The organism is Mycolicibacterium parafortuitum, from assembly GCF_010725485.1.
Taxonomy (GTDB): Bacteria; Actinomycetota; Actinomycetes; order Mycobacteriales; family Mycobacteriaceae; genus Mycobacterium.
In genome coordinates, this window is the sequence record NZ_AP022598.1 from 1495794 (window position 1) to 1553170 (window position 57377).

Below are 57377 nucleotides of genomic sequence, written 5' to 3' on the forward strand. Positions count from 1 at the left end.
CACCAGGATCACCGCCACCCGCCCGGTGTTGGCGCCGATGAGCACCAGTCGGCGGTCCCAGCGGTCCAGCAGCGCACCGGCGAACGGGCCGAGCAGCGAGTAGGGCAGGAACAGCGCGGCGAACGCACCGGCGATGGCCCACGGATCGGCCTCGCGTTCCGGGTTGAACAGCAGCGCGCCGGCAATGCCCGCCTGGAACAGTCCCTCGGCGAACTGGCTGACTGCCCGCAGTTCCAGCAGTCTGCGGAAGTCGGGCAGCGCCCGCACCGCACGCCATGACGTCCGGGTTGCGTCGTCTGGCACGAAGGTCACGTCCTGGGGCGGGGAGCCGGGTCGGGGTCGGATGTTTCGGGGGAGAACCCGACCCACAGTACAAATATCGGGCCGGGCTGTGCTCGTTCGCCACGATCTGCCAAGGGTGGTGACATGATGGATGAATGGGCCAGCCCGACGATCCGGAGGAGTACCAGGACAGGGCCGCACCGATCGCGCCCCGGGTCCGCGCGGGGACGTTGCTGCTGGCCGACACCGACCTGCTGGAGCCGACCTTCCGGCGCAGCGTCATCTACGTCGTCGAGCACAACGACGGCGGCACCCTCGGGGTGGTGCTGAACCGGCCGAGCGAGACGCCGGTCTATAACGTGCTGCCGCAGTGGGCGAAGCTGGCGGCCAAACCGAAGACGATGTTCATCGGCGGGCCGGTGAAACGCGATTCGGCGCTGTGCCTGGGAACCCTGCGCGAGGGCGCCGATCCGTCCGGGGCGGCAGGCCTGCGCCACGTGCAGGGCCGGGTGGTGATGGTCGATCTGGACGCCGACCCGGATTCGTTGGCCCCGATGCTTCAGGGAGTCCGGATCTTCGCGGGCTATTCGGGCTGGACCATCGGACAGCTCGAAGGTGAGATCGAGCGTGACGACTGGATCGTGTTGTCCGCGTTACCTTCTGACGTTCTGGTAGAGCCGCGGGTCGATCTGTGGGGCCGGATCCTGCGCCGCCAGCCGATGCCGCTGTCGCTGCTGGCGACCCATCCGATCGACCTGAGCCGGAACTAGACCCCGACCAGTACGACTAGCTACCGCACGTCAGCGTGCACGACCCGCACGTACTCCCGCATCCGCCGGTGCTCTTCGCGGCGGCTTGGCGCGCGTTCTGCAGCGTGACCACCTTGGCGTTCTGCCAGCAGCCGGCGGCCACGGTGCCGATCGCGCCGAGGACGCACACGCCGAGGATGACGGCGGCGAGCTGGCTCTGGGTCGATTGCCGCGCCGCCAGTGCGACGGCCCCACCGACCGCGAGCATCGCAGCGGCGGCGAGCTGGGTGGGCGCGAGCGCGCGCAGCACCTGCTGAACGAAATCGGTGGAGGGGCGGCGGCGCAGCGACCAGATTCCGGAAGCAGCGGTCGCGACGGCCGCGCACAGACAGAGAATCGCGGCGACCAGCATGAGGCGAGTTTACGGGGTCCGGGCAGGGCCGCCGTCCCCCGGGCGCCAGGCTTCGCCCGGGGGACGACGTTGTTATCCCTGCAATCCCAGCAGCTGTGGCGGGGGAGCCGCTGCCGGAACGCTGGGAGCTTGGGGTGCGGCCGCGGGTAGCGGCAGCGCGGGGGTGCCGGGAAGCGGCATCACCGGTGCTGGGCCGGGGATGCCGACCTTGAAGCCGTTGACGATCGCATCTGTGGCGTCGGCGGCCGCGACCACCTGGTCGACACTGGTGGTCACCGCCAGCGACACCAGGTACCGGTCGGCTCCGGCGGTCGCGATGACGTGGCGCCGCGAGGTGTTCAGCGTCAGGGTGTTCTCGCGGTAGGTGCCCTCGATCAGCGCCGACGGCATCCCGCCGAAGTCGGCCATCGACGCGTCGGTGGAGCGCCACGCGGGCAGCTTCTGGCTGTCGACGAAGCCGTGGCTGATGGCTTCCTTCGGGTCGAACTCGCCGACCAGCTTGTAGACCTTCACCTGCGCGTTCGACGAGTACAGCCCGTTGCCGCCGACACGGTCGGCCAGCACGGCGAACGCGTCGGGCACGTTCGGGTCGGGGATGTGTTCCCAGCCCCGCGGCTTCGGCAACACGATGTTCAGCGCCCTGAAGTCGGTGGCGCTTTGCGGTTCCATCGCGACGCCCTTGGCCGCGAAGAACTCGGCGAGGGTGCCCGAGGTCGCGGGCACGATGGTGGTCACCGGGCGCGGCGGCACCACGGGGGCGGCGCTGGCCGCCGCGGGTACCGCGACCGCGGCGGCGGGTGCGCCTGTGGGGGCGGCTACCGGGGCCTGCAACGCGGGGGCCGCGGCGTTCGGGGTGACGGTGACTGTCTGGGTCACCGTGGCCGGTGCGGGTAGCGCGGGCTGGGGTGACACGGGCTGAGCGGAAGCCGTCGACGTGACACCCAGCACACCGGTGACACCGGCGGCCAATGCGCCGATCCCCCCTGCCAGAGTCCGCCAGCGACGGGCGTTTTCGCTCATTGTCGGTGCTGTCCTTCCCGGTCCGAGGGGCTGTCAGGCGACGAATGTATCCACGCCCCGCACGGACCCACCAGCGCCGGTATCGACCTGGAATCAACCCCTGATGCATCCGCAACGGAACCGAGACCAACCCGTGGCCGGGAAATCGGAGAAGTAGGTGCTTATACCCTGGTGGGGTGACTGAAACGCCGAATCGATCCGCTGTGGCCGACGACACTCCCCGGTTCCGCTACACCGCGGAGCTCGCCGGTGAGATCGAGCGCGCGTGGCAGCAGCAGTGGGCGCAGGACGGCACCTTCCATGTCGACAACCCGGTGGGGGCGCTCGCGCCGGCCGACGGCGGCCAGGTGCCCGCGGACAAGATGTTCGTCCAGGACATGTTCCCGTACCCGTCGGGCGAGGGTCTGCACGTCGGGCACCCGCTCGGCTACATCGCGACTGATGTATACGCCCGCTACTACCGGATGGCCGGTCGTAATGTGTTGCACGCGTTGGGGTTCGACGCGTTCGGCCTGCCCGCCGAGCAGTACGCGATCCAGACCGGCACGCATCCGCGCACGCGCACCGAGGCCAACATCGTCAACTTCCGCCGCCAGCTCGGCCGGCTGGGGCTCGGCCACGACTCACGGCGCAGCTTCTCCACCACCGACGTCGACTTCTACAAGTGGACGCAATGGATCTTCCTGCAGATCTTCAACGCGTGGTTCGACCCGGAGCAGAACAAGGCCCGCCCGATCTCGGAGCTGATCGCCGAGTTCGAGGCCGGTACGCGTGAGGTCGGCGACGGGCGCAAATGGGCGGACCTCGACGCGGGCGCGCGCGCCGACGTCGTCGACTCGCACCGGCTGGTCTACCTTGCCGATTCGGTGGTCAACTGGTGCCCCGGGCTGGGCACGGTGCTGGCCAACGAGGAGGTCACCGCCGACGGCCGCAGCGAGCGCGGCAACTTCCCGGTGTTCAGAAAGCGCTTGCGGCAGTGGATGATGCGGATCACCGCGTACTCCGACCGGTTGCTGGACGACCTGGAGCTGCTGGACTGGCCGGACAAGGTCAAGACGATGCAGCGCAACTGGATCGGGCGTTCGACGGGCGCCTCCGTCCAATTCGGCACCGACGCAGGCGATATCGAGGTGTTCACCACCCGCCCCGACACGTTGTTCGGAGCGACGTACATGGTGCTGGCACCCGAGCACGACCTGGTGGACCGGTTGGTCGCGCAGGCCTGGCCCGAGGGCACCGACGAGCGGTGGACGTTCGGGGCGGCCACCCCGGTCGAGGCGGTCGCGGCCTACCGGGCGTCGATCGCGGCCAAGTCCGATCTGGAGCGGCAGGAGAACAAGTCCAAGACCGGTGTGTTCCTGGGCTCCTATGCGACGAATCCCGCCAACGGGCAACAGGTTCCGGTGTTCATCGCCGACTACGTGCTGGCCGGTTACGGCACCGGCGCGATCATGGCGGTGCCCGGCGGTGATCAGCGCGACTGGGATTTCGCCACCGCGTTCGGGTTGCCGATCGTCGAGGTGGTCAGCGGCGGGGACGTGTCGGTGGAGGCGTACACCGGTGACGGTGTGATGGTGAACTCCGGCTTCCTGGACGGGATGGACGTCACGTCGGCGAAGCAGGCGATGACCGAGCGGCTGACCGCCGACGGGCGGGGCCGCGAGCGCGTCGAATACAAGCTGCGGGACTGGCTTTTCGCGCGGCAGAGATACTGGGGTGAGCCGTTCCCCGTCGTCTACGACAGCGACGGCCGCGCCCACGGCCTGCCTGAGCACATGCTGCCGGTCGAACTGCCCGACGTGCCGGACTACTCGCCGGTGTCGTTCGACCCGAACGACGCCGACAGCGAGCCGTCACCGCCGCTGGCGAAGGTGACCGACTGGGTCACCGTCGAGCTCGATCTCGGCGATGGTCCCAAGCAGTACACGCGCGACACCAACGTGATGCCGCAATGGGCGGGTAGCTCCTGGTACGAGCTGCGCTACACCGACCCGACCAACACAGAGGCGATGTGCGCCAAGGAGAACGAGGCGTACTGGATGGGTCCCCGGCCCGCCGAGCACGGGCCCGACGATCCGGGCGGCGTCGACCTGTACGTGGGCGGTGTCGAGCACGCGGTGCTTCACCTGCTGTACTCGCGGTTCTGGCACAAGGTGCTCTACGACCTGGGCCATGTCAGCTCGCGCGAGCCGTATCGCCGGCTGGTGAACCAGGGCTACATCCAGGCTTTCGCGTACACGGACTCCCGCGGTGCCTACGTGCCCGCCGCAGAGGTGACCGAGCGTGACCGAAAGTTCTACTGGACCGGCCCCGACGGGGAGATCGAGGTCAACCAGGAGTTCGGCAAGATCGGCAAGAGCCTGAAGAACTCGGTGTCGCCGGACGAGATCTGCGACAACTACGGCGCGGACACGCTGCGCGTCTACGAGATGTCGATGGGCCCGCTGGAGGCGTCCCGGCCGTGGGCCACCAAGGACGTCGTCGGCGCGTACCGGTTCCTGCAGCGGGTGTGGCGGTTGGTGGTCAACGAGGACTCGGGGGAGACGATCGCGACGGACGATGCGCTCGACGACGACACGTTGCGGTTGCTGCACCGCACCATCGCCGGGACGGCGGAGGATTACGCGGCGCTGCGCAACAACACCGCCGCGGCCAAGCTCATCGAGTACACCAATCACCTGACCAAGCAGTCGGTGACGGCGCGGGCCGCGCTGGAACCCCTGGTGCTGATGCTGGCTCCGCTGGCCCCGCACCTGGCTGAGGAACTGTGGAAGCGGCTGGGCCACGACTCGTCGCTGGCGCACGGACCGTTCCCGGTGGCCGACGAGCGCTACCTCGTCGAAGACACCGTCGAGTACCCGGTCCAGGTCAACGGCAAGGTCCGCGGCCGGGTCACGGTGCCCGCGGACGCGGCCGCCGACGCGGTCGAGGCGGTCGCGCTGGCCGACGAGAAGGTCGTCGCGTTCCTCGACGGCAAGGCCCCGAAGAAGGTCATCGTGGTGCCCGGCCGGCTGGTCAACGTGGTGGTCTGAACCCTTTCGGGCGGCAAGAGTAGGGCGTAGCTTTACGGGTACCCGGCCGCGGTCGTGACCGCTGCCGGAGGCTTAGGAGCACGCATGGCTGTCGAGGCACCGAACCTGCTGGCTCTCGAGCCGAGACGACCGTTTCCCGCGCGCCTCGGCCCGAAGGGCAACCTTCTCTACAAACTGATCACCACCACCGATCACAAGCTGATCGGGATCATGTACATCGTCACCTGCTTCGCCTTCTTCCTGGTGGGCGGATTGATGGCACTGTTGATCCGCACCGAACTCGCCTCGCCCGGACTGCAGTTCCTGTCCAACGAGCAGTACAACCAGCTGTTCACCATGCACGGCACGGTGATGCTGCTGTTCTACGCCACCCCGATCGTGTTCGGGTTCGCCAATCTCGTTCTGCCGCTGCAGATCGGCGCGCCCGACGTCGCCTTCCCGCGGCTGAACTCGTTCTCGTTCTGGCTGTTCCTGTTCGGCGGTCTGATCGCGATGGCCGGGTTCATCGTGCCCGGCGGCGCCGCGGACTTCGGGTGGACGGCGTACTCGCCGCTGACCGATGCGATCCACTCCCCGGGCCCCGGCGGGGACCTGTTGATCATGGGTCTGGCCGTCGGTGGTCTGGGCACCATCCTCGGCGGCGTCAACATGATCACCACCGTGGTGTGTATGCGCGCCCCCGGCATGACCATGTTCCGGATGCCGATCTTCACCTGGAACATCCTGGTGACCTCGATCCTGGTGCTGATGGCCTTCCCGATCCTGACCGCGGCGCTGTTCGCGTTGGCCGCCGACCGGCATCTCGGCGCCCACGTGTACGACCCCGCCAACGGCGGCGCGATCTTGTGGCAGCACCTGTTCTGGTTCTTCGGCCACCCCGAGGTGTACATCGTGGCGCTGCCGTTCTTCGGCATCGTGACCGAGATCTTCCCGGTGTTCAGCCGCAAGCCGATCTTCGGCTACACCACGCTGATCTACGCGACGCTGGGTATCGCGGCACTGTCGGTGGTGGTGTGGGCGCACCACATGTTCGCCACCGGTGCAGTGCTGCTGCCGTTCTTCGCGTTCAGCACCTACCTGATCGCGGTGCCGACCGGTATCAAGTTCTTCAACTGGATCGGCACGATGTGGAAGGGCCGGTTGACGTTCGAGACGCCGATGTTGTTCTCGGTCGGCTTCATCGCGACGTTCCTGCTCGGTGGTCTGTCGGGGGTGATCCTGGCCAGTCCGCCGCTGGACTTCCATGTCACCGACAGCTATTTCGTGATCGCGCACTTCCACTACGTGCTGTTCGGCACCATCGTGTTCGCGACCTACGCCGGCATCTACTTCTGGTTCCCGAAGATGACCGGACGGCTGCTCGACGAGCGTCTCGGCAAGCTGCACTTCTGGCTGACGTTCATCGGTTTTCACGTCACGTTCCTGGTGCAGCACTGGCTGGGTGACGAGGGCATGCCGCGTCGCTACGCCGACTATCTGCCCTCCGACGGTTTCACGACGCTGAACGTCGTGTCCACGATCGGCGCGTTCATCCTGGGCCTGTCGACGCTGCCGTTCCTGTGGAACGTGTTCAAGAGCTGGCGCTACGGCGAGGTCGTCACCGTCGATGACCCGTGGGGCTACGGCAACTCCCTGGAGTGGGCCACCAGCTGCCCGCCGCCGCGCCACAATTTCACCGAGCTGCCCCGGATCCGTTCCGAGCGACCGGCCTTCGAGCTGCACTACCCGCACATGGTGGAGCGGATGCGTTCCGAGGCGCACGTCGGCAAGCACGCGACGGCCGGGGAGTCCCCGGAGGGTTTCGGGCCGCGGACCGAGCCCGACCGCTCCTAGCGCGGCCGGATGATCACTTCGTGGACGTGCGCGTCGCGCGGGGCGTTGATCGCGTCGACGGTCAGCTGAGCGACGGTCTGGGGGCTCAGGAACTGGTCCGGGTCGTACGGGCGGCCCTCGTAGGCGATGAGGTCCTCCTGCATCGCGGTCGCGATGCGGCCCGGGTGTACGGAGGTGACCCGCAGGGACGGCTCGTCGGCGCGCAGGGAGTCGGCGAAGCCGCGCAGCGCGAACTTGCTCGCCGTGTACGACGCGAGGCCGGGGGAGGCGTTGATCCCGGCGCCGGAGTTGATGAACACCACGTGCCCGCCCGCGGCGCGCAGCGCGGGCAGCAGCTCCAGGGTCAGCGCCACCACCCCGATCAGATTCACCGACATCGTCGCGCGCCATTCGTCGACGCTGGACTCCGCGACGCGGCCGGGGTATGCCACACCGGCGTTGTGGATCAGCACGTCGAGCTCGACGATCGGTTCGACGACGGCGGGGATCGAATCGGGATCGGCCAGGTCGAGCGGCCAGGTGGTCGCCCCGAGCCGCTCGGTGACCTCGTCGAGGCGCCGCGACGGCCGGCCTGCCAGAAACAGCGTGTGGGTGGGGGCCAGCGCGTCGGCCAGGGCCGAACCCAGCCCTCCGGAGGCCCCGGTGATCATCGCGGTCGGCACACCTGAAACCCTACCGACCTGCACTGAGCGCAAAGTCGTCGCATCATAAGGGAACAATGCCCCACGATCCGAGCTTCACCCCCACCCAGCTGGCGGCCCGCGCCGCCTATCTGTTGCGCGGTAACGACCTCGGCACCATGACGACGGCGGCCCCGTTGCTGTACCCGCACATGTGGAGCTGGGACGCCGCGTTCGTCGCGATCGGACTGGCGCCGCTGTCGGTGGAACGGGCGGTGGTGGAACTGGACACGCTGTTGTCGGCGCAGTGGGGCAACGGCATGATCCCGCACATCGTGTTCGCCAACGGCGTCGACGGCTACTTTCCGGGACCGGCCCGCTGGGCGTGTTCGGCGCTGTCGGCGGATGCGCCGCGCAACCGGCATACCTCGGGCATCACCCAGCCACCCGTGCACGCGATCGCGGTCCAGCGCATCCTCGACCACGCCAGGACCCGCGGCCGCTCGACGCGCGCCGTGGCGGAGGCCTTCCTGGACCGGCGCTGGAACGACCTGGTGCGGTGGCACCGATGGCTGGCCGAGTGCCGGGACCCGGACGCACGCGGCCGGGTCACGATGTACCACGGCTGGGAATCGGGCATGGACAACTCGCCGCGCTGGGACGGCGCCTACGCCAACGTGATTCCCGGCGACGTCCCCGAGTATCAGCGTGAGGACAACAAGATCAACACGGACGCGACCCAGCGGCCGTCGGACCTGGAGTACGACCGCTACCTGTGGCTGGTCGAGGAGATGAAAGCCGCCCGCTACGACGACGAATTGCTCTCCAAGACAGTCAGTTTCGCGGTCGAGGACGTCTTCGTCTCGGCGATCCTGTCGGTGGCCTGCCAGGTGCTCGCCGAGATCGGGGAGGATCACAAGCGCCCCCGCTCCGACGTTCGGGACCTGTATGCGTGGGCAGACCGCTTCCGCGCCGGGGTGATCGAGACAACGGACGAAAGAACCGGTGCGGCCAAGGATTACGATCTGCGCGCGGAGAAGTGGATCGTCACCGAGACGGTGGCGCAGTTCGCGCCGCTGCTGTGCGGCGGGTTGCCGCACGAGCGCGAACGCGCGCTGCTGCGCCTGCTGGAGGGGCCGCGGTTCTGCGGGCATCCCGACCTCGCCTACGCGCTGATCCCGTCGACGTCGCCGGTGTCGCGGGACTTCCGGCCGCGTGAGTACTGGCGCGGGCCGGTGTGGCCGGTGATGACGTGGCTGTTCTCGTGGTGCTTCGCGCGGCGCGGCTGGGCCGAACGGTCGGCGACGTTGCGCAGGGAAGGACTTCGGCAGGCCAGCGACGGTACGTTCGCCGAGTACTACGAGCCGTTCACCGGAGAGCCGCTGGGCAGCATGCAACAGTCGTGGACCGCCGCGGCGGTGCTGGACTGGCTGGGCTGAGCCCTATTCGGCGATCCGCTCCAGCGGGGCCAGCGCCTTGGTCAGCGCATCGAGTTCGTCGCAGCTGAGCTTGCTGAGCAGAGACGCCAGGTGGGCCTGGCGGGTGGCCAGCGCCTCCTGATGCTGGGCCAACCCCTCCGGCGTGATGTCGACCAGGACGGCGCGCAGGTCGGACGGGTCGCGGTCCCGTTTGACCAGGCCCAGCTTCTCCAGCCGGCGGATCGCCACCGTGGTGGTCGGGGTGCGGACCTTCTCGTGGGCCGCGAGCTCGGTCATCCGCATCGGACCCTGGTCGATCAGTGTGAGCAGGATGGACAGCTGCGCCAGCGTCAGATCACCGGAGGTCGGTGTGCGACCGGTGTGCCGCATGACCGACAACACCTTGGACAGCACGCGCTGCAGTTCCCCTGCCAGCTCGCTGACCTGCGCTTCCGTCGCAACCATAATTCAGCCAGTCTAACCTGTGGCCCCGGTGTCGGGGTGATTTGTCGGGGTAATCCCGCTGAACCTGCGGCGGCCGTGCTAGAGCACCTGGGACAGGAATCGCCGCAGCCGGTCCGTCTCGGCGGCCTCGAAGAGCTGGTCCGGCGGTCCGGCCTCGACGACCTGGCCGTGATCCATGAACACCACCGAATCCGCGGTCGACCGGGCGAAGCCCATCTCGTGGGTGACCATGACCATCGTCATCCCGTCGGCGGCGAGGTCGGCGATCAACGCCAGCACGCCCTTGACCAACTCGGGGTCGAGCGCCGAGGTGGCCTCGTCGAAGAACATCACCTGGGGCGCCATCGCCAGCGCGCGCGCGATCGCGACGCGCTGCTGCTGGCCGCCGGACAGCGTCGACGGGCGCACTTCGGCCTTGTGCCGCAGCCCGACCCGCTCCAGTTGCGCCAGGCCGAGCTCGCGGGCCTGCGCGGCGTCCATCCGCTTGAGTTTGCGCGGGCCGAGCGTGACGTTGTCGAGCACCGTCTTGTGCGGAAACAGCTGGAACTGTTGGAACACCATGCCGATTCGCTGCCGCAGCGCGTTCGGGTCGTCCTTGAGCACCGAGCGGCCGTCGAGCAGGATGTCGCCGCGGTCCGGTTCGTAGAGCCGGTTCAACGTGCGCAGCAGCGTCGACTTCCCGGACCCGGACGGGCCGATCACGGCTGTGCTGGTGCCCGCCGCAACGTCGAGGCCGACGCCGCGCAGTACCTTGGTCTTGCCGAACGAAAGATGGATGTCCTTGGCGGCCAACGACACTGCGGCGGTCATCAGTTCATCTCCTGAGAGGTCGAGAGCACCAGCGGATCCTCCTCGTCAGGCCGTCGGCCACGCCGCAGCCGGGCGTCGATGAAGTTCACCAGATGTGTCAGCGGAATCGTCAACGCCAGGTAGAACAGGCCCGCGGCGACCAACGGGGACAGATTTCCGGTCTGCGCGTTGAGGTCGCGGCCGACCTGGAAAAGCTCGCGCTGATTGGCGATCAGGCCGAGGAAGTACACCAGCGACGACGCCTTCAGCAGCGAGATGAACTGGTTCATCAACGCGGGCAATACCCGTCGGACGCCCTGCGGGATCACGACCAGCCGCATCGACGTCGAATAGCTGAAGCCCAGTGCCCGCGACGCTTCCAACTGGCCCGGATCGACGCTCTGGATGCCGGACCGGAAGATCTCCCCGATGTAGGCCGCGGCCATCAAGCCGAGCGCGGCGATACCGAGCGGGTACGGGTTGTTGCCGGTGAGGTGCCCCACGACCGGCCCGACGCCGAGGCCGATCAGCAGGATGATCACCACTTCGGGCAGACCGCGGAAGATGTCGGTGTAGACACGCGCCGGCCAGCGCAGCCAGCGCGACCGCGAGATGCCGGCCACCGCGAGCGCCATGCCGAGCACCAAGCCGATGATGCTCGCCGACACCGTCAGGATCAGGGTGTTCGGCAGCCCGGTCTTGAACAGGTCCGGGATGGCCTGCTTGTACAGATCCCAGTCCAGGAACGCGGCGCCCAGCTGGGACAGTGTCGATTTCGTTTCGACGGGACCGGCCGGGGCGGCGCTGTCCTGGTTGCGTTCGGCCAGTGCGGTGAAGTCGGGCAGTTGCGGTTCGGGTGCGGCCTTGGACCCCGGTTTCCAGCCCGGCGGCAATGCGCGCGGCACCCAGTCGGTGTACAGCCGCGCCCAGGTGCCGTCGGCGATGATCGCGTCGAGCCCGGAGTTCAGCGCGTCGATCAACGGCTGGTTGTCCAGCGCCACCGCCCACGCGATGAAATTGTCGAGACTGAAGGTGTTTTCGATGATCTCCGCGGGATCGCCGGGTTGTACGGTGCCCTGCGCCTGCTGCGACGGGGCCACCCACGCGTCGAGCTGACCGGACTTCAGGCTCGCGTACACGGTGTTGTAGTCGGGGTACTTCACCGGTTGAAGCTTCAGTGTGTCGATCACGTAGGCCTCTTGCACCGTGCCCTGCACGACACCGATGCGTTGCCCTTCGGCGAGCTTGTCGAAGCCGGTGATCGGCGAGCCCTGCGGCACGACAAGGGAGAAGTAGCCGAAGTCGTAGCCGTTGGTGAAGCCGACGGTGCGGCGGCGGGCGTCGGTGGTGGTGATCGACGAGGAGCCGACGTCGAAGCGCCGCGCCGCCACCTGGGCCAGCAGCCCGGAGAACTCGGTGCCGACGAAGTTGATCCGCAACCCGAGCTTGTCGGCGACTGCGCGCAGCAGCTCGTTGTCGAATCCGGTGAACTGTCCGGCGGAGTCGATGCAGATGCTGGGGGGCGCGTCAGACAGCGTGCCGACCGTCAGCGTTCCCGGTTGGCTCAGCCCGAGCGCGTTGACGTCGATGGAGTCCAGCGGTGGGACGTTCGGCGTGGTGTATTTGTCGGTCTCAGGGCCGGTGGCCGCGGTGGCCAGGTTGGTCGGCAGCGCGCTGGCGCTGTCGGGGCCGGGCGGTGAGCACTGGTCCGTCTGCGCGGCGGCCGGCGCGGCCAGGCCCATCGCGGCGATCATCCCGATGATCAGTGCCAGGGCGAACGTCTTCACGGACAAGGGCGATACCCGAAGGCTGCTCATTCAAAGCAACGTAGCGCGCCGCCGGTCCGGCCCCAAGGGGGATCGGGCGAGTGGGTCAGCCGTGCAGCACCCCGCGCCGCACCAGGTCGGCCATCAGGATTCGTGCCATCGTCTCGGACCACTGCGCACACGCGTTGCGCGCCGACTCGGGGTCGCGGCCGCGGATGGCCGTGAGCTCGGTCTCGTAGAAGGGCAGCATCGCGTCTCGGTGCTGCAGGTAGGAGTGCCAGAAGGCGTGGGGGATGAACATCTGGGAAGAGTCGATCGCGGCTTGGAGCCGGGGTCCGGCGTACTCGGCGTTGATGGTGGCGCGGAACCTCGAGGTGTGAGTGTCGAACTGGCGGCAGTCACATCCGTTGCGCATCTGGATGATCTCGTCGGTGAGTTCGGCGACGATCGCCGGGTCCGCCGCGGCGGCGGCCCGCGCCGAGGCCAGTCCGCTGAGAACGCCGTAGAGCTCGTGATGCTCCCGCAGGGTGTACTCGTCGAATCTCTCCACATACGCGCCACGGTGGTAACGGGTGGTCAGGATGCCGTCGTGCTCGAGCTGGACCACCGCCTCCTGCACCGGGACCCGGCTCAGGCCCAGAGTATGGGCGATTTCGTTGCGGTCCAGGCGATCTCCGGTGCGGAGCCGACCGCTCAGCACCATATCGACCACGTGGGAGACCACCAGGTCCTTCTCTTTCAACCCGTACTTCTTGGGCATGGCGGCGCCAGTCTCTCACTTGGGGGTCAGTCGGTACCGGCGCGACGGTCGCGCCAGCGGCACAGCGCCTCGGCCTGGGACAGGTCGTAGTCGGGGCCGTTCACGCCGACGGTCAGCATCGTGATGCCCAGCGATGCCAGTGCCTCGGCGTTCTCCAGCAGCGCGTCCTCGGTGCGGCCCTTGGCCTCGGCGGCGCGCTCGACGGTCGCGGGATCGCGGCCGACGTCGGCGCAGTGGCGCGCCAGGATCTCCGACTTGCGCGGGTAGGTCTCGGTGTCGGAGAAGGAATGCCAGATGTGGGCGTGCTGGGCGACGAGCCGCAGCGTCTTCTTCTCGCCGCCGCCGCCGATCAGGACCGGGATGTCGCGCAGCGGTTGCGGATTGAGCTTCCCCATCCGGCTCTCGATCCGCGGTAGCGCCGCCGCGAGTTCGTCGAGGCGGCTGCCCGCCGTGCCGAACTCATAGCCGTACTCGTCGTAGTCCTTCTGCTTCCATCCCGACCCGATGCCGAGGATCAGCCGCCCGTCGCTGATGTGGTCGACGGTGCGCGCCATATCGGCCAGCAGCTCGGGGTTGCGGTAGGAGTTGCAGGTGACCAGCGCGCCGATCTCGATGCGCGACGTCTGTTCGGCCCACGCGGCGAGCATGGTCCAGCATTCGAAGTGCGCGCCGTCGGGGTCGCCGTAGAGCGGAAAGAAGTGGTCCCAGTTGAAGGCCACGTCGACGCCGAGGTCCTCGCAGCGCCGCGTCGCGTCGCGGATCAGGTCGTAGCGGGGGGAGTGTTGGGGTTGGAGTTGGACGCCGATGCGGACGGGTCCGCTGGTCTCGGAGGTCATGCCCGAGGTTAGCCCCCCGCGAGCAGACACAAACTCGCAACGACACGCGGCGACACGCCGGAGTTTATGTCTGCTCGCGAGGGAGAACGCGGGGCCTACACGCCGATGTTGCCGCCTGTCTTCCACACCGCCACCACCGACGGCCGTGCCGTGCCGTTTCCGCCTTCGGGCCAGCGGGATTGCGGACTGTCGATGGTGTTCTCGTCGTTCTCCCCGGGGTGCTGCACGCACACGGTGACGAGGTCGTCGGTGACGACGGGTCCGCAGGTCTCTGCGCCGAGCGGCACGGTCAGGAACTGTTTGGTCTCGCCGCGGTTCGGGCCGTCCAGCGCCACGGCGAACAGACCGTCGTTGGAATCCAGCGCGTTGCCGTCGGTGGAGATCCACAGGTTGCCGTGGCTGTCGAAGGCGAGGTTGTCCGGGCAGGAGATCGGACTGACCTTCGTCTTGTCGAATCCGCCGTAGTAGGTGTCCGCGGCGGCCGGATCTCCGCAGACCAGCAACAGATCCCAGGTGAACGTCGTGCCGGCGTGGTCGTCGGTGATCTCCAGGATCTGGCCACTCTTGTTGTCGTTGCGGGGATTCGGCGCATCGGCGGGTGCCTTGCCGTCCGCGCCACGCCGGTCGTTGTTGGTCAGCGCGACGTAGACCTTGCCGGTCTTCGGGTTGGTCTCGATGTCCTCCGGGCGGTCCATCTTGGTGGCACCGACCTTGTCGGCGGCCATCCGGGTGAACACGGCGGCCTCCGCGGCGGTGACCCCGCCGACCAGGGATTGGGCCTGCCCGTCCGGTCCCGACCGCAGCAGCGGAATCCACGTGCCGGAGCCGGCGAACGACCCATTCGCCGGCAAGGCGCCCGAGCCGTCGATCTCGTCGGCCGGGATCTCGCTGGAGAGCTTGGCGACGTAGAGGGTGCCCTCGTCGAGGATGGCCATGTTGTTCGCCATCGCGGCGGGATCGGTGCCGGGCTGAATTCTGCGGGAGGAGACGAACTTGTACATGTAGTCGAAGCGCTCGTCGTCGCCGGTGTAGGCCACGACGGTGCCGTCGGCGGTCACGTGGATGGTGGCACCCTCGTGTTTGAGCCGCCCCAGCGCGGTGTGCTTGACCGGCGTGGACGTCGGGTCCCACGGATTCAGCTCCACCACGTAACCGAAGCGGTTGACCTCGTTGGGTGTCTCGTCCAGGTCGAACCGGGGATCGAAGGTCTCCCAGAGCAATTCAGAGGGTTCGTACGAGATGCCGTACCGGCGCCGGCGGTCGGCGTCGACGGGTGTGGGCGCGGCGGAGCCTTCCGCCGCGCCGAAATAGCCGTGGAAGTTCTCCTCCCCGGACAGCACGGTGCCCCACGGTGTCACCCCGCCGGCACAGTTGGCGATGGTGCCGAGGACGGTGCGGCCGTCCGGGTCGGCCTGGGTCTTGACGAGCGGGGTGCCGGCCGCCGGTCCGGTGAGCAGGAACGGGCTGTCGCCGGTGATGCGGCGGTTGTAGCGCCCCATCACAGGCCTCAGGCCGCCGCCAGGTGTGCGTTCGACCTCCACGACACCCATCCCCATCGAGGCGATCTCGACGTCGAACTGATCCCGCGTCGGAGCGGCGGCGTCATAGCCGGGGAACATGAATTGTGGTGTGGCGTACTCGAAGTTGGTGACCAGCAGGAAGCGGTCCGACTGTCCGGGGACCGGCAGCAACCCGGCGAAGTCGTTGTTGAAGCCGAACTGCGTGCGCTGGGTGGCGCCGGTCTGCTTGGTGACGTCGAAGGCCGGGGCGCCGGGCAGGACGGGGTCGCCCCAGCTGATGACCACGGCCTGCTGGTAGCCGTCGGCGACGACGACGGCGTCCTCACTGTTGGGGGCGACCGACACGAAGTTCATGCCGGCCGGCGGCTGGGCAGCAGCGGACGCCGACGAGGTCGTCGGCGCGGGCTCGGAGGTGTTCGAGCATGCGGCCAGGACGGAACCGGCTCCGACGGCGAGCACGGCGACGCCGCCGGCCTGCAGGACGGCGCGGCGCGAGACGGCCTTGGCGATGTCGCCGAAGTACTCGTTGCCGCTCGTGTTCGGCGCCGGCTTCGAACACGCGTTACCGCACTTGTGGACACAGGTCACGTGCTGGCGCTTCGATTTGCCGTCATGGGTGACAAGGAGATTGAGCGGCACGAGCGCCATGGGATGTGATTCCTTCCAGCGGGGAGTTCGACCGGGGCTGGTCGGCCGAATGTGCGGAAGTTACGGCAGCCAGACCAGCAGCAGGCGGATTACGGGTGAACAGCAGTCGACGGACCGGTGTTCGCGCCGCTCCCTCGCCGGTCTGAGCCGCCCGAGGAATCTATGCGGAATTTGCTGACAGATGACAAAGCGGTGCGGTAGCGTCCCGCCCAGACTGTCGAGGGGGTCAATTATGTCGCAGCCGCGCGCGAAACGACCACGGATAAAACAAGATCAAAGTCCGCGGCGCGTGGCAGACCTCCCGGTTCGGCAGTGGCTGAAACTCGGCGCAGCTTCTGCGGGCATGGGCGCGGCATTGCTGGGCTTCACTCGCGAGCAGTCACTGGATCACGGTCATCGCAACATGGAAAACACATAGGGGGCCGACAAATGTCCACAGCCAGGCATCGCAAGGCACGCAGGTCCGAAGATTTCGCGGTACGCCGCTGGTTGCACGCCGGCGCCGTGACGGCGGGCATGGGGGCCGCTCTGCTCGGCTTCGGTGTGCTCGGTGCGGAGATCGCCACCGCGGCAGCCGATACCGGCAGCGAGTCCGCGTCCTCAGGTGCGACCAACGCGGGCCCCTCCGCCGCAAACGATGCGGCGGGCTCCGCGGCGTCGGATGCTGCGTCGGATTCCGGGTCGGGCGCCACCGGCACGGCAGATGACGCCGACCCCGACGCCGACGCCGACACCGACGACGACACCGACGACGACGAGGCCGACGCCGACGCCGACGCCGTCGCCGAACGAGTGTCGGTCAAGCCGAAATCCCACCGGGCCACCGCGGCGGCCGAAACTGAGTCCGACGACGCCACCGCGGAATCCGAGGACGCCGCCGCAGAAGCCGACGACGGGGCAGCGGCCGACAGTGACGACACCACCGCCGTCGCGGAGCCGCCAGTCCGGTCCACCGCGAACGTCGACAGCGATGAGGAACCGGCCGACGAGGACGAGTACGACTGGCCTGTGGCGCCGGCGCCGTACGTCTCGCCGCAGAGCGCGTATCAGATCCGGGTCGCGGAGATCCTCGACGATTGGACCGCCCGACACCAGGAGTGGGTCGACTCGCTGCAGATCTCGGACGAGCGCAAGGAGCGCATGCAGGAGTCGTTTTTGGCGATGCGCCGCACGTTCTTCAATCAGGCCCCAACGGTGGCGCCGGTCCAGATCACCGGCGTCCTCACCGGAGCGGTGACGGGCAATCTCGGCGGCGACGACCCCGACGGGGACCGCCTGGTGTACATCCTGACCAAAGCCCCGACGTCAGGATCGGTGACGATCAATCGGGACGGCACGTATTCCTACACTCCCGGTGACGATTTCAACGGCGTCGACACCTTCCGGGTCGCCGCGATCGATCTGGGGCTGCACATGAACCTGCTCCAGTTACTGCGTCCGGTGAGTAGCGGTGTGGCGACCTCCCTGATCAACCAGGGCGCCATCAAATTGGAGTTCACCGACAAGACGTCGTCGGACGACTGGAACGCAGAACGCCTGGCCGCATTGCGTGGAGCGGCGGAGGAACTGATCGAGTACTTCCGGGTGACGGCGCCGGTGACGTTGACCTATGACCTCACCGAAGACGACGATGACGACGACAGCACGCTGGCGTCCGCCGGCAGCGCTCTCGTCCAGAGCACCCCGGGCTTCTGGAAATCGGTGGTGCAGCAGAAGCTTCAGGACGGAGTCGACGCCAACGGCGACGCCGCCGACGGCGAGATCGAATGGAACTGGAACGAATCCTGGGGGCTGGGCGACGATATCGCCGACGACGAGTACGACTTCAAGGCCGTGCTGCGGCACGAGATGTTGCACTCGTTCGGATTCACCGGCAGGATCAGGACGCCCGATGTGTACACCAAGCGCAACTGGTCCACCTATGCCAGCTTCGTGTCCGACAAGGACGGGGAGTTCGCCATCGGCGAGGACTTCCGGTGGGACAGCGCGTTCAATCCCAACCTCACCGGCGGCAACGGGGGCCTGTTCTTCGGCGGTCCCACCGCGGTTGCCGTGTACGGCCGGCCGGTTCCGCTGTTCACCCCGGACCCGTTCGAGAACGGTTCGTCGACCAGTCACACCGATGACGAGACCTTCAAGGAGCCGCATCAGTTGCTGATGAACCATGCAACCGGCAAGGGCCCGTCGGTCAGGGAGATCAGCGCCATCGAGGCCGGCATCCTGATCGACCTCGGGTACATCGTGGTGCAGCGACACGAGGTCGATTAGTGAGCACGTGCTAGAGCAGGGGTGTCACCGGCATCAGGTCGATCAGTGCGGATGAAGGGAAGTGATGTGACGGCGGGTTGCGCGTCGCACAGGGGACCGGCGCCAACGGGCGGCCGTCATCGCAAATCGGATGGCTTCGCGGTCCGGCGTTGGTTGAAGCTCGGTGCGGCCTCGGCGGGTATGGGGGCGGCGTTGCTCGGCTTCAGCCTCTTGAGTCCCGAACTCGGCGTAGCCGCGGCCGACTCAGGCAGCGAATCGGCGGCCGCGTCGGACTCCAGCGGGCCGGCAAAGCCGAGACGGTCGACGGATACGACCGAGGCGACGGAGGCCGGCGAAAAAGCCGACCAGGCTCGGGAATCCGACGACGACGCCGCTCAGACAGGGGTACGTCGGGCCGAAGACAAGCCCGACACGACCGGTGAGTTCGATACGACCGGCGAGGACGCAGATCTCGACGAGGTCGGCGACGACGCCACCGCAGAGGCCATCGTGCGGGGAAAGCCCGCTGCGACTGCGGCCACCGTGACCGTCGATCCGGATGTCGAGGACGATACCGAGCAGGTCGAATCCTCCAGCGCGGCAGCCGAATCGCCCGCCCTGGTGCCGGCGACGGCGGCCGCACCGCCTCAGCCGCCCTACATTTCCGAGCAGAGCGAGTACCAGAAGTGGGTGGCGACGGTCCTCGACGAGTGGACCGAGAGGAACCAGGAGTGGGTGGACTCGCTGCAAGTCTCCGAGGAGAAGAAGCAGCGGTTGCAGGCGTCGTTCCTCGCGATGCGACGCACGTTGTTCAATCAGGCGCCGACGGTAGCGCCGATCCAGATCGCCGGCGTCATTTCCGGACCGGTCGTCGGTAGTCTCGGCGGCGTGGATCCCGACGGGGATCGTTTGATCTACGTGATGACCAGGGCGCCGAAGACAGGCACGGTGAAGTTCCACGCCGACGGCACCTACACCTATACTCCCGGCGAGGATTTCAGCGGAGTGGACACATTCCACATCGCAGCGGTCGACATCGGACTGCACCTCAACCTGCTGCAACCGTTCCGCCCGGTCGCCAGCGGACTCGCGACGTCTCTGATCAACCAGGGCGCGGTGACTTTCGACTTCGCCTACACCTCAGGCAGCGACCACTGGGACGACGACAAGAAAGCCGCACTGCAGCGCGCCGCCGAGAAACTGATCCAGCACTTCCGAGTCGTCAAACCCGTGGTACTCACTTATGACGTGACGGGATTCTACGATCCGTCGGTCGGCACGCTGGCGAACGCATACGGCCTGTTGATCAGCGACCAGGACGGCTTCTGGCCCAGCCGAATCATGCACGAGATCATCACCGGTGAGGACTCCAACGGTGCTGAAGCCGACGGCTACATCAACGTGAACTTCGCCAAGCCGTTCGCCTTCGGCGATGAGGTCCCCGGTGATCAGTTCGACTTCACGACGACGATCATGCACGAGCTCATCCACTCATTCGGCTTCGCACTCGGTTCCGGCGTCAACCGCAGGTGGCACTACTTCGGCAAATTCATGGTCAACGATGAAGCGAAAAGCCTGTTCAACGGTGATTACACGATCAACACCCAATACGAGGGCAACATAACCGGAGCCAACAACGGCCTTTTCTTCGGCGGCGCGCATGCCGTCGCGGCCAACAACGGTCAGCTCGTGCGAATCTACACCCCGAATCCTCTAGAGCCGGGCAGTTCGCTGACTCACCTGGACCTGCAGACGTTCCGCCATCTGATGATGAGCCCGGAGCTGGCCTTTGGCCCGGGGGTACGCACGCTGAGCGTCCTGGAACTCGCGATCATGCGAGACCTGGGCTACACGGTGGTCCCGGTGATGACGCTCAGGTCTTGAGTACACCTCGCAACAGGTCGACCAGCACCCGCGGCTGGTCGCTCTGTACCGAGTGCCCGGAGTCGGCGACGATGTGGACCCCCTGGAAACCCGGTGCAGTGCGCGCGAACTCGTCGGCGTCGTCGTCGTTGACGAAGAACGAGTTGGCGCCGCGGATCAGCGTGGTCGGGGTGGTGAGCTTGGGGACGTCGTCCCACAGTCCTTCGAAGCCCTCGCCTTTGCGGATGCTGTCGTAGCGCCAGGTCCACGTGCCGTCATCGAGTCGTTTGGCGTTGTGGAACACCCCGCGCCGCAACGACTCCCGGTCCCGGTGCGGGGCGGCGGCCACGGTCACCTCGAGCATCGCGTCGAACGACGGGAACGTCCGGTCGCCCTGCACCAGCGCGACGGTGCCCTTCTGCGCGTCGGTCATCTCGGTGTGCCGTTCGGGTGCCGACGGTGTCACGTCGACCAGGACAAGTCTGCGCACCAGGTCCGGCGCCGTGACGGCCAGCCGCAGCGCCGTCAGCCCGCCCAGCGACATCCCGACGACGAGCTCGGCGTCGGGGGCCAGGTCGCGGATCACCGGCTCGAGCGCCTCGGCGTTGAGCTTCGGCCCGTAGTCACCGTCTTCGCGCCATCCGGAGCGGCCATGTCCCGGCAGATCCAGCGCCAGCGCCGGCATACCGAGGCCGAGGATCACGGTGTCCCAGGTGTGTGCGTTCTGTCCGCCGCCGTGCAGGAAGACGACCTGCGGATCGTCGGCGCCGAACCTCACCCCGCTGATCGGCCCGTGATCGACCCTGGTGGCGGTGGGCAGGGGACCGGTCACGCCCGCCTGGCGGGCGTTCTCCTGCAGGAAGATGAACTCGGACAGGCTGGCCAGCTCGTCATCGGTGTCGTCCATGGTCTGACAGTACGCAGTCGATATTCGGATGCGGGCGCAGGTCCTGATGTGCCACGGTCGAATGTTGTGACAGCAGAACGAAGCGAACTGACAATCCGTACCGCCGACGAGGCGGACTGGCCCGGCATCGGGTTGGTCGCCGCGACGGGATTCGGGGTGTGGCGGCCCGAGGAGGCCGGGCAGGTCTGGCGGTCGATGATGCCGCCCGGCAGCGCCGTCATCGCGTGCGACGGCGACCAGGTCGTCGGCGTCTCGTTGTTCTTGGACCTGCAGCTGACCGTGCCCGGCGGTGCGGTGCTGCCGATGGCGGGGGTGTCGTTCGTGGCGGTGCTGCCCACGCATCGGCGCCGCGGCGTGTTGACCGGAATGCTGGCCGAACTGCACCACCGCATGGGGGACTACCCGATCGCCGGGCTGGAGGCCAGCGAGGCGGAGATCTACGGGCGGTTCGGCTACGGCCCCGCCACGGTGTGGGACAGCGTGTCGGTCGAACGGGAGCGGGCGCGGGTGCGGCCGGAGGTCCCGAATCCGGGTGGGGTGCGGGTGGTGCGGTCCGCCGAGCACCGCGCGCAGCTCGAGGACATCTATGAGCGGTGGCGGCTACAGACACCCGGCGGGCTACACACCCCGGCCCGGCTGTGGGACGAGATCCTCGCCGACCGGGAGAGTTCCCGCGACGGGGGCAGCGCGTTCTTCTGTCTGCTACACCCCGACGGGTTCGCGATGTACCGGGTGCACAGCGGCGACCGCAAGGACCGGGCCCAGGTCACCATGCTGGCCGCGGTGACCCCGGAGGCCTACATCGCGTTGTGGCGCACCCTGCTCGGGCTCGACCTGGTGGCGACGATCGACGTGGTGACCCATCCGGGCACGCTGCTGCCGTATCTGCTCACCGACCCGCGCCTGGTACATAGCGCCTACACCCGGGACGGGCTGTGGCTGCGGATGCTCGACATCCCGACGGTGCTGCAGGCCCGCACCTACAACGCGGATCTGTCTGTGGTGCTGGAGGTTTCGGATCCGTTGCTCGGTGGCGGCGGGCGCTTCGCGCTACAGGTGCGTGACGGCCGGGCCCGATGCGTGCCGACCGACGCTCCCGCCGACGTGCACATCGATCTGTCGGTGCTGGGCAGCCTCTACCTCGGCGCACACCGGGCGTCGTCGTTCGCCGCGGCGCAGCGCCTGCGGTGTGCCGACCCGACCCAGGTGGCCGCGCTGGACGCGGCGTTCGCGTCGGACGTCCCCGCCGAGCTCAGCTACGGTTTCTGAAACGAAACCGCCGAAATTGCGTTCCAGCAGCCGAACTTCGAGAAGCGGTCTGCTGGAACGCAATTTCGGCGGAAGGAAAACTAGCCCTCGATGAACTTCTCGAGCTGCTCGCGGGCGATGTCGTCGGCGATCTGCTTCGGCGGGCTCTTCATCAGGTAGGCCGAAGCCGCCTCGACGGGGCCGCCGATGCCGCGGTCCTTGGCGATCTTGGCGGCGCGCACCGCGTCGATGATGACGCCGGCCGAGTTCGGGGAGTCCCACACCTCGAGCTTGTACTCCAGGTTCAACGGCACGTCGCCGAAGGCGCGGCCTTCCAGGCGCACGTAGGCCCACTTACGGTCGTCGAGCCACGCGACGTGATCGGACGGGCCGATGTGGACGTTCTTGTCCTCGACCTTGCCGGCCAGCGAGCCGGTCAGGTTCGAGGTGACGGCCTGGGTCTTGGAGACCTTCTTCGACTCCAGGCGCGAGCGCTCGAGCATGTTGAGGAAGTCCATGTTGCCGCCGACGTTGAGCTGGTAGGTGCGGTCCAGCGTGACGCCGCGGTCCTCGAACAGCTTGGCCATCACGCGGTGGGTGATGGTCGCGCCGACCTGGCTCTTGATGTCGTCGCCGACGATCGGCACACCGGCGTCTTCGAACTTCTTGGCCCACACCGGATCCGAGGCGATGAACACCGGCAGCGCGTTGACGAACGCCACGCCGGCGTCGATCGCGCACTGGGCGTAGAACTTGTCGGCCTCTTCCGAACCCACCGGCAGGTAGGACACGAGCACGTCGACCTCGGCGTCCTTGAGGACCTTGACCACGTCGACGGCTTCGGCGTCGGAGACCTCGATGGTGTCGGCGTAGTACTTGCCGATGCCGTCGAGTGTCGGGCCGCGCTGCACGATGACGTCGGTCGGCGGCACGTCGGCGATCTTGATGGTGTTGTTCTCGGAGGCGAAGATCGCCTCGGACAGGTCGAAGCCGACCTTCTTGGCGTCCACGTCGAACGCGGCGACGAACTTCACGTCGCGGACGTGGTACTGGCCGAGCTTGACGTGCATCAGGCCGGGAACGCTGGCGTTCTCATCGGCGTCCTTGTAGTACTGAACGCCCTGCACGAGCGAGGACGCGCAGTTGCCCACGCCGACGATCGCGACCCTGACGTCATTGCTTGCGGTCATGACGGCTTCTCCTCTGTCCTATCTTTCTTGCCTGAGTTTTGGTCTTGCTGGTAGCAACTCGCGAGATTGCTCACGTCTGTTCGGCGCGCCCCTGCGCCGACTTCTCTGCCGCGATCAACTCGTTGAGCCAGGTGACTTCGCGTTCACTGGACTCAAGACCCAGCTGATGAAGCTGCCGGGTGTACCGGTCGAATGAATTGCTCGCCCGCGCAATGGCTTCACGCAGGCCTTCGCGACGTTCTTCCACCTGGCGGCGACGGCCCTCCAGGATGCGCATCCGGGCCTCGGCCGGGGTGCGATTGAAAAATGCGAGATGCACTCCGAAGCCGTCGTCGGAGTAGTTCTGCGGACCGGTGTCGGCCACCAGCTCGGTGAAGCGCTGCTTACCGGCCTCGGTGAGCTGGTACACGCGGCGGGCGCGGCGCACCTTGACCGTGCCCTCGGGTGCGGCGTCCTCGACGATCAAGCCGTCGGCCTGCATCCGGCGCAGCGCGGGGTACAGGGAGCCGTACGAGAACGCCCGGAACGCCCCGAGTAGACCGGTCAGGCGTTTCCGCAGTTCGTAGCCGTGCATCGGCGACTCCTGGAGCAGGCCCAGAATGGCGAGCTCAAGCATCTGGACACCTCCCGTTTGTGAGCGTTCCGATAGTTTCCCGATAGTTACGGCCGCTACGACGGCTCGACACCTCGCAGAATTGTATCGCGCCGATATATTGGGCGCGACAGTTGTCCCCCGCAGAACCGAAAACCGCAGGTCAGCGGTTCGCGGGCCAGATCGCCTTGGTGTCCCCGTTCGGGTACAGCTCGATGCGGCCGTTCCCGAACTCGCTGTTGACGATGATCTCGACGTTCACCGCGTCCGGCGTCGCCGGGTCCTCCGACGGGCCGATCCGCAGCCACGTGTCGTCGACGTCGGCGCGCGCGATGCCGACGGTGTCCGGGGCCCCGCGCAGGATGGCCAGGGTCTTCTCGTAGTCGAATTTCGACAGATCGACCAGCCGGTCGTCTGCGTCGACCGTCGACGGCGAACCGGACGGGTCACCCCAGCCGCCGCGGTAGTAATAGGTCTGCGAGCGCCGGTTGTCCTGCGGGTCCGGCCGGTCCAGGTAGGCCATGTCGCGGTGGATGTCGAGCTCGTAGCCCATCGTGCTGCCGAACTTCTTGCGCATCTGCTCGAACAGGCCGGTGAACCCGCCGAGGGACTGCAGCTGCCGCGGCGGGGTCAGCACCTGGGCGGCGATGCCGTCGTCCTTGGCGCCGGGATCGGTCTGGAAGCTCAGCGGAGACGGCGAATTGCCGTACAGCCCCCAGCCGATCGCGATGCCGAGCACCACCAGCACCGCGGCGATCGCGACCTTGATACCCCAGCCGGGCTGGGCCGAGACGTGGCGGTTGATCACCTTGGTGATCACCGGCGGTTCGGCCAGCTTCTTGCCGGTCTGCAGATCCGACACCAGATCCTGCAGCTGGCCCAGCGTCGAGGCGGTCGTCGCCGTCTTCACCCGCTCGCCGTGCTCGGCCATCGACAGCTGACCGTCGGCCAGCGCCTCGTCCAGGATCTGGCACGTCTCGGTGCGATCGCTGTCCTTTGCTCTCGTCCACGATGTGCGACGTGCTGAGCTCCCCGAGGCCACGGTCAAGATCGTAAGAGTTCGCGCGGTTCCGGCGCAGGCCAGAGGAGATCCTGACCGTTCTCGGCGTGTCCGGCCGCGGTCCCGCGCCGCACGTCGAGGGTCGGTGCCGTCGGCGTGGACGTACTCTGGTCCACGTGCGATTGCAGCGACAGGTGGTGGATTACGCCCTGCGGCGGCGATCCCTGCTCGCCGAGGTCTACTCGGGGCGCACCGGTGTCTCGGAGGTCTGTGACGCCAACCCCTATCTTCTGCGGGCGGCCAAGTTCCACGGCAAGCCGAGTTCTGTGATGTGCCCGATATGCCGCAAAGAGCAGCTGACCCTGGTCTCGTGGGTATTCGGCGATCACCTCGGCGCGGTGTCGGGGTCCGCGCGCACCGCCGAGGAGCTTGTCTTGCTGGCCACCAAATACGACGAATTCTCCGTACACGTGGTGGAGGTGTGCCGCACGTGCAGCTGGAATCACCTGGTCAAGTCGTATGTGCTCGGCGCGGTGCCGCCCCCGAAGGGGTCACGCGGCCCGCGTCGCACCCAGACCGCGCGCGGTGCGGCGCGCACGGCCAGTGAATAGCGAAGGGCGCCACCACTCGTCGGCCGATGACGCTCAGGATGGGCGTCGCGCGGCCGAGAGCATCGGCGCCAGAAGACCCAACCCGCGGCCCAACGTGCCGCCCCCACCCCGTCCTGCCGGCCCCGGGGGACCTCCGCGTCCACCGAGGCCCGACGAGCAGCGCCGCTCACCGGGCGTGCCGCCCGATGACCGGCACACCCAGGTGCTGCCTCCGGTGCGCGACGGCGCGCCGCCGCCACCGACCCGCGACCCGATCGACGCCGTCAAGAGCGCGCTGGACTCCCGGGCCCGGCGCAGGCCCGCGCGCCAACCGGACCGGCCCGCGCCGCCGTCACCTCCGGCGCCGCCGCCGCCCCCCGGCCGCGGTGGCGGTGGTGGCCCGACCGACGGCGACGGTCCGTCCGGTCCGCGGCGCAGCCTGCGCGAGCAGATCAACTGGACGTGGGTCCGGCGCGGATCGCTGATCGCCGCGGTGGTGCTGATCGTGCTGCCGCTGCTGACGTTCGGGATGGCGTACATGATCGTCGACGTCCCCAAACCCGGGGACATCCGCACCGCGCAGGTGTCGACGATCCTGGCCAGCGACGGCAGCGAGATCGCGAAGATCGTTCCGCCCGAGGGCAACCGGATCGACGTCAACATCGACCAGATCCCGGTGCACGTGCGGGATGCGGTGATGGCGGCCGAGGACCGGGACTTCTACTCCAACCCGGGGTTCTCGTTCACCGGCTTCCTTCGCGCGTTCAAGAACAACATCTTCGGCGGGGATCTGCAGGGCGGCTCGACGATCACCCAGCAGTACGTGAAGAACGCGTTGGTCGGTGACGCCCGCTCCGGTGTCGGCGGTGTCATCCGCAAGGCCAAAGAGCTGGTGATCTCGACGAAGATGTCCAGCGAGTGGTCCAAAGACCAGGTGCTGCAGTCGTACCTGAACATCATCTACTTCGGCCGCGGCGCCTACGGGGTCGCCGCCGCCGCGAAGGCCTACTTCGGCAAGCCGATCGAGGAGGTCACGGTCTCCGAGGGAGCGCTGCTGGCCGCGCTGATCCAGCGCCCGTCGGTACTCGACCCGGCGGTGGACCCGGACGCGTCCGCGGTGCGGTGGAGCTGGGTGCTCGACGGCATGGTGGAAATCGGCGCGCTGTCGCAGGAGGAGCGGGCCGCGCAGGTGTTCCCCGCGACGATCCCGCCGGATCAGGCTTTCACGCAGAACCAGACCACCGGCCCGAACGGGCTGATCGAGCGCCAGGTCGTCAACGAGTTGATGGACATCTTCGACATCAACGAGCAGACGCTGAACACCGAGGGCCTGCAGATCACCACGACGATCGACCCGAAGATGCAGGCGGCCGCCGTCGATGCGGTCGAGGAGTATCTGGAGGGCGAGGACCCGGACATGCGATCGGCCGTCGTGTCGATCGATCCGAAGACCGGCGGGGTCAAGGCCTACTACGGCGGTTCGGACGCCAACGGCTTCGACTTCGCCCAGGCCGGCCTGCCGACCGGGTCGTCGTTCAAGGTGTTCGCGCTGATCGCGGCGCTCGAGCAGGGGATGGGGCTGGGCTACCAGGTCGACAGCTCCCCGCTGGAAGTCGACGGCATCAAGATCAGCAATGTCGAGGGCAGCAGCTGCGGCACCTGCAACATCGCCGAGGCGCTGAAGCGCTCGCTGAACACCAGCTACTACCGGCTGATGCTCAAGCTCAAGAACGGCCCGCAGGACGTCGCCGACGCCGCGCACAACGCGGGTATCGCCGAGAGCTTCCCGGGTGTCGAGCACACGCTGTCCGAGGACGGCGAGGGCGGCCCGCCCAACAACGGCATCGTGCTCGGTCAGTACCAGTCCCGGGTGATCGACATGGCGTCGGCGTACGCGACGATCGCCGCGTCGGGCACCTACCACAAGCCGCATTTCGTGCAGAAGGTCGTCAACGCCGAGGGGCAGGTGCTCTTCGACGCCGGCCAGGAGGACGACTCCGGTGAGCAGCGCATCGACAAGGCGGTCGCCGACAACGTGATCGCCGCGATGCAGCCGATCGCCGCCTATTCCGGACGCGGCCTGTCCGGCGGCCGCCCGTCGGCGGCCAAGACCGGCACCAACCAGCTCGGCGACACCGGCCAGAACCGCGACGCCTGGATGGTCGGGTTCACCCCGTCGCTGTCCACCGCAGTCTGGGTGGGCACGGTCGACGGCACCAAGCCGCTGGTGACCTCCGGCGGCGCGTCGGTCTACGGTTCCGGCCTGCCGGGGCAGATCTGGAAGTCGACGATGGACGGTGCGCTCGACGGCACCGACAACGAATCGTTCCCGAAGCCCGAGGAGATCGGCGGCTACGCCGGTGTCCCGCAGGCCCCGCCCCCGCCGAGCACCACGGCGCCGCCGACCCCGTCGGAGACCGTGATCCAGCCGACGCTGGAGATCGCGCCGGGCATCACGATCCCGTGGGGCCCGCCGACCACCGTGCCCGTCGCGCCCCCGCCGGGCGGCGCGCCGCCAGGCCCGGAGGGTGTGCCCGGAGCGCCGGTACCGCCGGCCGACCAGGTGCCGCCGCCGGGAGCACCGGTGGCCCCCGGCGTGCCGCCCGGTCCGCTTCCGCCTCCGTGACGGCCGGCGTCGACGACGAGGCCGAGCGGACGTCACCCGCGCCGGTGGCGCGAGATGCCCGCAGCCTCGACGCCCGCGACATGCCCAGCCGCACCGACACGATCGGCGCGGCGCTGTCGGAGACCATCGGCGGGCCCGTCGGCCGGCACGCGCTGATCGGGCGCACCCGCTTCATGACGCCGCTGCGGGTGATGATCATCATCGCGCTGGTGTTCCTGGCGCTGGGTTACTCGACCAAGGCCGCCTGCCTGCAGACCACCGGCACCGGCACCGCCGACCAGCGGGTCGGCAACTGGGAGAACCAGCGCGCGTACTACGAGCTGTGCTACTCCGACACCGTCCCGCTGTACACCGCCGAACTGCTGAACCTGGGCAAGTTCCCGTACAAGTCCAGCTGGGTGGAGACCGAGGCCGACGGCACGCCGCGCGTCCAGTACGACGGCGAACCCGCGATCCGGTACATGGAGTATCCGGTGCTGACCGGGCTCTACCAGTACTTGTCGATGACGGTGGCCAAGACGTACACGGCGCTGACCAAGCTGGTGTCGGTGCCGGTCATCGCCGAGGTGGTGATGTTCTTCAACATCGCCGCGCTGGGCCTGGCGCTGGCCTGGCTGACGACGCTGTGGGCCACGGCGATGCTGGCCGGCCCGCGCCGCATCTGGGACGCCGCGCTGGTCGCGGCCTCACCGATCGTGATCTTTCAGATCTTCACCAACTTCGACGCGCTGGCCACCGCGTTCGCCGCCGGCGCGCTGCTGGCCTGGGCGCGGCGAAAACCGGTGCTGGCCGGGGTGCTGATCGGGCTCGGGGTGGCGGCCAAGCTGTATCCGCTGCTGCTGCTGGTGCCGCTGGCGCTGCTGGCGGTACGCACCGGGCGGCTGCGCGAGGTCGCCAAGACGACCGCGGCGGCGGTAGGCGCCTGGTTGGTGGTCAACCTGCCGATCATGGTGCTGTTCCCGCGCGGATGGTCGGAGTTCTTCCGGCTCAACACCCGTCGCGGCGACGACATGGATTCGATCTACAACGTGGTGAAGTCGTTCACCGGCTGGCGGGGGTTCGACCCCGAGCTCGGGTTCTGGGAGCCGCCGGTGGTGCTCAACACCATCACCGCGGCGCTGTTCGCGGCGTGCTGCATCGGCGTCGGCTACATCGCGCTGACCGCGCCGCGCCGGCCCCGGGTGGCCCAGCTCGCGTTCCTGGTGGTGGCCGCGTTCCTGCTGACCAACAAGGTGTGGAGCCCGCAGTTCTCGCTGTGGCTGGTCCCGCTGGCGGTGCTGGCGCTGCCGCACCGGCGGGTGTTGTTGGCCTGGATGACGATCGACATGCTGGTCTGGGTGCCGCGCATGCTCTACCTGTTCGGCGAGCAGAACATGGGGCTGCCCGAGCAGGCGTTCACCGCAACGGTGCTGTTGCGCGACATCGCGGTGATCACGTTGTGCGGCTTGGTGATCCGCGAGATCTACCGGCCCCGGCTGGATCTGGTCCGTCAGGACGGCGTCGACGACCCGGCCGGCGGGGTGTTCGACCGGGCGCCGGACGCGCCGCCGCGGTGGCTGCCGGACTGGCTGCGGCCGACGCCCCGGCTGGTGGCGGATCCGGCGCGCTGAGCGACCGTGGGCGTCGTTTTGCGCGCCCGATCCAGCGGTGATTTCGCAGATCAGCGCCCCGGCCTGTAACCTGGGCGGGTTGCCGACGCAGGCGACCCTCCTGCCGCGGATACGCCGCGGCCGATCAGACCGAAGGAGGTGATGGGTTCCTTATGCGTCCATACGAAATCATGGTCATCCTCGACCCCACACTTGACGAGCGCACCGTGGCTCCGTCGCTGGAGACGTTCCTGAACGTCATCCGCAAGGACGGCGGCAGTGTCGACAAGGTCGACATCTGGGGACGTCGTCGTCTGGCGTACGAGATCAAGAAGCACGCCGAGGGCATCTACGCGATCATCGACGTCAAGGCCGAACCGGCCACCGTGTCCGAGCTCGACCGTCAGCTGAACCTGAACGAGTCCGTGCTGCGGACCAAGGTCATGCGGACCGAGAAGCACTAGTCGAAGTGCACTGACGGGCTGTGCTCGTCGGAGCAGTTCCGTAGGCTCGCCTGCGACTGCTCTCGCACGCCGCCAACATCCAGGAGGACCTTGTGGCTGGTGACACCATCATCACGGTCATCGGAAACCTGACCGCTGACCCCGAACTGCGCTTCACGCCTTCGGGCGCGGCCGTCGCGAACTTCACGGTCGCGTCGACCCCGCGCATCTTCGATCGCCAGACGAATGAGTGGAAGGACGGCGAAGCGCTGTTCCTCCGCTGCAACATCTGGCGCGAAGCAGCCGAGAACGTGGCCGAGAGCCTGGTTCGCGGTAGCCGGGTCATCGTCAGTGGCCGCCTCAAGCAGCGTTCGTTCGAGACCCGCGAGGGCGAGAAGCGCACGGTGATGGAGCTCGAGGTCGACGAGATCGGCCCGTCGTTGCGCTACGCGACGGCGAAGGTCAACAAGGCCAGCCGCAGTGGTGGCGGTGGCGGCGGATTCGGTGGCGGCGGCGGTTCACGCCAGCCCGCCAACAGCGCTCCGGCCGAGGATCCGTGGGGCAGTGCGCCCGCATCGGGGTCCTTCGGCGGCGCTGACGAAGAACCGCCCTTCTGATCAACAACCTCATCAAGTGATTTCCAGAAAGAGATAGACAATGGCGAAGTCCTCCTCCACGAAGAGGCGCCCGGCTCCGGAAAAGCCGGTCAAGACACGCAAGTGCGTGTTCTGCTCCAAGAAGGGGCAGACCATCGATTACAAGGACACCCAGCTGCTGCGCACCTACATCAGCGAGCGTGGCAAGATCCGCGCCCGCCGGGTCACCGGCAACTGCGTTCAGCATCAGCGTGACATCGCGATCGCGGTGAAGAACGCACGCGAGGTCGCCCTGCTGCCGTTCAGCTCGTCGACGCGATAGGGGCCGAAGAGATGAAACTGATTCTTACCGCTGAGGTCGAGCACCTGGGCGTCGCCGGCGACGCCGTCGAGGTCAAGGATGGCTACGGCCGTAACTACCTGCTGCCCCGCGGCCTGGCGATCGTCGCCACCCGAGGTGCCCAGAAGCAGGCCGAGGACATCCGTCGCGCCCAGGAGCTCAAGGGCGTCAAGAGCCTCGAGCACGCCAACGAGCTCAAGCAGGCCATCGAGGCGCTGGAGAACGTCGAGCTGTCGGTCAAGACCGCCGGTGACTCGGGCAAGCTCTTCGGCTCGGTGACCGCTGCCGACGTCGTGGGCGCCATCAAGAAGGCCGGCGGCCCGAACCTGGACAAGCGGACGGTCGAACTGCCCAAGGCGCACATCAAGACGACGGGCAACCACACCGTCACGGTGCGCCTGCACCCCGACGTGAACGCGTCGCTGACGCTGAGCGTCGTCGCAGGCTAGCCAACTTCGGCTCACACGGCCGGGTGTCGATCCTTCTGGGTCGATGCCCGGCCGTTCGGCGTTTCTCGTGGCGAACTTTTCTGCCCAAAGCGATCCCAGCTAACCTAACCGACTGTTAACCTGCTGGGCCCCGCGGGGAAACACAACACGCCCGAGACGGAAACCCGGCACGACACGCCGGACGATTTCCCATCCACAGCTGTTCACCCCGTCTATGGTCGCCTCAGCTGCGGAAACAGCTTTCACGGCGAGGTTTATCAACAGGTTTTCCCCAAGGCCTCAACATGCGCCACCAGAGCTATCCACACACCATCCACAGGATCATCAACAGGATGCGTTTGCGTCCCGCCCAGCAACGTCTAGCGTTGTCCGTCGCAGGGTTGGTTGCGCTTCCCCGCGGGGGGCTTGTCGGAGGCTGTGTCTAGCATCGCGACGGTAGCTTCGAACGTTTGTTCACATGCGATCGAGGAGGGAGAGGCGCCGCGTGGCTGTCGTCGATGACCGGGGTCGTCCGGGTGAGTACTCGGAGACGGAGCCGCCTCCCGGGGAAGACTTCGGGCGCCAGCCTCCGCAGGATCCCGCGGCCGAGCAGGCCGTGCTGGGCGGCATGCTGCTGAGCAAGGACGCCGTCGCCGACGTGCTGGAGAAGCTGCGTCCGAACGACTTCTACAAGCCGGCCAACCAACTCGTCTACGACGCGATCCTCGACCTGTACGGGCGAGGGGAGCCCGCCGACGCGGTCACCGTCGCCGCCGAACTCGACCGGCGCGGTCTGCTGCGCCGGGTGGGTGGGGCGCCGTATCTGCACACGCTGATCTCGACGGTGCCGACGGCGGCCAACGCGGGGTACTACGCCGAGATCGTCTCCGAGAAGGCGCTGTTGCGTCGGCTCGTCGAGGCGGGCACCCGCGTGGTGCAGTACGGCTACGCCGGCGCCGACGGGGCCGACGTCAACGACATCGTCGACCGCGCGCAGGCCGAGATCTACGACGTCACCGAGCGCCGCGCGGCCGAGGACTTCGTGATCCTGGAGGAGATCCTCCAGCCCACGATGGACGAGATCGACGCGATCGCGTCCGAAGGCGGAGTCTCCAAGGGCGTGCCGACGGGATTCACCGACCTCGACGAGCTGACCAACGGGCTGCACCCGGGTCAGATGATCGTGGTGGCGGCGAGGCCTGGTATGGGCAAGGCGCTGAAGCTCGACACCCCGCTGCCGACGCCCACGGGATGGACCACGATGGGCGAGGTCAAGGTCGGCGACCTGCTGATCGGCGCCGACGGCGAGCCGACGCGGGTGGTCGCGGCGACCGACGTGATGGTTGGCCGACCCTGCTACGAGGTCGAATTCTCTGACGGGACGGTCATTGTCGCCGATGCCGAGCATCAGTGGCTGACCGAGACGCGGGCGTCGCGGAAGTCCTCCGTCCGGACGACGCGCGAGCTCGCCGAGACGCTGGGTTCACATCATTCCGTCGCCAACGCCGCGCCCATTCAGGGCGCGGCAGCGGATCTGCTGATTCCGCCGTACACGTTGGGTGCGTGGCTCGCAGACGGGACATCGGCGGCCGCCCAGATCACCACGGCCGACCCGGAGATCCTGATGCGGATCGAGGGGGAGGACCGCGGGCTGTCGAGTGCGAGCCTGCGGACGATCGGGGTCCTCGGCGACAAGCACATCCCGATCGACTATCTGCGGGCATCGGAGGCCCAGCGCCGCGCGTTGTTGGCGGGTCTCCTCGATACGGACGGCACGGTCACCAACGGCGGTGCGATCCAGTACACCGGCACCAATCGCCGTCTGGTGGAGGACGTCGCCGAGCTGATCGTGTCGCTCGGGTACCGGTGCCAAACGATGAAGAAGTCGGTGTCCGGTCGTAGCGCTGACAGCTCGGTCGCCTACACGCTCAACTTCAGCACCGACGACGCGGTTTTCGGACTGCATCGAAAGGCTGTGCTACACAAGGAGCGTCGGCGCAGCACCAGCACCGTTCGGTCGGGCTCGAGGTTCATCACCGATGTACGCCCGGTCGCGAGTGTGCCGGTCCGGTGCGTCGAGGTGGACAACGAGGACCACATGTACCTGGCGGGGCGGTCCATGATCCCGACCCACAACTCCACGCTGGGCCTGGATTTCATGCGGTCCTGCTCGATCAAGCACCGGCTGCCGAGCATCGTGTTCTCGCTGGAGATGAGCAAGACAGAGATCGTGATGCGTCTGCTGTCGGCGGAGGCGAAGATCAAACTCGCCGATATGCGCTCGGGCCGGATGAGCGATGACGACTGGACGAAGCTGGCGCGCCGCATGAGTGAGATCAGCGAAGCGCCGTTGTACATCGACGATTCGCCGAACCTGACGATGATGGAGATCCGGGCGAAGGCGCGGCGACTCAAACAGAAGGCTGACCTGCGCCTCATCGTGATCGACTACCTGCAGCTGATGACCTCCGGTAAGCGCGTCGAGTCCCGTCAGCAGGAAGTCTCCGAGTTCTCAAGGCAGATCAAGCTTTTGGCCAAGGAGCTGGAAGTTCCGGTGGTCGCGATGAGCCAGCTGAACCGTGGCCCGGAGCAGCGCACCGACAAGAAGCCGATGCTGTCGGATCTCCGCGAGTCGGGATCGATCGAACAGGACGCCGACATGGTGATCCTGCTGCACCGGCCCGACGCTTTCGAAACCGACGATCCCCGCGGCGGTGAGGCCGACCTGATCGTGGCCAAACACCGTGCGGGACCGACGCGAACGGTCACCGTGGCGCACCAGCTGCACCTGTCGCGGTTCTCGAATATGGCGCGGTAGGGGACAAAGCTGTAGGTTCTCACGGATCGCGGCGGACTCTGACAGGTGATGGCGGATCCGCCAGCCGCTTACCTGCGACCGCCGTGTGTGCAGCGCCTGCCCAGCCGAAGCCACTGACTGACAGCGCTGCCATAGCGCTGCATGGCGTGCGGTCGGAATCCGACAGCGCGCAAGGGTTGATTCACAACGGATATGGGGGTCGGCCGGTGCCGCTGATCATCAGGTGTCCGTCAGCAGTCCGTTCGACGAGGCGTCCGAGGGCGTCGTGGTCGTCCATGCGCAACCGCACCGGCTCGCCGGCAGGCTTCACATGGTCGGGTGCGTCGAACACAGTGCCCTGCCAGTGATAGTGCCCGTCGAAGGGATTGACTGATCCCTTGAGGCGCACTCGCACCGCGTGCCGCGCCTCGCCGACGATCAGATCGGCCGCCCCGGTGTAGACGCCGTCATGGCCGACGGCACTCACAGGAAGTGGCTCCGCTTCCACATCCGGCGGGCCAACGGACCCATCAAACCCAACTCCTCCAAAAACTCGCCCAGCGATGCGAAGCCCAGCTTCTGCACATCGTGAAAGTGCTTGTTGGCCCGCGCTTGTCGTTGTGCGGCGGCTCCGTCGAGCCCGACCCGCTGATAAAGGCCGCGCCGAGTGAAGTTCTTCAGGTACAGCGTGGCGCCGAGCCCGTGCAGGTTCGCCAGGATCCATCGGGTACGCAACGGCATCTCGGCGACGTCGCGGCGGATTCCGTCACGCGCGAACTGGATGTGGCGCGCCTCCTCGGTCACGTGGATCCGCATCAGCCGCTGCACCAGCGGCTGTACTTCCTGACCGTCCTCCAGGATCCTGCGCTGTAGGGCGTCGAAGATCTCTTCGCCTACCAGCGCCGCGATCCACAGCATCGGACCGCGGAAGATGAACGGCATCGTGTTGACCGACCGCGCGTGACGTCCGGTCGGCCAGAACGGTTCCACCCCGATGCGCCTGATCGCCTTGCCGAACATGAGCATGTGTCGGGCCTCGTCACCGAGTTCGGTCAGGTCGTAGAAGGTGCTGTCCGCCGTCGGTGAGGAACGGATCATGCCCCGCAACAGTGACTGGTTGAGCATGTTCTCGAACCAGATGCCCATCGACAGGTAGTTGACGAGTTCGTGGCGCGACAGGTCGATGCGCTGCTGCACACTCATCTGCTCCCACAGCCGCGTCCCGTACAGGGAGGACATCTGCGGCGGCAAGAAGTACTTGTCGTCGGCCAGCGGGGCGGCCCAGTCGATGTCGACGACGGGCTCGTAGGACTTCTTCGCTGACCCCTTGAGCAGCCGCACCGCAACCCCTTCCCTGTCGGGGCGGCTCACGATGGGGGCAGGAGTGGCGGTCATGTCGCCATTGTCGATGTCCAGTGGGGGCAGGGTCTCGCCCACAGCGGCTAATCTTTGGCGCCCGCATTGACCTTTTCGGTCAGTCACCCCGGGAGGGGCCCTACTATCGCGGTATGCCGGAAGCGCGCAGCGACGCGACGAGAACCGTCGAACTGCCGCTGCGGACGCTGGAGGCGATGCGTACCGGACTTCCCGCGCTCATCGACCGGATGGTCGAAGCGGTCACCGCCGAGGTGCCGTCATTGGCCCAGGCGGCTCAGGAATCCTGGCGGCCGATCATCGACGCGTCGGCGGCCCAGCTGTTGAGTTCACTCATCGACGGCCTCCGCCCGGCGGCAGGCGCGGGTGCGGCGGTGCCGATGCAGGAGGTGCTCGACACCGCTCACCGGTTCGGCCGGCGCGAGGCCCGCAACGGTCGACCGCCGGAGGTTCAGCTGGCGGCCTATCGGGTCGGTGCCCGCGAACTGTGGCGCGACTGGAGTGCGCTGGCTGCTCACGACGGTGTGGACCGCGACCAGATCAGCGCCTTTGCCGAGATGTTCTTCGCCTACCTCGATCTGATCTCCGCGGCCGGAGTCGCGGGCCACGCCGAGGAACAGGCCAGGTCGGGTCTGGACCGTGAGCGCCGGCGCGAGCGCCTGGTTCGAATGCTGTTGGGTGACGCGACTTCCGGGGAACTCGACCTGGCAGCCGAGTACGCATCATGGGCCACACCGCGGACGTTGACCGCGGTCGCCATACCCAGCGCTCCGCAGCGCGGACGCGCCGCCGTCACGACGGATCCGCGCACGCTGCACGTCCCGCACGACGCGATCGACTCACACATCGGTCTCCGGGTCATGCTGGTCTGCGACGTCGGAGGTGCAGCGCGCCCGTCGTTCCTGGCTTCCCTCAACGGGTCCGGTGCCGTGGTGGGGCCCGCCCGCGACTGGAAGAACGCCAAATCCTCGATTCGACGGGTGATGCGCGCTGTGCACGTGCGGTCCACCGACTCTGCGGCGGTGCTCGACACCGAAGAGTTTCTTCCGGAGTTGGTCGTCAGCGCCGACGCCGAGGCCCTCGCGGACCTTCGTACGCGCGCGCTCGCACCACTGGTCGATCTCTCTGAGGCGGCCCAAGAGCGGCTCACCGAGACATTGCGGTCGTGGTTGCTGCACCACGGGCGCAGAGACGACGTGGCCGCCGATCTGTTCGTGTCTCCGTCGACAATCCGATATCGGCTACGACAGCTGCGTGAGGCCTACGGCGAGCGACTGCGCGATCCGCGGGTGATCGCCGAGCTGACAGTCGCTCTGGCAGCAGGGTCGGACATACAAGCGGGACGCCAGGTCACGACTCCACCGATCGAAGGAGAAGATCGATGTCCGATGCCATAGCGAGGTTGATGCACCAGAACCTCATGGCGGTCTTCAATGAGCGCGACAAGGTCAAACGCAGGATGGCCATCGACAGCACCTATACCGCGGACGTGCGCTGGACCGACGCCGAGGGGGTCACCACCGGGCGCGAGGCGCTCGAAGCCAAATGCGCGGCGTTGCAGTCCGGTTTGGGGGATCTTCAGTTCGAACCGGACGGCTCGGTCCACGAGCTACCCGGCTTTGCCCACCTCGCCTGGAAGTTGGTCAATCCGGCCGACGGGCAGATTCAGATGAGCGGCTTCGACGCCTTTCTCGTCGAGGACGGTCTGATCTCGGATCTGTGGACGGTACTCATTCCGCCGACGGGCGCGTAGCCGCGCCCCGTCGTGCCTGCACCGCCACCCGAATGAGCGGGCCCTACGTAGGGAAATCCGCGCTACGAGAGAGCTTTTCACTCGCCCGGATGTCGGCCAAGGTCTGCTCCAGCGCGTCGACCACGGCGTCGTATCCGCTGTTGCCCAGAACCAGTCGAGGCGGAGACCAATCTTGTTCCATCGCGGCGATCACCGCACGGGCACCGCGGTGCGGATCGCCGGGCTGCTTACCGTCCATCTCGACGAAGGTGGCGCGCACCTGCTCGAGCATCTCGTGGTAGTCCGAAATCTGCTCCGCGACAGGCTCATCGGCGAAGCCGGCGTAGGCGTTGGTGCGGAACGCGCCTGGCTCGACTGCCAGCACCGAGATGCCCTGCCCGGCCACTTCGTCGCGCAGCGCGTCGGTGACGGCTTCGATGGCGAACTTCGTCGCGCTGTAGTAGCCGAACCCCGGTGCTGCCACCAGCCCGGCCACCGAAGACACGTTGACGATCCACCCGCTGCCGCGGGCGCGCATCCCCGGCAGCGCCGCACGGACCACCGAGAGCACCGCTAAGAAGTTCAGCTCGAACATCGCCCGCACCGAGGATTCGTCCATCGCCTCGATCGATCCGAACCAGCCGCGGCCGGCATTGTTCACCAGGACGTCGATGCCGCCCATGTGCTCTTCGGCTGCGCGCACCGCTTGGCGCACCTGCGCCGCGTCGGTGACGTCCAACGGCACGACCAGAGCGCGGTCGCCGTACTGGTCGGCCCATGTCGCCAGCTCGTGCGGGCGCCGGGACGTGAGCACCACGCGGTCGCCCGTCTCGAGGGCCGCCTCGGCGAACGCGACGCCGAAACCGCCGGGCGTGCCACCGGTGATGAACCATCTCCTGCTCATGGCTCGATCACCACCCGGCTGATCAGCTCCCCGTCGAAGGTGAAACGGTAGTGCAGGTCGGCGACGCCGCCGGGGAAGTCGCCCTCCAGGTGCTGCCCGACCTCGACAGTCGTACCGGGCCGCCGTTCGAATACTGTCGCGCCGGTGAATTCGGTGGTGTAGGTGTACTCGCTGGCCGCAGTCGCGATCCAGTTCCCGATGTCGTCATGTCCCTTGTAGTCGTGGCCCTCGTCGGTGACGACGGCATCGATGGTGAGGGTGGCCAGCGCTTGATCCACCTGGCGGGCATCGAGCGCGGTCATGAACGTTCTTACGGTGTCCGGGAGTGCATCCCAGTGTGTGGTGTTGGTCATGACGCCACGATGGAGGTTGCCGTAAGGGGAAGGTCAACCCCAGGGCGCAGAAATTTTGGCGACGCGCCGTGATGTTGCCCTTCCCCTAGCGGGAGAGTGCACGATGGCCTCACCCACCACGGCAGAGGCAGCCGATCGCAGAGGAGGACGCCATGGGCGCACGGGTTTCGATCGGCGATTTCGCCGTGATGACCAGCCTGAGCAGAAAGGCGCTACGGCACTACCACGACATCGGGATCCTCGAACCAGCACACATCGACGCCCACACCGGTTACCGCTTCTACGACACCAGCCAGGTCGACCATGCCCACATCATCCGCCGGTTCCGATCGCTCGGGATGTCCATTCCCGACATCAAGGCGCTGCTGAGTACCGAGGACGCCGCGGCCCGTACGCAGATCATCACCACCCATCTCGAACAGATGGAGGCGCAGCTGCAGCAGACTCGGGACACCGTGGGCGCGCTGCGCGAGTTGCTTTCCCCTGTTCACGTGCCCGCCCACGTGGAGGTGCAGCACAAGCCGGCGCTCGCCGTGTGGTCCGTCGGTGCCACCGTCGACGTTTCCGATATCGACGACTGGTTTGGCGCGGCGTTGACCACACTGCGCGACGCGGTTGCGGCGGCGGGGAGAGAGCCTGTGCTGGTCGTGCCGGGAGGCCTCTACGACCGAGCCCTGTTTCTCGAATCACGTGGCACAGCGACGATGTTCGTCCCCGCTCCAGAATCCGCGGACCCGCCCGACGGCGTCCTCGCCGAGGTCTTGCCTCCGGCCGAGTTCGCGGTGCTCACGCACGCCGGTGGCCACGACGGCATCGACCGCAGCTACGCGGCGCTCGGACGCTACGTGAACGAGCATCTGATCAGCCATCAGGGACCGATCCGTGAGCACTACCTCGGCGCGACGCCTTCGAATCCGATGACGTTCAGCGCCACGGAAATCTGTTGGCCGATCTTCAGCACCACCGCGCCGCCGCACTGAAAGTCGAATCAGATCAGGACTGACCGCCGAGGGTGGCGTCGACGCCGCTGAGGGTGATCTCGAACGGCCCCTGTTGCTTGTCGAGAATGTAGACCGATATCTGGTTGATGAGCGACGGGTCCATTGTCCGCGGCGCATCGGGTGCGGGATCAAAGCGCATCCCGACGGGCTGGAAGCCCGTGACGGGCAATTCATAGGTTCGCTGGACGCCGGCGTCGGTGGTGAAGCGCTGGATGTAGGACCAAGGCTGCCCTTCGATGCCCGCCTCGAGGACGTAGGTCTTGCCGTCACCCTGTCCGCGCACGCGCAGCGATGTCGCGCCTGCCGCCAGTCGCCCGAGGGTGGGGTCCTGGGGGCTGCGGGCCGAGGCGAAGCCGCCGTTGTTCGCCAGCGAGATGGTGCCCGAGAACACGAGGCCACCGTCTCCGAACGCGACCTGCGAGGTGGATACACCACCCATGACGGGGTCGTTGACCGTCGTCCAGGTGGCCACCTCGCCGGGATCGTCGAGGTCGACCAGAACGACGTCGGTCCCTTGCGATTCCGCTGTCGGCGAGGTCGTCGGCTCCTGGGCATTGGCGGGTTGCTCGGTGCCTCCGCAGGCCACCACCAGGAGTGCCGAGCAGGCGACGGCGATGCCGGCGAGCCGGCGCTGTGACAGGTGGCCTTTGCGCATTCTCAACACCCACTCGGTTCGGCGGTCATCTCTCGGCTTCGCATCGGCATGCCGTCGATCACGGCGTAGATGGTGCGCAGATCCGGGACGTCGGTGACGCGAAATTTCTCGCCGCCATCTTTCCCGATCAACACGACCGCGAAGTCGTTCCCGCCGATGCCGAATCGGTCGGCCAGGCGCTGGGTTTCCTCGGCGCCGATCACGCCACCGTCGAGCATGCTGGTGCCTTCGGTCACTACCTGGCCGAGCACCATGTCCCGAGCGACGAAGTCACAGCGGGTCGCCGCGATTCGGCTCATCGTGTCCGCGAGGCGGGGATCGGCGTCCGTCGGAGCGAACACCAGCAGGGGGCGACGCTCCCAGCGGTAGTCCTCGAGTCCGGCAGCCGCGGCGGTCGCGGATCCGAGCGCGACCGCGGCCAGGATCATGACCAGCACGAGTGCCGATCGCCGGGCGTTGAGTCGGGTCGCCATAGTGCTTCTCGAGCTTACGCACCGAAGGCGACGGCCACCCGGCTCGCACGGTGACACAAAGATGACCAGATTCCCGAAACTGTCTGCTCCACCGCTGTGCTGCTTTACCTTGAGCCCGACTGCAGCAACGTGGTCGTCAATATCGAGGTTGGGGAAATCTATGGCACAGCTGTCAGCGTGGATGGGTGCAGGCGTGGTGGCGGCGGGCGTGTCCGCGGCGTTGATCGCCGGGGCCGACACCGCAACCGCCGATACCGGCTCCGGGGCGACGGGAGGCACCGCCGGTGCGTCCGACACCGCCGCCGAGCGCCACAGCGCGAAGCCGCCGAAACGCGAAACCAAGGATGCCGACACCACGGACTCCGACACCAAGGACTCCGACACCAAAGACGCTGACGCCGACTCGGACACCAAAGACGACGCCGACGCCGATGCCGACGACGCATCCGGCCCGTCCGAGGAGAGCGTGGAGCCGGACGTCGAGGTCGGCCCCGGCCCGGACCCTTCCGGCGCCACGCCCGTGGTCGACGACGAAGACACGACCGAACCCGAGTCGAATGCTGCACAGCCTGTCGGCGCCACCGAGCGGCCAGAAGACCAGACCGAGGCCCCCGCTTCGACCGACCCACAACCCGCGCAAGACACTGCTTCCCCCGAGCCGCAGAGCGCTCCGTCGGTCGACCAGGTTGCCGCCCAACGGGTCTCGGCGACCGTCGAGGCGTCGGCTACCTCGGCCGAGGCGCCGCCGCGCACGCTGCAGGACGTGCTGCAATCCCTGTTCACCGAGATCATCGGGGCGGCCATCCGGTTCGTCGCCGGCCCGCCGGTGGTCCCGGCAGGCGTCAACGTCACGGTGCGCACTTCCCGGCTGGAGATCACCGAAGGACGCTTCGTCAGCGCGCACTGGTACTACCCGGACGGTACCGAACTGCCGGAGCGGTTCATCTACCTGCAGCACGGCTTCCGGGGCGTCGGCGCCATGTACAGCAAGACCGCATCCTGGCTGGCCGAGCGCACCAACAGCATCGTCGTGGTGCCGACGCTGTCCTCGAATCCCCTTGTCCGAGACGGGTTCTGGCTTGGCGATGACCAGGTGTACCGCGCCACCGCCGATCTTCTCCTCGGGGATCGCGACGCGCTCATGGCCAGTGCGGTGGCCGCGGGCTTCGCCCGCAAGTACGGCGCCGAGGCCACGCTGCCGCAGCGGTTCACCCTGGTCGGCCATTCACTGGGTGCGGGGGTCGCCGCGGGTGCCGCCGGCTACTACGCCGATGCGGTCGCGGCCAGCGGCGCGGTCAACCAGCTGGCCGGGATCGTCACGCTCGACGGCGCGCCCCCCGGGTCGGTGCTGGCCGATGCTCTCGACAAGCTGGAAAGTCTCGGCGCCTACGTGCCGGTGATCGAGCTCGGTGCCCCCCGGAAGGACGGCACGCCGCGCCGGGTCGATGCGGCGCTCAACGACCACCGGCCCGGGCACTTCAACGGGGTGGTTCTCGACGACGGGCAGCATCTGGATTCGATGCAGGGCGGAAGCTGGGCCATCCAGCTCATCTCGTATCTCAACCAGGGGTTTCCGACCGAGCAGAACAAAGAGGCCGCACAGACTCTGATCGCGGGGTGGATCAACGACATCTTCGCGGGCCGGATCGATTCGTCGACGGGTGTGTGCGCGGGCGAGGGGTGCGCGGGAATCTACGACGAGCCCGGGCAGGCGGTATCGGTGGAGACTGCGAAGGGGGCCGCCACCGGGGTGGTGATCGGTACGCAGGTCGCTCTGGAGAGGACCGAGTTCCGCCCTCCGGCGGTGACGTCTCTGGTGTCGAGGCGCTCGACCGCGTTGCGTCTGGCGATCGCGGGGTGACCTGGGGCTTCAGAGGTCGAGCGCCTCGATCGTGGCCCCCGGGTTGGGGCCCAGCAGTGCGGCCAGCCGCGGGCTGAGATCTCGGCATGCGCCCAGCAGCGGACCCACCAGGCGCGAAAGCGCCTGAGGCCGCACGCGCTCTGCGGGTCCGGCGATCGTCATGGATCCCAACACGATTGGTGCAGTCGCCGGATTATCGGGTGCGGCCAGCAGGGGTACCGAGACGCCGTTGACACCGGGGTGATTCTCGCCGTAGGACGTTTCATACCCCCGGTCGCGAATGGCGGTGAGCTGCTGGGGCGTCACACCGTCCAAGTCGACGTCGGCAAGCTCCGTCTCGGGCAGGTAGGCCAGGATGATCCGGCCACTGGCGCCGGATGCCAGCGGTGAGCGCTCCCCGAGCACCCCGGCCGGGTCGAGGAGCGGCCCTGAGCGCGCCGGCACGCCCAACACCAGCACCCGAAAGTCGCCGGCCCGCAGGTGCACCACGGCGGCCTCCCCGCTGACGGCCGCCAGCCGGGCGACGATCGGGTGCATCAAGCGCAGCATGGCCGGTCGCGGACCGATGACAGTCGCCAGCGCCAACGCCCGGCTGGCCAACCGGTAGCCGGACCGGCCGAGATGGTGCACGTAGCCCTCATGTTCGAGTGCCTGCAGAATGCGGAACGCGTTCGACTCCGAGAGGCCGGCGCGGGCGGCGACATCGCGCAGCGTCGCCGGTTGGCGCATCCCGGCGAGGGTCTCCAGCACATGCAGCCCGCGCAACGCGGTCGAAGCCACCAGCCGATCGTACTTGCCGATTGCGCAAGTTAACTGGCGTCGGCCGCTCCAGTTCTCTGCACTGGGTGCATGACCACATTCACCGAGCATCCCCCGGCAGTAGACACAACCGGCCACGGTCCCAGCGCCCCCGACGGCCCGACGGGCCGGCTGGTGAACTGGGTGGGCACCCTGGAATGGGACCAGGTGCCCGACCCGGTCCGGACGCGGGCGGCCCACCTGGTTTTGGACGGCCTCGGCTGCGCGCTGGTCGGGGCGCAGCTGCCCTGGTCGCGCATCGCCACGGATGCCGTCTTGGGTGTCGAGGGCCACGGTGCTGCGGCCGTCATCGGGACCGGGCGGACCACCACCCCGTCCGGCGCCGCACTGCTCAACAGCACCTTCATCCAAGGCTTCGAGCTCGACGACTTTCATCCCGTGGCACCGCTGCACTCGGCCTCACTGCTGATTCCGGCACTGCTCGCGACGGCGGCGCACCTGGACCGACCGGTGAGCGGGCAGGATCTGCTTACGGCGGCGATCGTCGGCTTCGAGACCGGCCCGCGGATCGGCTACGCACTGGGCGGCACCGAGATGTTGTCCCGCGGCTGGCATTCCGGTCCGATCTTCGGCGGGATCGCCGCCGCGCTCGCCGGCGGCAAGCTTCGCGGGCTCGACGGCGAGCAGCTCGAGGACGCGGTCGGCTTCGCCGCCACCCAATCCGCGGGACTGATGTCTGCCCAGTACGAGGCGATGGGTAAGCGGATGCAACACGGTTTCGCCGCCCGCAACGGCTTCTACTCCGCCGCGCTCGCGCAGTCCGGCTACACCGGCATCGATCAGGTCCTGGAGCGTCCCTACGGGGGCTTCCTGGCCGTCTACGGCGAAGGCCATCACCCCGAGCCCGCGGCAGTCACCCGCGGCCTCGGCGACGACTGGGAGACCACCACGATCATGGTGAAATCCTGGGCGGTGATGGGCGGCCTGCACGGTGTGGTCGAGGCCGCCCGCACTCTTCGGGACCGCCTGGCCGGCCGCACGATCGACCGCATCGACATCCGCGTCGGCGACGTCGTCTACCACCACGGCTGGTGGCGGCCGCAACGACCGCTGACCGCGATCGGCGCCCAGATGAACATCGGCTACGCCGCCGCGGTCACGCTGCTCGACGGTGTCGCGTTACCGCAGCAGTTCACCGCCGAACGCCTCGACGCCGACGATGTGTGGCAGCTGCTGGAGCGCGTCCACGTCGAATTGGACACCGGCATCGACGAATTGGCACCCATCGAGCGCTTCCAGACACACCTCACGCTGACCTTCACCGACGGCAGCATCGAGACCGCATCGATGATCGCGCCGCACGGCAACCCGTCGGATCCGGTCACCGACGACGAGATCGTGGACAAGTTCCACAACCTGGTCGAGCCCGTCATGCCCGGGGACCGCGCCACCGCGATCCAGCACGCGGTCCTCGGGCTACCGGAGGCCGCAGACGTCGCACCGCTGGTGGAGCTTCTGGCCGGCCCGGTCGGAAGGGCACTGGATCTGAGACGCGGCGCATGAGTAACCTCGGCTGCCTGCTCCGCGGAGTTCGGGCCGGTGGTCACCGCAGCAGGCCGGCGCGGATCGACGTTCCCGAGACGATCGTCGTCACCAGCGATGCCTTCGACGATGGCGGAACCATCCCGGTCGAGTACGCCGGTAAAGGCGTGGGCGACAACCGATCACCGGCGCTGCGCTGGTCCGGTGTGCCCCACGGCACCGAGGCACTGGTGCTGATCATCGAAGACGACGACGTACCGCTGCCCCGCCCCCTGACGCACACGATCGCGATCCTCGATCCCAGGACCGACCACATCGACGAAGGTGCACTGCAACCCATCAGCACCGAGATCCGGTTCATCAAAACCCCGCTTGGACAGGGATGTTCAGGGCCACGCCCGATACCCGGTCACGGTTGTCACCACTACCGCTTCCATCTGTTGGCACTGAATGCCCCGGTGCCCGCGACCGTCGGCACCAAAGGCCGACTCTTGCGGTCGATGAGCGAGCACGCGATCGCTCGCGGCACGCTGACCGGTGTCTACCAGCGGCCCTGACCTCAGTCGTCGCTCGTCGCTCCCGGCGCTCGGGTGCGTGACAGGTGCACCTTCAACGCGAGCTGCAGCGGGAACCACTCCGACGGCTCCATCACGTCGATGCCGCTGAGTTCGGCGGCCCGAGCCAGCCGCTGAGTCAGGGTATTGCGGTGCACGATGAGCTCACGGCTGGCCACGCTCTGACTGCGGTAGTGCAGGAACACCGACAGCGTGTCGAGTAGTTCGGTGCCCTTGACCCGGTCGTACTCGGCGATCCTGGCGATTGCCGTGGCGTACCGATCACGAATGGTGTCCACTCCGGAGACGCGCATCAGCAGCATGTGATGCCCGACGTCGTCGAGGGTGAAGACGCCGTTCGGATTGTCGAGGCGGCTGCCGATCGCCATCGCGTCGCGCGCCTCGGCCAGTGCGCTCCCGAGCTCCGCCGCCGCCGACACCGGCCGCGAAACCCCGAAGGTGACGGCGTGCCCGGCAGCTCGCAACCGGGAACACACCTCCAGCAACGGTATTCGCAGCGCGTCCACCGACGCGTCGTCGCCGTGCCACGGCACGATCGCCACCGTCTGGTGCGGGGTCGAGGAGAACAGGGTGCCCGAGGGCAGCGCCGCGCTGTCGGCCAGCAGCTCGCCGAGTGCCGGGGTGGCCGGGCGCCGCTCTGCCGCGCGTAACGCGACGGTGGAGGTGCTGGCCACCACGAAAACATGACCGGCCGAGGCATCCAACCCGACGGCCGCTGCGCGGGAACGTAACTCGTCGGCGCTGAGCCGTCCCGCGGTCAGATCGCGCAGGAACCAGTTGAGCCTGTTGCGGGAGAACAGTTCATCGGTCAGCATCGCCAACCGGATCGCCAGCGCGGCCTGATGCGCCACGGCTGCGGCCAGGGCCGTCTCGGCGATGGTGAACCGCCGGGCGGTCAGTCGGTAGCAGGCGAGCACGCCGAACTCCTCGGCGCCGACGCGCACCGGGCAGCTCGTCACCGCGCCGGCGATACCCTCGAACGCACGGTTCACCGACTGCGCGGCGCTGTGCCAGTCCGTGATCCCGTTTCGGACGTCCATGTCGACGGTGAGCAGTCGCGCGCGAAGCGTCTCGACCTCGGTTCCCGGCGCATCGGTGCGCACCTTGGTGTGCATCCGGTCCGCACCCGACGGATCGGTCACGAGGGCGACCACCACGTCCACCTCCCCGGCTTCGGCGAGGAACTCGACCGCGTAATCGACGGTCGCGCCGGTCGACGACCCCGAGGCGACCATCGACGCCAACTCGGTGAGGCCGTCGGCCACCGCGCCCAGGCGACGTCCGGCCTGACGTTCCCGCGCGGTGTCGAACACGGGCGCGACGAGTGCCGCCATCCGTTCGACGAACTCCACCTCGCCGGGCTCGAACTGATGACCGGTGGTGGCCCACACCGTGATCGATCCCAGCGGCTCCGCGCGCGAGGAGACGATCGGCACCGAGAAGATCGCGCCGTAACGCTCCTCGCCGATACCGGGGTAGGGCAGAAATCTCGGGTCACCCGCGGGCTCGTCGGGCACCAGGTAACTCTGCTTCGTGGCGGCCACCCAGCCGGTGACGCCCTCGCCGTAGGCCAACCGCAACGCACCCACGTGCTCGGCGGCGGGGCTTTCGGTCGCGCCGGTCAGCACGAGTTCCCTTGTGGCGGTGTCGTAGACGTAGGCGTAGACATCGCGGGTGGTGCGCTGCGCCTGGATCGCCTCGGCGACACCCTGGGCGACGAGCGCCACATCGTCGGTGGAGAACAGGACCTGCGCTATGTGCTCGACGGCGCGCAGTTCCACCTGCGGTAGCGAGTCATCGGGCATGACCCATCGTAATTCTCCGGATCCGTGGCCGGGCAGCATTGCCGGTGACTCAGATGCGGGTCAGATAACGCGCGGTCTCCCAATCGCTGACGGCTTCGCGGTGGCGGTCGCGCTCCCAGATGCGGGAGGCCAGATAGTGGTCGACGAACGCGTCGCCGAACGCGGTGCGGGCGGTGGTGCTGGATGCGAGCGCGTCGACGGCTTCGGCCAGCGAGCGGGGGAGTGGCGGTGCGTCGCCGTCGTAGGCGTTGCCGAGTACCGGTGCGGGCGGCTCCAGTTGGTTCTCCACGCCGTGCAGCACCCCGGCCAGGCACGCCGCCAACGCCAGATAGGGATTGGCGTCGGCGCCCGGCAGACGGTTCTCCATCCGGCAGGCCGCTTCGTCATTGGCGATGGCGCGCAGCGCCGCGGTGCGGTTGTCGGTGCCCCACACCGCTGCGACCGGCGACCAGGACCCCGGCACACGACGCTTGTAGGAGTTGACCGTCGGGCAGTACAGCGCGGTGAAGTCGCCCATCGTGGCCAACTGACCGGCCACCGCGTGGCGCATGAGGGCCGACGGGCCGTCGCCGGACCACATCGCGTTGCGGGCGGGCTGGGCCAGCGACTGCATGCTCTGGTGGATGTGGGCACTGGAGCCGGCCGCGTCCGTGGACACCTTAGCCATGAAGGAGGCGAGATATCCGTGCTGCTCGGCGATCCGCCGCACACCGTTCTTGTAGATCGCCACGCGGTCGGCGGTGGTGAGCACGTCGGCGTGCTCGATGTTGATCTCGATCTGGCCGGCGCCGTACTCGGTGTTGGACGCCAGGATGGGGATGCCGCAGGCGCGCATGCCTTCCCGGATCGCCCCGATGACATGTTCGAGCGCGCTGTGCCGGTTCAGGCTGAACGTCGCGATGCCCGGTGCCGCGGGGGTGAGGTCCCGGTATCCCTTCGCGGCGGCGGTCTCCGGCGTCTCGCGGTAGAGGTAGAACTCCAGTTCGTATCCGGCTGTGAGCTGGTAGCCGAGCGTAGCGGCGCGCGCCACCTGGCGGGCCAGCACCGTGCGCGGGGCGACGGGCACCGCGGAACCGTCGGTGTGCACGACGTCGCACAGCACGAACGCGTGTCCCGGCTCCCACGGCACCGGTCGCAACGTCGTGAGGTCCGGCATCAGCACCACATCGGAATACCCGGTGTGCCAACCGGATAGCGTGAAGCAGTCCATCAACGTGTCTTCGATGTCCCAGCCGAAAACGATGTTGGGGATCGACGATCCACGGGGTGCGATCGAGTCCAGGAAGAAGTCGGCCGGCACGAACTTGCCGCGCATCTGGCCGTCGAGATCGGTCATCCCGAACTGCACGGTGGTGATGTGATGGCGTTCGAACAGTGCACGGGCGGCGTCCACGGCGGAGCCCGCCCGTCCGTTCACCGTCCGGGTCTGCGTGCCGTCAGTGGACACGTCGGTCATCGTCGAACTCCTTCCGAAGCAACGGAGTCACCTGACATCACGACGAACCTAACCCGACTGCGTCGACGCGGTCTGCGTGCAGGGTGTCCATAGTTTCATGGCATGCCGGCCGCAGGCCCCGTTCGGCGACATAGCTTCTGCTCACGGCCGAACCGGTCGTCGACGCCGCGAGCGGAGGATGACGCGGAATGCCCAACTGGTGCGACATGAATCGCGATGACGTGGCGGCGGCCGCACGTTCGGGAGCGGTCGCGGTCCTGCCGCTGGGGGCGATCGAACAACACGGCGCCCACCTGCCCACCGGCACCGATGCCCTGCTGGCCGTCGCCGCCACGGCCGCAGCCGTCGCACGCACCGGCGACGTGCTGCTTCCCGCGGTGGCGTACGGTTGCTCGCTCGGGCACACCGCGCGGTGGCCGGGCACGGTGTCGCTGTCGGTCGAGACGTTGACCGCGATCGTCACCGACATCGGGCGCTGGGTCCTCACCTCCGGCTTCCGCAAGCTTGTGGTGATCAACTCCCACGCCACCAACGGCCCCTCGGCGCAGAGCGCGCTGCTCACACTGCGGCACGAACATCCCGCGCTACGAACCTGTTTCGCATCGCTGTACGACATCAGCGCCGAGGCGCACGCGGGCTACTTCAGCGACGCCACCGATCCGCACGCGAACGTCGCCGAGACCTCGATGGTGCTGCATCTCGACCCGGGACTGGTCATGCTCGACCGCGCGGTCGACGAAGAGGACCGCACCGCTGGGCGTGTGCTGACCTATCCGATGCCCGACGTGACTCACAGCGGCGTCGTCGGCCGACCCACGTCGGCGTCCGCGCAGACCGGCACGGCCCTGTTCACCGCGGTCGTCGACGGAGTCACCCGCCTGCTGGAACGGGTCCGCGCCGAGACCGAACCGTTTCCCGATCGCACGGCGGAGTCGCCGTGGAACAACCAGCACATCCCCACGAAAGGACCGTTATGAACATCCCCTTCCGCAGTCTGCTCACCTGCGCCGCATCTGCTGCGGTGTTCCTCGCCGCGGTCGCTCCCGGCGGCCCGGCGCACGCGCAACCCGGGGAGGTGAAGAACGTCGTGCTGGTCCACGGCGCCTTCGCCGACGGGTCCGGCTGGCGGGGCGTTTACGACGATCTCGTCGGCCGGGGATACCGGGTCACGATCGTGCAGAACCCTCTCACCTCGCTGAGCGACGACATCGCCGCGACCCGCCGCGTCGTCGAACGCCAAGACGGGCCCACCCTGCTCGTCGGCCACTCTTACGGTGGTGCCGTGATCACCGCGGTCGGAGTGGACCCGAAGGTGAGCGGGCTGGTCTACGTCTCCGGACTGGCGCCCGATGCCGGCGAGACGATCGCCCAGCAGTACGCCGACTACCCCGCCCCACCCGCCTTCGTGATCGAGACCGGACCCGACGGTTTCGGGTTCCTGAACGCCGAGAAGTTCAAAGCCGGTTTCGCCGCGGACACCACCGACGAGGTCGCGGCGTTCCTGCGCGACGCCCAGGTGCCGATCAACATGTCGATTTTCCAAGACGTCTTCACCGACGCGGCCTGGCGGACCAAGCCCAGTTGGGCGGTGATCGCCACTCAGGACCAGGCGATCGACCCCAGGATGCTGCGGCAGAGCGCCGATCGGATCGGCGCACAGATCACCGAGGTCGCAGCCAGTCACGTCGCGTTCCTCACCCATCCCGGGGTCGTCGCCGACGTGATCGACAGAGCCGCCAAGGAATCGGGCCAGATGTGAGTGTCGTCAGGGCGCCAGGCGATCAACCGTAGGCTCGGTGCAGGAAGTCGTCGACCAGTGGCACCACATCGTCGAGATGGGTCTCCAGTAGCCAGTGGCCGCCACCGAGAAGATGCAGCGGTGCGCCGGGCAGGTCGCGGTGATAGGCACGGGCCGACTGCTCGGGCATATAGCCGTCGTGCGGACCCCAGACGATCAGCGCGGGAGGCTGCTGCTCACGCAGGTATGCCTGCTCGGCCGGAAACCACGCCAGGTTGGTCGGCTGATCCTCGAGCAGACGGATCAGGTTGGCGATGCGCTCGGGGGTGTTCATCAGCGACCAGTGCAGCGTCCACAGGTCGGGACCGATGCGGTCGGCGATGTCGGCGGGAAGTTCACCACGGAACTCGCTCTCGAAGCCGCCGAGCGTGACGTGCTGGGCGATCGCACGCCGTGCGCCCGGGCCGGGGTTGTTCCAAGACTCCCTGAGGAAGTCGTACTTAGGACCGAAGGTGTCCTCGTAGATGTCGCCGTTCTGGATGACGAGCCCGGCGACTCGGCCGGGATGGGCCATTGCCAATTGCAAACCGAACTGGGAGCCGTAATCGTGGAGCCAGATGACGTAGCGGTCGAGCTTCATCGCGTCGACGAACGATTGCAGGAAGCCCGCGTACGCGGCGAAGGTGTACTCGAAGCTGTCGACGGAAGGCGTTGCACTGTAGCCGAACCCGGGCAGGTCTGGGGCGAGGAGGCGCCATCGGTGGCCGAGTGCGGCCATCAGGTTGCGGTAGACATACGACGAGGCCGGGTAGCCGTGGGGGAGCAGCAGGACGGGGGCATCGGCAGGGCCTGCGGCGCGGTAGAACGTGTCGACGCCGTCGACCGTGATGCGGTGGTGAGTGACGGGGCTCATGCCCGTTCCAACACGACCCGAGCCGTAGTCGTTACCGCCGAGATGGACCGCGCAGCCATGGCCCCGGAGGTGGCCGGCATTGCGCTTCGGGAATACGACCACCCTGTGACCTGTCGTACTAGCCGTGACCGTGAGACTTGGGCTACAGATACCGAACTTCTCCTATGGCCTACCCGTAGGCGAACTCTTCGCGGCGGTGAAGTCGCAGGTGCAGGAGGCTGAGGCCGCCGGATTCGACACCGTGTTCCTGATGGACCACTTCTATCAGCTGCCGGGCTTGGGCGCCCCGGACGAACCGATACTGGAGGCCTACACCACCTTGGGAGCGCTGAGCGCCGTCACCGACCGCGTGCAGCTCGCGACGTTGGTCACCGGGAACACCTACCGGAACCCCACGTTGCTCGCCAAGGAGATCACCACACTGGACGTGATCAACCGCGGGCGCATGATCCTGGGCGTCGGAGCGGGCTGGTTCGAGCTGGAGCATCAACAGCTCGGCTACGAATTCGGCACGTTCGCCGAGCGATTCGAGAAGCTGGAAGAAGCTCTGCAGATCATGATTCCGATGATCCACGGAGACCGGCCGACCTTCGAGGGCAGGTGGTACCACACCGAGAGCGCCATCAACGAGCCCCGGTACCGCGACCATATCCCGGTGCTGCTCGGCGGAAGCGGCGAGAAGAAGACCTTCCGGCTGGCAGCCCGGTACGCGGACCACCTCAACATCATCGCGCCCATGGACGAGCTTCCCGCCAAGTTGCGCGTGCTCGAGGAGAGATGTGCCGAAATCGGTCGTGATCCAGCGACCTTGGAAACCAGCGGCTTTCTCACCGTGGTGATCGACGGCGAACCCTCGGTCGACATGGAGGAAGCTACCGGCGGCCGCGCTGTCCACGGCACACCCCAACAGGTCGCCGAGGAGATCCAGCGACGTGTGTTCGACGTCGGAGTCGACGGGGTGATCATCAACCTGCCGACGCACGGCTACACGCCAGGGCTCGTCACGAAGGTGGGGGAGGCGCTGAGCCAGCTGCCCAGCTGATCGCACGCCAACCGGGGCGCGATTGCCACCAACCGTAAGGGGGGCGATGAACAACAGCCACCGCGGCACCGGCACGCCGGATATGCCGGCACCTTTCACGTGGCACGCCACCGACAAGCAGCTCGCCGACCTCCGCGACCGACTTCGGGCCACTCGATGGCCCGATACCCCCGATGACGTCGGGTGGTCGATCGGTGTGGACACCTCCTATCTGCGCGAGCTCGTCGAGTACTGGGCGAACGACTTCCAGTGGTCCGAACAGGAGGAAGCCCTCGCGACGTCGCCGCGCTTCTCGGTGCCGATCGACGGACTCGACATCCATTTCGTCCACGCCCGAGCCGCGTCGCCTGACGCACTGCCCCTGGTGCTGAGTCACGGGTGGCCCGACTCGTTCTGGCGATACTCGAAAGTCATTCCACTGCTGACCGATCCGGGCCGTTACGGGGCCGACCCGGCCGATGCGTTCGATGTCGTCGTCCCCGACCTACCCGGGTTCGGGTTCTCGCAGCGGCCACCGCAGGCCCTCGACGCCATTGAGGTCTCGCGAATGTGGGCGCGTCTCATGGAGATCCTCGGTTACCGGCGCTTCGGGGCGGTCGGCGGCGACATCGGCAGCAGCGTCAGCCGTTTTCTCGCCCTGGACTTCCCGGATCGTGTCGTCGCGGTGCATCGCATGGACGCCGGGTTGCCGACCGGCGACCCGACGGCGAACGATCTGACACCGGCAGAGCGGCAGTGGATCGCCACGGCAACGACGTGGGGTGCCGTAGAGGGCGGGTACGCCGCGATACACCGCACCAAACCGCAGACCGCCGCCACCGCCCTCAACGATTCGCCGGCTGGTCTGGCCGCGTGGATCGTGGAGAAGCTCCGGGCGTGGAGCGACTGCGACGGCGATATCGAGAGTGTCTTCACCAAAGACGAGATCCTCACCAACGTGTCGATCTACTGGTTCACGTCGACGATCGGCTCGTCGATGCGGATGTACCGGGCGAACGCCCAGATCGACGCCGGACAGCTTGCCCGGCGCATCGAAGCGCCCTCGGGCTATTCGTTGTTCGCCGGCGACATCGTGCGACCACCGCGCGCATGGCTGCACCGAATGAGCAATGCCGTCTACATCAGCGAACCCGCTCACGGCGGGCACTTCGCCCCATTCGAGCAACCTCAGCTCTACGCCGCGGAATTGCGCGACTTCTTCCGTCCCTACCGACATCGCCAGCCCTGGTAGCTGTTTTCCTAGGAAGACGGGTGCCTGTTGCGGGCGCCGCCAAACACGTTGACTCTCCGGTGACAGGGGCAATACCACCGAGCACTGGAGAGTTGTGATGTCGAGTTCCATTCCGGCCGAAGTCGGGGATTACGACCGAATGATGGCACTGCTCACCGGCTACTGGGTCAGCCAGATGGTCAATGCCGCAGCAGTTTTCAACATCGCTGACCATCTCGCGGCCGGGGCGGACACGGCTGATGCGATCGCCGATGCCGAATATGCCGACCGCGACGCCATGCGCCGGCTGTTGCGGTCCTTGGCCTCGATCGGGCTTGTCACGTCCACCGACGGCGCGCGCTTCGGCGCCACGTCCTTGCTGGGCACACTCCGCAGGGACGATCCGAACTCGCTGCGCGGCATGGTGCTCGCGATGAGTGCACGGGGGCACTGGTTGCCCTGGGGGCGGTTCGTGGACGCGGTCCGCACGGGTGACCGGCAGATCAGGGCCGCGCTCGGCTTCGAGAACGCGTTCGATTATTTCGGTGCGAACCTTGATGAGGCCGCCGTGTTCACCGAGGCCATGTCCAACCTCAGCGCCGCTGTGGCGGCCGAGATCGCCCAGGCGATCGATACGGCGGGCGTCGACCGGGCGTGGGACGTCGGCGGCGCGAACGGCGAGGTCATCCGGGCGATGATGCGGGCCAACCCGCACCTGCGCGGGGGCGTCTTCGATCTGCCGCACGTGGTGCCTGACGCGGTCGAGGCCGCACGCCGCGACGGATTGCTCCCTCGCTTCACAGCGACCGGCGGCGACTTCTTCAGGTCGGTTCCGGGCGGCGATCTGTACGTGCTCAAGTTCATCCTGCACGACTGGGATGACGACAGCTGCATACGAATCCTCAAGAACTGCCACGCGTCCCTGCAGGAGGGCGGCCGCGTCGTCGTCGTCGACTACCTCGTGGGTGAGACCGGCGCCGCGGGCCTGCCGCCGCTCATGGACATGAACATGCTCGTCATGACCGGTGGGCGCGAGCGCGACATCGCCGAGTTCGATGCGATCTTCGACTCGGCCGGGCTGCGGCGTACCGGCATCAGCCGGGCCGGTCAGTTCGCCGTCATCGAGACCGTGGCCATCTAGACGATTGACAGTTTGTCTGCCACCTGACATTATTCGTCGGGTGGCAGACAAACTCGGTTCTGGGCGGCACAACACGATCGGTGCGTGGACCAAGCGGTGTTACCTCGCGGCCCGTGCCGCCATGGAGGACGCGCTGCGGCCCTACGGCCTCGGGGCAACCCAGTGGTACGTGCTGTACCAACTCGTGAACGCCGGGCCCACCCGGCAGCGCGATCTGCAGCGCATCCTGCAGGTCGAACGCGCGACGCTGAGCGCCGTCGTCATCACCCTGGTGAAGAAGAAGCTCGTCGAGCAGATCCCCGACGGTCGTGATCAGCGAAAGAAGCTGTTGCGTATCACCGAGACCGGGGAAGCGCTGTGGACTGAACTGCCCGACCTGGCCCGGATTCATTCAGTGGCCTTCGACGGCCTCGATGCCGATGACATCGACGTCGCGATACGGGTGCTGCGCACCGCGACCGAACGACTCGAACAACATCTGGGAAAGGAGCTGTCATGAAGATCCTGGTGACCGGTGCGACGGGTCTGGTGGGTGCCCGACTACTTCCGCGCCTTGTCGAGGACGGCCACGACTGCCGCACCCTGGTGCGCCGGCGCGGGGCCGTGTCGCACGACGTGACAGAGGTGATCGGGGACCTCTCCGATCTCGAGTCGCTCACCCCCGCGGTCAGCGGTGTCGACGCAATCGTCCATCTTGCCGCGGTGTTCCGTACGGCGGACACCGAGCTGATCTGGACGACGAACCGCGACGGGTCCTGCAATCTCATCGCCGCGGCACAGGAGCACGCACCGGATGCGCGCTTCATCATGGCGAGCACCGCGCACGTCTACGGCGCCGAGTGCGCGCGTCCGGGCCGCGAGAGCGACGAGCTCGATCCTGGCCACGCGTACCCGGCGAGCAAGTTGGCTGCCGAAAATGCCCTGCGCAGTAGCGGACTCACGTGGGCGATTCAGCGCTACGGCTTCGTCTACGGTGACGGCGACGGTCATCTGGAGGCGCTGCCGGGTCAAGCCGCCAACGCCAACATGCATCCGGCGCAGCGGATGAGCCTCATCCACCACCGTGACGTCGCGACCGCGACCCGGCTGGCGCTCACCGGGGCCTTCGACGGCCGGATCGTCAACATCACCGATGAGGCGCCGACGTCGATGTACGAACTCGTCGCGATCGCCGGCGGCGCCATGGACCCGTCGTCGCAGCCGCTGGATCACCCCTGGCATCTGCAGATGGACGGTGCGCTGGCACGCCGACTCGGTTTCCGGCCCAGCATGCGCACCATCCACCACGCCGTCGAACAGCAGGCGATGTGACCGAGATCGATTGCTGACAAGTCGATTTGGTGGTCCCGAGGTCTGCTCAGGGGCCACCCTTCCAGTGCTCGATGCGGTGGTGATCGGGAGTGAACCCGTGCTCGACACCCCACAGCACCGCCTGGGTTCTGCTGGCCACGTCGATCTTCCGGTAGATCGTGCGAATGTAGGACTTGATGGTGTTGGGGCTGAGGTAGGTCAGCGCGGCGACCTCAGCGTTGCTCTTGCCCTGCGTGATGAGCGCCAGGATTTCCGACTCCCGGTCGCTGAGCCCCTCCCCGCGGCCCGGCCAGTCGAGACCGACCGCGCTGCGCCCACGCGCCGGGACGTCACTGATCACCATCTCGCCGGCGTGCACCGCCTCCAGCGCAGTGACCAACTCCCGGGCCGGCAGCGTCTTGGACAGATACCCGTGGGCCCCTTTCCGGCGGGCGCTCTCGATGAGTTCGGGGTGAAAGTTCCACGTGTAGACCACAACCCGGCGAGCCCGTGGATTGGCGACCAGCGCCGCGATCTCGTCGTGGTCGGACTCCGGCTGGGCGAAGGAGTCGTAGAGGACGATGTCGACGCTGTCGTCGAGGCTCATGTTGGAGTCGATCTCCGCGACGACGACACGGTCGCGGTAGCGGTCGAACATGTTCGCGACACCCATCAGCACGACGTCGTAGTCGTCGACCAGCGCCACCGTGATGGGAGTGTGCGGCGGCGATGCCATGGGTTCACGCTACCTACCTAAGGGTGTATCGCCATCCCCCTTAAGGGTGGTCGACTGACAGCAGTGTCGAGCAATCGCCCGGCCATCCCGATCCAGCGCCCCGCGGCGCTGCACCAGAAAGGCACGCAGCCATGATCGGACTCATCGTCAGCATCATCGTCGTCGGACTCATCGCCGGCGCCATCGCTCGCCTCCTCGTTCCGGGCAAGCA

General features: G+C 67.5%; 54 protein-coding genes (2 of these 54 cut by a window edge). 29 read left to right on the top strand and 25 right to left on the bottom strand.

The window, feature by feature from the left end:
* Nucleotides 1-303 carry the start of an MFS transporter gene (locus tag NTM_RS06995; protein ID WP_104864485.1) on the bottom strand. The gene continues 975 nt to the left of window position 1, outside the view, so only the first 303 of its 1278 coding nucleotides appear in the window; the start codon lies at nt 301-303; the stop codon falls past the left edge of the window.
* Between the two features lie 134 nt (nt 304-437).
* On the opposite strand from NTM_RS06995, the gene NTM_RS07000 reads away from it, so the two are divergent.
* Complete coding sequence (locus tag NTM_RS07000) at nt 438-1052, top strand: YqgE/AlgH family protein (protein WP_163765877.1); 615 nt, start codon at nt 438-440, stop codon at nt 1050-1052.
* 16 nt (nt 1053-1068) lie between these two features.
* Here the strand turns inward: NTM_RS07000 and NTM_RS07005 are convergent, their stop codons facing one another.
* The gene (locus NTM_RS07005) at nt 1069-1443 is read right to left on the bottom strand and encodes a hypothetical protein (protein WP_163765878.1); all 375 of its coding nucleotides are present in this window, start codon (nt 1441-1443) and stop codon (nt 1069-1071) included.
* A gap of 72 nt (nt 1444-1515) precedes the next feature.
* The gene (locus tag NTM_RS07010) at nt 1516-2463 is read right to left on the bottom strand and encodes an LpqN/LpqT family lipoprotein (RefSeq protein WP_083142650.1); all 948 of its coding nucleotides are present in this window, start codon (nt 2461-2463) and stop codon (nt 1516-1518) included.
* A 176-nt stretch (nt 2464-2639) separates the two neighbouring features.
* Between NTM_RS07010 and leuS the strand changes: the two genes are divergently transcribed.
* Nucleotides 2640-5495 carry a leucine--tRNA ligase gene (gene leuS / locus NTM_RS07015; protein WP_163765879.1) on the top strand — a complete coding sequence of 952 codons (2856 nt, stop codon included), beginning with the start codon at nt 2640-2642 and terminating at the stop codon, nt 5493-5495.
* Nucleotides 5496-5579: 84 nt separating this feature from the next.
* Entirely contained in the window at nt 5580-7328 is a 1749-nt protein-coding gene (ctaD, locus tag NTM_RS07020) for an aa3-type cytochrome oxidase subunit I (protein WP_163765880.1), read from the top strand.
* Here ctaD and NTM_RS07025 read toward each other — a convergent pair.
* Nucleotides 7325-7990, bottom strand: coding sequence for an SDR family oxidoreductase (locus NTM_RS07025; protein WP_163765881.1), 666 nt, complete (start codon nt 7988-7990; stop codon nt 7325-7327). The two genes, ctaD and NTM_RS07025, sit on opposite strands and share 4 nt — an antisense overlap.
* Nucleotides 7991-8046: 56 nt before the next feature.
* Here NTM_RS07025 and ggh point away from each other — a divergent pair, with 56 nt between their 5' ends.
* Nucleotides 8047-9387 (top strand): glucosylglycerate hydrolase, encoded by a 1341-nt coding sequence (gene ggh, locus NTM_RS07030; protein WP_104864213.1) that lies wholly within the window; start codon nt 8047-8049, stop codon nt 9385-9387.
* A 3-nt stretch (nt 9388-9390) separates the two neighbouring features.
* Here ggh and NTM_RS07035 read toward each other — a convergent pair whose 3' ends face one another.
* The 6 genes from NTM_RS07035 to NTM_RS07060 form a co-directional block, all read right to left on the bottom strand.
* Nucleotides 9391-9831, bottom strand: coding sequence for a MarR family winged helix-turn-helix transcriptional regulator (locus NTM_RS07035; RefSeq protein WP_104864212.1), 441 nt, complete (start codon nt 9829-9831; stop codon nt 9391-9393).
* A gap of 78 nt (nt 9832-9909) precedes the next feature.
* A complete protein-coding gene (locus tag NTM_RS07040) occupies nt 9910-10641 on the bottom strand; it encodes an amino acid ABC transporter ATP-binding protein (RefSeq protein ID WP_104864211.1) in 732 nt (243 codons plus the stop codon).
* Entirely contained in the window at nt 10641-12374 is a 1734-nt protein-coding gene (locus NTM_RS07045) for an ABC transporter substrate-binding protein/permease (protein WP_435405122.1), read from the bottom strand. The genes NTM_RS07040 and NTM_RS07045 overlap by 1 nt, the downstream gene beginning before the upstream one ends.
* Nucleotides 12375-12492: 118 nt before the next feature.
* Nucleotides 12493-13146 carry a GntR family transcriptional regulator gene (locus NTM_RS07050; RefSeq protein ID WP_163765883.1) on the bottom strand — a complete coding sequence of 218 codons (654 nt, stop codon included), beginning with the start codon at nt 13144-13146 and terminating at the stop codon, nt 12493-12495.
* Between the two features lie 26 nt (nt 13147-13172).
* Nucleotides 13173-13982, bottom strand: coding sequence for an LLM class F420-dependent oxidoreductase (locus NTM_RS07055; RefSeq protein WP_163765884.1), 810 nt, complete (start codon nt 13980-13982; stop codon nt 13173-13175).
* A gap of 95 nt (nt 13983-14077) precedes the next feature.
* On the bottom strand, nt 14078-16150 hold the full coding sequence (locus NTM_RS07060; RefSeq protein ID WP_163765885.1) for a PhoX family protein: 2073 nt from the start codon (nt 16148-16150) through the stop codon (nt 14078-14080).
* 429 nt (nt 16151-16579) lie between these two features.
* On the opposite strand from NTM_RS07060, the gene NTM_RS07065 reads away from it, so the two are divergent.
* Complete coding sequence (locus tag NTM_RS07065) at nt 16580-18418, top strand: Ig-like domain-containing protein (RefSeq protein WP_163765886.1); 1839 nt, start codon at nt 16580-16582, stop codon at nt 18416-18418.
* A gap of 153 nt (nt 18419-18571) precedes the next feature.
* The gene (locus NTM_RS07070; protein ID WP_232079637.1) at nt 18572-20281 is read left to right on the top strand and encodes an Ig-like domain-containing protein; all 1710 of its coding nucleotides are present in this window, start codon (nt 18572-18574) and stop codon (nt 20279-20281) included.
* Here the strand turns inward: NTM_RS07070 and NTM_RS07075 are convergent.
* Nucleotides 20271-21167, bottom strand: a complete 897-nt coding sequence (locus NTM_RS07075) for an Rv0045c family esterase (RefSeq protein WP_163765888.1) — start codon at nt 21165-21167, stop codon at nt 20271-20273. The genes NTM_RS07070 and NTM_RS07075 overlap by 11 nt on opposite strands.
* 66 nt (nt 21168-21233) lie before the next feature.
* Here NTM_RS07075 and NTM_RS07080 point away from each other — a divergent pair, with 66 nt between their 5' ends.
* Entirely contained in the window at nt 21234-22436 is a 1203-nt protein-coding gene (locus NTM_RS07080; RefSeq protein ID WP_163765889.1) for an enhanced intracellular survival protein Eis, read from the top strand.
* 80 nt (nt 22437-22516) lie between these two features.
* Here the strand turns inward: NTM_RS07080 and NTM_RS07085 are convergent, their stop codons facing one another.
* From NTM_RS07085 to NTM_RS07095, 3 genes are all read right to left on the bottom strand, one after another.
* Nucleotides 22517-23605, bottom strand: coding sequence for an inositol-3-phosphate synthase (locus NTM_RS07085; protein WP_104864202.1), 1089 nt, complete (start codon nt 23603-23605; stop codon nt 22517-22519).
* 70 nt (nt 23606-23675) lie between these two features.
* A complete protein-coding gene (locus NTM_RS07090) occupies nt 23676-24221 on the bottom strand; it encodes a PadR family transcriptional regulator (RefSeq protein WP_104864201.1) in 546 nt (181 codons plus the stop codon).
* Between the two features lie 139 nt (nt 24222-24360).
* Entirely contained in the window at nt 24361-25239 is an 879-nt protein-coding gene (locus NTM_RS07095) for a DUF1707 SHOCT-like domain-containing protein (protein WP_104864259.1), read from the bottom strand.
* Nucleotides 25240-25373: 134 nt separating this feature from the next.
* Between NTM_RS07095 and NTM_RS07100 the strand changes: the two genes are divergently transcribed.
* From NTM_RS07100 to dnaB, 8 genes are all read left to right on the top strand, one after another.
* Nucleotides 25374-25808: a DUF5318 domain-containing protein gene (locus NTM_RS07100; protein ID WP_083142634.1), complete on the top strand. Its 435-nt coding sequence runs from the start codon at nt 25374-25376 to the stop codon at nt 25806-25808.
* 175 nt (nt 25809-25983) lie between these two features.
* Entirely contained in the window at nt 25984-28413 is a 2430-nt protein-coding gene (locus NTM_RS07105) for a transglycosylase domain-containing protein (protein ID WP_163765890.1), read from the top strand.
* Nucleotides 28414-28493: 80 nt separating this feature from the next.
* Nucleotides 28494-30023 carry a glycosyltransferase family 87 protein gene (locus NTM_RS07110; protein WP_104864258.1) on the top strand — a complete coding sequence of 510 codons (1530 nt, stop codon included), beginning with the start codon at nt 28494-28496 and terminating at the stop codon, nt 30021-30023.
* Between the two features lie 152 nt (nt 30024-30175).
* Nucleotides 30176-30466, top strand: coding sequence for a 30S ribosomal protein S6 (rpsF, locus tag NTM_RS07115; RefSeq protein WP_083142632.1), 291 nt, complete (start codon nt 30176-30178; stop codon nt 30464-30466).
* A gap of 92 nt (nt 30467-30558) precedes the next feature.
* Nucleotides 30559-31062, top strand: coding sequence for a single-stranded DNA-binding protein (locus NTM_RS07120; protein ID WP_163765891.1), 504 nt, complete (start codon nt 30559-30561; stop codon nt 31060-31062).
* A gap of 40 nt (nt 31063-31102) precedes the next feature.
* Complete coding sequence (gene rpsR, locus NTM_RS07125; protein ID WP_083142630.1) at nt 31103-31363, top strand: 30S ribosomal protein S18; 261 nt, start codon at nt 31103-31105, stop codon at nt 31361-31363.
* A gap of 11 nt (nt 31364-31374) precedes the next feature.
* Nucleotides 31375-31830, top strand: a complete 456-nt coding sequence (gene rplI, locus NTM_RS07130; protein WP_104864198.1) for a 50S ribosomal protein L9 — start codon at nt 31375-31377, stop codon at nt 31828-31830.
* A 484-nt stretch (nt 31831-32314) separates the two neighbouring features.
* On the top strand, nt 32315-34627 hold the full coding sequence (gene dnaB, locus NTM_RS07135) for a replicative DNA helicase (protein WP_163765892.1): 2313 nt from the start codon (nt 32315-32317) through the stop codon (nt 34625-34627).
* 181 nt (nt 34628-34808) lie between these two features.
* Here the strand turns inward: dnaB and NTM_RS07140 are convergent, their stop codons facing one another.
* Nucleotides 34809-35093, bottom strand: a complete 285-nt coding sequence (locus tag NTM_RS07140; RefSeq protein ID WP_083142627.1) for a DUF4873 domain-containing protein — start codon at nt 35091-35093, stop codon at nt 34809-34811.
* Complete coding sequence (locus NTM_RS07145) at nt 35090-36001, bottom strand: AurF N-oxygenase family protein (RefSeq protein WP_163765893.1); 912 nt, start codon at nt 35999-36001, stop codon at nt 35090-35092. The genes NTM_RS07140 and NTM_RS07145 overlap by 4 nt, the downstream gene beginning before the upstream one ends.
* 113 nt (nt 36002-36114) lie before the next feature.
* Between NTM_RS07145 and NTM_RS07150 the strand changes: the two genes are divergently transcribed.
* Both NTM_RS07150 and NTM_RS07155 read left to right on the top strand, forming a co-directional pair.
* Entirely contained in the window at nt 36115-37377 is a 1263-nt protein-coding gene (locus NTM_RS07150; protein ID WP_083142626.1) for a PucR family transcriptional regulator, read from the top strand.
* Nucleotides 37362-37733 carry a nuclear transport factor 2 family protein gene (locus NTM_RS07155; RefSeq protein WP_163765894.1) on the top strand — a complete coding sequence of 124 codons (372 nt, stop codon included), beginning with the start codon at nt 37362-37364 and terminating at the stop codon, nt 37731-37733. The genes NTM_RS07150 and NTM_RS07155 overlap by 16 nt, the downstream gene beginning before the upstream one ends.
* 43 nt (nt 37734-37776) lie before the next feature.
* On the opposite strand, the gene NTM_RS07160 is transcribed toward NTM_RS07155, so the two are convergent.
* Together NTM_RS07160 and NTM_RS07165 are read right to left on the bottom strand one after the other, a co-directional pair.
* On the bottom strand, nt 37777-38616 hold the full coding sequence (locus NTM_RS07160) for an SDR family NAD(P)-dependent oxidoreductase (protein WP_163765895.1): 840 nt from the start codon (nt 38614-38616) through the stop codon (nt 37777-37779).
* The gene (locus tag NTM_RS07165; RefSeq protein ID WP_083142623.1) at nt 38613-38969 is read right to left on the bottom strand and encodes a nuclear transport factor 2-like protein; all 357 of its coding nucleotides are present in this window, start codon (nt 38967-38969) and stop codon (nt 38613-38615) included. The genes NTM_RS07160 and NTM_RS07165 overlap by 4 nt, the downstream gene beginning before the upstream one ends.
* A 152-nt stretch (nt 38970-39121) precedes the next feature.
* Between NTM_RS07165 and NTM_RS07170 the strand changes: the two genes are divergently transcribed.
* Nucleotides 39122-39949 carry a MerR family transcriptional regulator gene (locus NTM_RS07170; protein ID WP_163765896.1) on the top strand — a complete coding sequence of 276 codons (828 nt, stop codon included), beginning with the start codon at nt 39122-39124 and terminating at the stop codon, nt 39947-39949.
* Between the two features lie 13 nt (nt 39950-39962).
* Here NTM_RS07170 and NTM_RS07175 read toward each other — a convergent pair whose 3' ends face one another.
* Entirely contained in the window at nt 39963-40625 is a 663-nt protein-coding gene (locus NTM_RS07175; protein ID WP_083142621.1) for a CIA30 family protein, read from the bottom strand.
* Between the two features lie 2 nt (nt 40626-40627).
* Nucleotides 40628-41098, bottom strand: a complete 471-nt coding sequence (locus tag NTM_RS07180; protein WP_163765897.1) for a DUF4174 domain-containing protein — start codon at nt 41096-41098, stop codon at nt 40628-40630.
* A gap of 160 nt (nt 41099-41258) precedes the next feature.
* On the opposite strand from NTM_RS07180, the gene NTM_RS07185 reads away from it, so the two are divergent.
* Nucleotides 41259-42959: a hypothetical protein gene (locus NTM_RS07185; RefSeq protein ID WP_163765898.1), complete on the top strand. Its 1701-nt coding sequence runs from the start codon at nt 41259-41261 to the stop codon at nt 42957-42959.
* Nucleotides 42960-42968: 9 nt separating this feature from the next.
* Here the strand turns inward: NTM_RS07185 and NTM_RS07190 are convergent, their stop codons facing one another.
* Nucleotides 42969-43739: an IclR family transcriptional regulator gene (locus tag NTM_RS07190; RefSeq protein WP_163765899.1), complete on the bottom strand. Its 771-nt coding sequence runs from the start codon at nt 43737-43739 to the stop codon at nt 42969-42971.
* Nucleotides 43740-43808: 69 nt separating this feature from the next.
* Here NTM_RS07190 and NTM_RS07195 point away from each other — a divergent pair, with 69 nt between their 5' ends.
* Nucleotides 43809-45281, top strand: a complete 1473-nt coding sequence (locus NTM_RS07195) for an MmgE/PrpD family protein (RefSeq protein ID WP_163765900.1) — start codon at nt 43809-43811, stop codon at nt 45279-45281.
* Nucleotides 45278-45817 (top strand): YbhB/YbcL family Raf kinase inhibitor-like protein, encoded by a 540-nt coding sequence (locus NTM_RS07200; RefSeq protein ID WP_163765901.1) that lies wholly within the window; start codon nt 45278-45280, stop codon nt 45815-45817. The genes NTM_RS07195 and NTM_RS07200 overlap by 4 nt, the downstream gene beginning before the upstream one ends.
* Before the next feature lie 2 nt (nt 45818-45819).
* Here the strand turns inward: NTM_RS07200 and NTM_RS07205 are convergent, their stop codons facing one another.
* Both NTM_RS07205 and NTM_RS07210 read right to left on the bottom strand, forming a co-directional pair.
* A complete protein-coding gene (locus tag NTM_RS07205; RefSeq protein ID WP_104864185.1) occupies nt 45820-47640 on the bottom strand; it encodes a helix-turn-helix domain-containing protein in 1821 nt (606 codons plus the stop codon).
* A 49-nt stretch (nt 47641-47689) separates the two neighbouring features.
* Nucleotides 47690-49096, bottom strand: coding sequence for a glutamine synthetase family protein (locus tag NTM_RS07210; RefSeq protein WP_163765902.1), 1407 nt, complete (start codon nt 49094-49096; stop codon nt 47690-47692).
* A 206-nt stretch (nt 49097-49302) separates the two neighbouring features.
* Here NTM_RS07210 and NTM_RS07215 point away from each other — a divergent pair, with 206 nt between their 5' ends.
* Nucleotides 49303-50073: a creatininase family protein gene (locus tag NTM_RS07215; RefSeq protein ID WP_232079638.1), complete on the top strand. Its 771-nt coding sequence runs from the start codon at nt 49303-49305 to the stop codon at nt 50071-50073.
* Complete coding sequence (locus NTM_RS07220) at nt 50070-50855, top strand: alpha/beta fold hydrolase (RefSeq protein WP_163765904.1); 786 nt, start codon at nt 50070-50072, stop codon at nt 50853-50855. The genes NTM_RS07215 and NTM_RS07220 overlap by 4 nt, the downstream gene beginning before the upstream one ends.
* Before the next feature lie 22 nt (nt 50856-50877).
* Here NTM_RS07220 and NTM_RS07225 read toward each other — a convergent pair whose 3' ends face one another.
* Nucleotides 50878-51747, bottom strand: a complete 870-nt coding sequence (locus NTM_RS07225; protein WP_163765905.1) for an alpha/beta fold hydrolase — start codon at nt 51745-51747, stop codon at nt 50878-50880.
* Between the two features lie 124 nt (nt 51748-51871).
* On the opposite strand from NTM_RS07225, the gene NTM_RS07230 reads away from it, so the two are divergent.
* The 5 genes from NTM_RS07230 (at nt 51872) to NTM_RS07250 (ending at nt 56451) form a co-directional block, all read left to right on the top strand.
* Complete coding sequence (locus NTM_RS07230; protein WP_163765906.1) at nt 51872-52789, top strand: LLM class F420-dependent oxidoreductase; 918 nt, start codon at nt 51872-51874, stop codon at nt 52787-52789.
* Nucleotides 52790-52835: 46 nt separating this feature from the next.
* The gene (locus NTM_RS07235) at nt 52836-54020 is read left to right on the top strand and encodes an epoxide hydrolase family protein (protein WP_232079639.1); all 1185 of its coding nucleotides are present in this window, start codon (nt 52836-52838) and stop codon (nt 54018-54020) included.
* Nucleotides 54021-54162: 142 nt separating this feature from the next.
* Nucleotides 54163-55140: a methyltransferase gene (locus NTM_RS07240; RefSeq protein ID WP_232079640.1), complete on the top strand. Its 978-nt coding sequence runs from the start codon at nt 54163-54165 to the stop codon at nt 55138-55140.
* Between the two features lie 40 nt (nt 55141-55180).
* Nucleotides 55181-55639 (top strand): MarR family winged helix-turn-helix transcriptional regulator, encoded by a 459-nt coding sequence (locus NTM_RS07245; protein ID WP_232079641.1) that lies wholly within the window; start codon nt 55181-55183, stop codon nt 55637-55639.
* Nucleotides 55636-56451, top strand: coding sequence for an NAD-dependent epimerase/dehydratase family protein (locus NTM_RS07250; protein ID WP_163765908.1), 816 nt, complete (start codon nt 55636-55638; stop codon nt 56449-56451). Before NTM_RS07245 ends, NTM_RS07250 begins: the two co-directional genes overlap by 4 nt.
* A gap of 46 nt (nt 56452-56497) precedes the next feature.
* On the opposite strand, the gene NTM_RS07255 is transcribed toward NTM_RS07250, so the two are convergent.
* Nucleotides 56498-57166: a response regulator transcription factor gene (locus NTM_RS07255; RefSeq protein ID WP_163765909.1), complete on the bottom strand. Its 669-nt coding sequence runs from the start codon at nt 57164-57166 to the stop codon at nt 56498-56500.
* Nucleotides 57167-57297: 131 nt separating this feature from the next.
* Between NTM_RS07255 and NTM_RS07260 the strand changes: the two genes are divergently transcribed.
* Nucleotides 57298-57377 carry the 5' end (the start) of a GlsB/YeaQ/YmgE family stress response membrane protein gene (locus NTM_RS07260; RefSeq protein ID WP_104864178.1) on the top strand. Its footprint extends 202 nt past the window's final position, so only the first 80 of its 282 coding nucleotides appear in the window; its start codon is at nt 57298-57300; the stop codon falls past the right edge of the window.

Bases quoted from the DNA above. Each gene is read 5' to 3' on its own strand.
- NTM_RS07205 (WP_104864185.1), bottom strand. From the start codon at position 47,640: ATGCCCGATGACTCGCTACCGCAGGTGGAACTGCGCGCCGTCGAGCAC.
- NTM_RS07195 (WP_163765900.1), top strand. From the start codon at position 43,809: ATGACCACATTCACCGAGCATCCCCCGGCAGTAGACACAACCGGCCAC.
- NTM_RS07250 (WP_163765908.1), top strand. From the start codon at position 55,636: ATGAAGATCCTGGTGACCGGTGCGACGGGTCTGGTGGGTGCCCGACTA.
- NTM_RS07215 (WP_232079638.1), top strand. From the start codon at position 49,303: ATGAATCGCGATGACGTGGCGGCGGCCGCACGTTCGGGAGCGGTCGCG.
- NTM_RS07060 (WP_163765885.1), bottom strand. From the start codon at position 16,150: ATGGCGCTCGTGCCGCTCAATCTCCTTGTCACCCATGACGGCAAATCG.
- rpsF (WP_083142632.1), top strand. From the start codon at position 30,176: ATGCGTCCATACGAAATCATGGTCATCCTCGACCCCACACTTGACGAG.
- NTM_RS07255 (WP_163765909.1), bottom strand. From the start codon at position 57,166: ATGGCATCGCCGCCGCACACTCCCATCACGGTGGCGCTGGTCGACGAC.
- NTM_RS07065 (WP_163765886.1), top strand. From the start codon at position 16,580: ATGTCCACAGCCAGGCATCGCAAGGCACGCAGGTCCGAAGATTTCGCG.
- NTM_RS07110 (WP_104864258.1), top strand. From the start codon at position 28,494: ATGCCCAGCCGCACCGACACGATCGGCGCGGCGCTGTCGGAGACCATC.
- rpsR (WP_083142630.1), top strand. From the start codon at position 31,103: ATGGCGAAGTCCTCCTCCACGAAGAGGCGCCCGGCTCCGGAAAAGCCG.
- NTM_RS07175 (WP_083142621.1), bottom strand. From the start codon at position 40,625: ATGCGCAAAGGCCACCTGTCACAGCGCCGGCTCGCCGGCATCGCCGTC.
- NTM_RS07160 (WP_163765895.1), bottom strand. From the start codon at position 38,616: ATGAGCAGGAGATGGTTCATCACCGGTGGCACGCCCGGCGGTTTCGGC.
- NTM_RS07050 (WP_163765883.1), bottom strand. From the start codon at position 13,146: ATGCCCAAGAAGTACGGGTTGAAAGAGAAGGACCTGGTGGTCTCCCAC.
- ctaD (WP_163765880.1), top strand. From the start codon at position 5,580: ATGGCTGTCGAGGCACCGAACCTGCTGGCTCTCGAGCCGAGACGACCG.
- NTM_RS07155 (WP_163765894.1), top strand. From the start codon at position 37,362: ATGTCCGATGCCATAGCGAGGTTGATGCACCAGAACCTCATGGCGGTC.
- NTM_RS07010 (WP_083142650.1), bottom strand. From the start codon at position 2,463: ATGAGCGAAAACGCCCGTCGCTGGCGGACTCTGGCAGGGGGGATCGGC.
- NTM_RS07200 (WP_163765901.1), top strand. From the start codon at position 45,278: ATGAGTAACCTCGGCTGCCTGCTCCGCGGAGTTCGGGCCGGTGGTCAC.
- ggh (WP_104864213.1), top strand. From the start codon at position 8,047: ATGCCCCACGATCCGAGCTTCACCCCCACCCAGCTGGCGGCCCGCGCC.
- NTM_RS07045 (WP_435405122.1), bottom strand. From the start codon at position 12,374: ATGATCGCCGCGATGGGCCTGGCCGCGCCGGCCGCCGCGCAGACGGAC.
- NTM_RS07055 (WP_163765884.1), bottom strand. From the start codon at position 13,982: ATGACCTCCGAGACCAGCGGACCCGTCCGCATCGGCGTCCAACTCCAA.
- NTM_RS07235 (WP_232079639.1), top strand. From the start codon at position 52,836: ATGAACAACAGCCACCGCGGCACCGGCACGCCGGATATGCCGGCACCT.
- NTM_RS07085 (WP_104864202.1), bottom strand. From the start codon at position 23,605: ATGACCGCAAGCAATGACGTCAGGGTCGCGATCGTCGGCGTGGGCAAC.
- NTM_RS07000 (WP_163765877.1), top strand. From the start codon at position 438: ATGGGCCAGCCCGACGATCCGGAGGAGTACCAGGACAGGGCCGCACCG.
- NTM_RS07005 (WP_163765878.1), bottom strand. From the start codon at position 1,443: ATGCTGGTCGCCGCGATTCTCTGTCTGTGCGCGGCCGTCGCGACCGCT.
- NTM_RS07180 (WP_163765897.1), bottom strand. From the start codon at position 41,098: ATGGCGACCCGACTCAACGCCCGGCGATCGGCACTCGTGCTGGTCATG.
- NTM_RS07240 (WP_232079640.1), top strand. From the start codon at position 54,163: ATGGCACTGCTCACCGGCTACTGGGTCAGCCAGATGGTCAATGCCGCA.
- NTM_RS07145 (WP_163765893.1), bottom strand. From the start codon at position 36,001: ATGACCGCCACTCCTGCCCCCATCGTGAGCCGCCCCGACAGGGAAGGG.
- NTM_RS07150 (WP_083142626.1), top strand. From the start codon at position 36,115: ATGCCGGAAGCGCGCAGCGACGCGACGAGAACCGTCGAACTGCCGCTG.
- NTM_RS07090 (WP_104864201.1), bottom strand. From the start codon at position 24,221: ATGCTTGAGCTCGCCATTCTGGGCCTGCTCCAGGAGTCGCCGATGCAC.
- NTM_RS07185 (WP_163765898.1), top strand. From the start codon at position 41,259: ATGGCACAGCTGTCAGCGTGGATGGGTGCAGGCGTGGTGGCGGCGGGC.
- NTM_RS07035 (WP_104864212.1), bottom strand. From the start codon at position 9,831: ATGGTTGCGACGGAAGCGCAGGTCAGCGAGCTGGCAGGGGAACTGCAG.
- NTM_RS07225 (WP_163765905.1), bottom strand. From the start codon at position 51,747: ATGAGCCCCGTCACTCACCACCGCATCACGGTCGACGGCGTCGACACG.
- NTM_RS07040 (WP_104864211.1), bottom strand. From the start codon at position 10,641: ATGACCGCCGCAGTGTCGTTGGCCGCCAAGGACATCCATCTTTCGTTC.
- rplI (WP_104864198.1), top strand. From the start codon at position 31,375: ATGAAACTGATTCTTACCGCTGAGGTCGAGCACCTGGGCGTCGCCGGC.
- NTM_RS07170 (WP_163765896.1), top strand. From the start codon at position 39,122: ATGGGCGCACGGGTTTCGATCGGCGATTTCGCCGTGATGACCAGCCTG.
- NTM_RS07210 (WP_163765902.1), bottom strand. From the start codon at position 49,096: ATGACCGACGTGTCCACTGACGGCACGCAGACCCGGACGGTGAACGGA.
- NTM_RS07075 (WP_163765888.1), bottom strand. From the start codon at position 21,167: ATGGACGACACCGATGACGAGCTGGCCAGCCTGTCCGAGTTCATCTTC.
- NTM_RS07165 (WP_083142623.1), bottom strand. From the start codon at position 38,969: ATGACCAACACCACACACTGGGATGCACTCCCGGACACCGTAAGAACG.
- NTM_RS07220 (WP_163765904.1), top strand. From the start codon at position 50,070: ATGAACATCCCCTTCCGCAGTCTGCTCACCTGCGCCGCATCTGCTGCG.